The sequence below is a fragment of the Catalinimonas alkaloidigena genome, from assembly GCF_900100765.1.
Taxonomy (GTDB): domain Bacteria; phylum Bacteroidota; class Bacteroidia; order Cytophagales; family Flexibacteraceae; genus Mooreia; species Mooreia alkaloidigena.
The window spans coordinates 288358-346028 of record NZ_FNFO01000003.1 but is presented as its reverse complement, the minus strand read 5'-3'; the positions used below and the strand labels follow the sequence as shown (position 1 = coordinate 346028).

Annotated in this window: 55 protein-coding genes (2 of these 55 only partly in view); 28 read left to right on the top strand and 27 right to left on the bottom strand. The window is 53.0% G+C overall.

All coding sequences use genetic code 11. The features are described 5' to 3' along the window. On the bottom strand, positions 1-47 hold the beginning of the coding sequence (bshA, locus tag BLR44_RS08585) for an N-acetyl-alpha-D-glucosaminyl L-malate synthase BshA (RefSeq protein ID WP_089681298.1). It extends 1129 nt beyond the left edge of the window; 47 of the gene's 1176 nt are visible here — the first part of the coding sequence; it begins with the start codon at positions 45-47; the stop codon falls past the left edge of the window. Positions 48-125: 78 nt separating this feature from the next. Then, a complete protein-coding gene (locus BLR44_RS08580; protein ID WP_089681297.1) occupies positions 126-3113 on the bottom strand; it encodes a serine hydrolase domain-containing protein in 2988 nt (995 codons plus the stop codon). 62 nt (positions 3114-3175) lie between these two features. On the opposite strand from BLR44_RS08580, the gene BLR44_RS08575 reads away from it, so the two are divergent. The 14 genes from BLR44_RS08575 (at position 3176) to BLR44_RS08510 (ending at position 18580) form a co-directional block, all read left to right on the top strand. Then, the gene (locus BLR44_RS08575; RefSeq protein ID WP_089681296.1) at positions 3176-3541 is read left to right on the top strand and encodes a hypothetical protein; all 366 of its coding nucleotides are present in this window, start codon (positions 3176-3178) and stop codon (positions 3539-3541) included. Next, positions 3538-5391, top strand: coding sequence for a DNA mismatch repair endonuclease MutL (gene mutL, locus BLR44_RS08570; protein WP_089681295.1), 1854 nt, complete (start codon positions 3538-3540; stop codon positions 5389-5391). Before BLR44_RS08575 ends, mutL begins: the two co-directional genes overlap by 4 nt. A gap of 99 nt (positions 5392-5490) precedes the next feature. Then, complete coding sequence (locus BLR44_RS08565) at positions 5491-6300, top strand: rhomboid family intramembrane serine protease (protein ID WP_089681294.1); 810 nt, start codon at positions 5491-5493, stop codon at positions 6298-6300. A 61-nt stretch (positions 6301-6361) separates the two neighbouring features. Next, positions 6362-7270: a rhomboid family intramembrane serine protease gene (locus BLR44_RS08560; protein WP_089681293.1), complete on the top strand. Its 909-nt coding sequence runs from the start codon at positions 6362-6364 to the stop codon at positions 7268-7270. Positions 7271-7348: 78 nt separating this feature from the next. After that, complete coding sequence (locus BLR44_RS08555; RefSeq protein WP_089681292.1) at positions 7349-8131, top strand: enoyl-CoA hydratase/isomerase family protein; 783 nt, start codon at positions 7349-7351, stop codon at positions 8129-8131. A gap of 157 nt (positions 8132-8288) precedes the next feature. After that, complete coding sequence (locus BLR44_RS08550) at positions 8289-9806, top strand: oligosaccharide flippase family protein (protein WP_089681291.1); 1518 nt, start codon at positions 8289-8291, stop codon at positions 9804-9806. 33 nt (positions 9807-9839) lie between these two features. Next, the gene (dut, locus tag BLR44_RS08545) at positions 9840-10274 is read left to right on the top strand and encodes a dUTP diphosphatase (protein WP_089681290.1); all 435 of its coding nucleotides are present in this window, start codon (positions 9840-9842) and stop codon (positions 10272-10274) included. A 127-nt stretch (positions 10275-10401) separates the two neighbouring features. Further along, entirely contained in the window at positions 10402-11415 is a 1014-nt protein-coding gene (locus BLR44_RS08540) for a sugar nucleotidyltransferase (protein ID WP_089681289.1), read from the top strand. A gap of 64 nt (positions 11416-11479) precedes the next feature. Beyond that, on the top strand, positions 11480-13219 hold the full coding sequence (locus BLR44_RS08535; RefSeq protein ID WP_089681288.1) for a tetratricopeptide repeat protein: 1740 nt from the start codon (positions 11480-11482) through the stop codon (positions 13217-13219). A 16-nt stretch (positions 13220-13235) separates the two neighbouring features. Beyond that, positions 13236-13982, top strand: coding sequence for a lipoprotein insertase outer membrane protein LolB1 (locus BLR44_RS08530; RefSeq protein WP_218127041.1), 747 nt, complete (start codon positions 13236-13238; stop codon positions 13980-13982). An 88-nt stretch (positions 13983-14070) separates the two neighbouring features. Continuing rightward, the gene (locus tag BLR44_RS08525; protein WP_176955950.1) at positions 14071-15249 is read left to right on the top strand and encodes a murein hydrolase activator EnvC family protein; all 1179 of its coding nucleotides are present in this window, start codon (positions 14071-14073) and stop codon (positions 15247-15249) included. Positions 15250-15410: 161 nt separating this feature from the next. After that, a complete protein-coding gene (locus BLR44_RS08520) occupies positions 15411-15671 on the top strand; it encodes a Sec-independent protein translocase subunit TatA/TatB (protein ID WP_089681285.1) in 261 nt (86 codons plus the stop codon). 15 nt (positions 15672-15686) lie between these two features. Then, the gene (gene gatA / locus BLR44_RS08515) at positions 15687-17120 is read left to right on the top strand and encodes an Asp-tRNA(Asn)/Glu-tRNA(Gln) amidotransferase subunit GatA (protein WP_089681284.1); all 1434 of its coding nucleotides are present in this window, start codon (positions 15687-15689) and stop codon (positions 17118-17120) included. Then, a complete protein-coding gene (locus BLR44_RS08510; RefSeq protein WP_089681283.1) occupies positions 17117-18580 on the top strand; it encodes a lytic transglycosylase domain-containing protein in 1464 nt (487 codons plus the stop codon). Before gatA ends, BLR44_RS08510 begins: the two co-directional genes overlap by 4 nt. A 470-nt stretch (positions 18581-19050) precedes the next feature. Here BLR44_RS08510 and BLR44_RS08505 read toward each other — a convergent pair whose 3' ends face one another. The 12 genes from BLR44_RS08505 to BLR44_RS08450 form a co-directional block, all read right to left on the bottom strand. Continuing rightward, on the bottom strand, positions 19051-19623 hold the full coding sequence (locus tag BLR44_RS08505; RefSeq protein ID WP_089681282.1) for an OmpH/Skp family outer membrane protein: 573 nt from the start codon (positions 19621-19623) through the stop codon (positions 19051-19053). Positions 19624-19679: 56 nt separating this feature from the next. Next, positions 19680-20237 (bottom strand): OmpH/Skp family outer membrane protein, encoded by a 558-nt coding sequence (locus BLR44_RS08500; RefSeq protein WP_089681281.1) that lies wholly within the window; start codon positions 20235-20237, stop codon positions 19680-19682. Between the two features lie 2 nt (positions 20238-20239). Further along, positions 20240-22774: an outer membrane protein assembly factor BamA gene (bamA, locus tag BLR44_RS08495; RefSeq protein WP_089681280.1), complete on the bottom strand. Its 2535-nt coding sequence runs from the start codon at positions 22772-22774 to the stop codon at positions 20240-20242. A gap of 4 nt (positions 22775-22778) precedes the next feature. Next, positions 22779-23531, bottom strand: coding sequence for an isoprenyl transferase (locus BLR44_RS08490; protein ID WP_089681279.1), 753 nt, complete (start codon positions 23529-23531; stop codon positions 22779-22781). A 116-nt stretch (positions 23532-23647) separates the two neighbouring features. Continuing rightward, positions 23648-24325 carry a type IX secretion system protein PorG gene (locus BLR44_RS08485; RefSeq protein ID WP_089681278.1) on the bottom strand — a complete coding sequence of 226 codons (678 nt, stop codon included), beginning with the start codon at positions 24323-24325 and terminating at the stop codon, positions 23648-23650. A gap of 74 nt (positions 24326-24399) precedes the next feature. Further along, complete coding sequence (locus tag BLR44_RS08480; protein ID WP_218127040.1) at positions 24400-25461, bottom strand: DUF6089 family protein; 1062 nt, start codon at positions 25459-25461, stop codon at positions 24400-24402. Between the two features lie 51 nt (positions 25462-25512). Further along, the gene (locus tag BLR44_RS08475) at positions 25513-26385 is read right to left on the bottom strand and encodes an NAD kinase (protein ID WP_089681276.1); all 873 of its coding nucleotides are present in this window, start codon (positions 26383-26385) and stop codon (positions 25513-25515) included. 138 nt (positions 26386-26523) lie between these two features. Then, the gene (locus tag BLR44_RS08470; protein WP_089681275.1) at positions 26524-27189 is read right to left on the bottom strand and encodes a CBS domain-containing protein; all 666 of its coding nucleotides are present in this window, start codon (positions 27187-27189) and stop codon (positions 26524-26526) included. Further along, positions 27186-27950: an alpha/beta fold hydrolase gene (locus BLR44_RS08465; RefSeq protein ID WP_089681274.1), complete on the bottom strand. Its 765-nt coding sequence runs from the start codon at positions 27948-27950 to the stop codon at positions 27186-27188. Before BLR44_RS08465 ends, BLR44_RS08470 begins: the two co-directional genes overlap by 4 nt. Positions 27951-27994: 44 nt before the next feature. After that, a complete protein-coding gene (locus BLR44_RS08460) occupies positions 27995-28573 on the bottom strand; it encodes an anthranilate synthase component II (RefSeq protein WP_089681273.1) in 579 nt (192 codons plus the stop codon). Positions 28574-28576: 3 nt separating this feature from the next. Further along, positions 28577-29095 (bottom strand): CvpA family protein, encoded by a 519-nt coding sequence (locus BLR44_RS08455; protein WP_089681272.1) that lies wholly within the window; start codon positions 29093-29095, stop codon positions 28577-28579. Positions 29096-29103: 8 nt separating this feature from the next. Then, the gene (locus BLR44_RS08450) at positions 29104-29559 is read right to left on the bottom strand and encodes a GatB/YqeY domain-containing protein (protein ID WP_089681271.1); all 456 of its coding nucleotides are present in this window, start codon (positions 29557-29559) and stop codon (positions 29104-29106) included. 54 nt (positions 29560-29613) lie between these two features. On the opposite strand from BLR44_RS08450, the gene BLR44_RS08445 reads away from it, so the two are divergent. Next, a complete protein-coding gene (locus BLR44_RS08445; RefSeq protein ID WP_089681270.1) occupies positions 29614-30336 on the top strand; it encodes a pyridoxine 5'-phosphate synthase in 723 nt (240 codons plus the stop codon). Here the strand turns inward: BLR44_RS08445 and BLR44_RS08440 are convergent. After that, the gene (locus BLR44_RS08440) at positions 30320-31246 is read right to left on the bottom strand and encodes a PfkB family carbohydrate kinase (protein WP_089681751.1); all 927 of its coding nucleotides are present in this window, start codon (positions 31244-31246) and stop codon (positions 30320-30322) included. The genes BLR44_RS08445 and BLR44_RS08440 overlap by 17 nt on opposite strands. 198 nt (positions 31247-31444) lie before the next feature. Between BLR44_RS08440 and rpmG the strand changes: the two genes are divergently transcribed. The 5 genes from rpmG to rimO all read left to right on the top strand — a co-directional run bounded on the left by rpmG (position 31445) and on the right by rimO (position 34747). Continuing rightward, complete coding sequence (rpmG, locus tag BLR44_RS08435; RefSeq protein WP_089681269.1) at positions 31445-31627, top strand: 50S ribosomal protein L33; 183 nt, start codon at positions 31445-31447, stop codon at positions 31625-31627. A gap of 3 nt (positions 31628-31630) precedes the next feature. Further along, on the top strand, positions 31631-31789 hold the full coding sequence (locus BLR44_RS08430; RefSeq protein ID WP_089681268.1) for a DUF4295 domain-containing protein: 159 nt from the start codon (positions 31631-31633) through the stop codon (positions 31787-31789). Between the two features lie 177 nt (positions 31790-31966). Next, positions 31967-32923 carry a signal recognition particle-docking protein FtsY gene (ftsY, locus tag BLR44_RS08425; RefSeq protein WP_089681267.1) on the top strand — a complete coding sequence of 319 codons (957 nt, stop codon included), beginning with the start codon at positions 31967-31969 and terminating at the stop codon, positions 32921-32923. Then, complete coding sequence (locus BLR44_RS08420; RefSeq protein ID WP_176955932.1) at positions 32889-33398, top strand: hypothetical protein; 510 nt, start codon at positions 32889-32891, stop codon at positions 33396-33398. The genes ftsY and BLR44_RS08420 overlap by 35 nt, the downstream gene beginning before the upstream one ends. A 35-nt stretch (positions 33399-33433) precedes the next feature. Then, entirely contained in the window at positions 33434-34747 is a 1314-nt protein-coding gene (gene rimO, locus BLR44_RS08415) for a 30S ribosomal protein S12 methylthiotransferase RimO (protein ID WP_089681265.1), read from the top strand. 180 nt (positions 34748-34927) lie between these two features. On the opposite strand, the gene BLR44_RS08410 is transcribed toward rimO, so the two are convergent. After that, positions 34928-35479, bottom strand: coding sequence for a hypothetical protein (locus BLR44_RS08410; protein ID WP_089681264.1), 552 nt, complete (start codon positions 35477-35479; stop codon positions 34928-34930). A 90-nt stretch (positions 35480-35569) separates the two neighbouring features. Here BLR44_RS08410 and aspS point away from each other — a divergent pair, with 90 nt between their 5' ends. Together aspS and BLR44_RS08400 are read left to right on the top strand one after the other, a co-directional pair. Beyond that, positions 35570-37333, top strand: coding sequence for an aspartate--tRNA ligase (gene aspS / locus BLR44_RS08405; RefSeq protein WP_089681263.1), 1764 nt, complete (start codon positions 35570-35572; stop codon positions 37331-37333). After that, complete coding sequence (locus BLR44_RS08400; protein WP_089681262.1) at positions 37330-38919, top strand: M28 family peptidase; 1590 nt, start codon at positions 37330-37332, stop codon at positions 38917-38919. The genes aspS and BLR44_RS08400 overlap by 4 nt, the downstream gene beginning before the upstream one ends. A 6-nt stretch (positions 38920-38925) precedes the next feature. Here BLR44_RS08400 and BLR44_RS08395 read toward each other — a convergent pair whose 3' ends face one another. The 3 genes from BLR44_RS08395 to BLR44_RS08385 form a co-directional block, all read right to left on the bottom strand. Continuing rightward, positions 38926-39366: a universal stress protein gene (locus BLR44_RS08395; RefSeq protein ID WP_089681261.1), complete on the bottom strand. Its 441-nt coding sequence runs from the start codon at positions 39364-39366 to the stop codon at positions 38926-38928. A 112-nt stretch (positions 39367-39478) separates the two neighbouring features. Continuing rightward, positions 39479-40360, bottom strand: coding sequence for a lipoyl synthase (gene lipA, locus BLR44_RS08390; RefSeq protein ID WP_089681260.1), 882 nt, complete (start codon positions 40358-40360; stop codon positions 39479-39481). 48 nt (positions 40361-40408) lie between these two features. Continuing rightward, positions 40409-41122 carry a hypothetical protein gene (locus tag BLR44_RS08385; protein ID WP_089681259.1) on the bottom strand — a complete coding sequence of 238 codons (714 nt, stop codon included), beginning with the start codon at positions 41120-41122 and terminating at the stop codon, positions 40409-40411. Positions 41123-41319: 197 nt separating this feature from the next. Here BLR44_RS08385 and galE point away from each other — a divergent pair, with 197 nt between their 5' ends. Beyond that, complete coding sequence (gene galE / locus BLR44_RS08380; RefSeq protein ID WP_089681258.1) at positions 41320-42354, top strand: UDP-glucose 4-epimerase GalE; 1035 nt, start codon at positions 41320-41322, stop codon at positions 42352-42354. Here galE and BLR44_RS08375 read toward each other — a convergent pair. Next, the gene (locus tag BLR44_RS08375) at positions 42351-44123 is read right to left on the bottom strand and encodes a serine/threonine protein kinase (RefSeq protein ID WP_089681256.1); all 1773 of its coding nucleotides are present in this window, start codon (positions 44121-44123) and stop codon (positions 42351-42353) included. The genes galE and BLR44_RS08375 overlap by 4 nt on opposite strands. Before the next feature lie 14 nt (positions 44124-44137). Beyond that, positions 44138-44686 carry a LysM peptidoglycan-binding domain-containing protein gene (locus BLR44_RS08370; protein ID WP_089681254.1) on the bottom strand — a complete coding sequence of 183 codons (549 nt, stop codon included), beginning with the start codon at positions 44684-44686 and terminating at the stop codon, positions 44138-44140. A gap of 273 nt (positions 44687-44959) precedes the next feature. Between BLR44_RS08370 and BLR44_RS08365 the strand changes: the two genes are divergently transcribed. The 3 genes from BLR44_RS08365 to BLR44_RS08355 all read left to right on the top strand — a co-directional run bounded on the left by BLR44_RS08365 (position 44960) and on the right by BLR44_RS08355 (position 48817). Next, a complete protein-coding gene (locus tag BLR44_RS08365) occupies positions 44960-46438 on the top strand; it encodes a trypsin-like peptidase domain-containing protein (RefSeq protein ID WP_089681252.1) in 1479 nt (492 codons plus the stop codon). A 178-nt stretch (positions 46439-46616) separates the two neighbouring features. Beyond that, positions 46617-48173 (top strand): L-piperidine-6-carboxylate dehydrogenase, encoded by a 1557-nt coding sequence (locus tag BLR44_RS08360; protein WP_089681250.1) that lies wholly within the window; start codon positions 46617-46619, stop codon positions 48171-48173. A gap of 227 nt (positions 48174-48400) precedes the next feature. Next, a complete protein-coding gene (locus tag BLR44_RS08355; protein ID WP_089681248.1) occupies positions 48401-48817 on the top strand; it encodes a response regulator in 417 nt (138 codons plus the stop codon). 546 nt (positions 48818-49363) lie between these two features. Here BLR44_RS08355 and BLR44_RS08350 read toward each other — a convergent pair. Further along, positions 49364-50809 carry a hypothetical protein gene (locus tag BLR44_RS08350; RefSeq protein WP_089681246.1) on the bottom strand — a complete coding sequence of 482 codons (1446 nt, stop codon included), beginning with the start codon at positions 50807-50809 and terminating at the stop codon, positions 49364-49366. Positions 50810-51150: 341 nt separating this feature from the next. On the opposite strand from BLR44_RS08350, the gene htpG reads away from it, so the two are divergent. Both htpG and BLR44_RS08340 read left to right on the top strand, forming a co-directional pair. Next, positions 51151-52965, top strand: coding sequence for a molecular chaperone HtpG (gene htpG / locus BLR44_RS08345; RefSeq protein WP_089681244.1), 1815 nt, complete (start codon positions 51151-51153; stop codon positions 52963-52965). A 115-nt stretch (positions 52966-53080) separates the two neighbouring features. Beyond that, the gene (locus BLR44_RS08340; RefSeq protein WP_143017189.1) at positions 53081-54037 is read left to right on the top strand and encodes a toxin-antitoxin system YwqK family antitoxin; all 957 of its coding nucleotides are present in this window, start codon (positions 53081-53083) and stop codon (positions 54035-54037) included. 48 nt (positions 54038-54085) lie between these two features. Here BLR44_RS08340 and BLR44_RS08335 read toward each other — a convergent pair whose 3' ends face one another. From BLR44_RS08335 to crtD, 5 genes are all read right to left on the bottom strand, one after another. Beyond that, a complete protein-coding gene (locus BLR44_RS08335) occupies positions 54086-55336 on the bottom strand; it encodes a M28 family metallopeptidase (protein WP_218127039.1) in 1251 nt (416 codons plus the stop codon). Positions 55337-55428: 92 nt separating this feature from the next. Beyond that, positions 55429-56109, bottom strand: a complete 681-nt coding sequence (locus BLR44_RS08330) for an energy transducer TonB (protein WP_089681240.1) — start codon at positions 56107-56109, stop codon at positions 55429-55431. Between the two features lie 144 nt (positions 56110-56253). Beyond that, a complete protein-coding gene (locus BLR44_RS08325; protein WP_089681237.1) occupies positions 56254-56625 on the bottom strand; it encodes a VanZ family protein in 372 nt (123 codons plus the stop codon). 36 nt (positions 56626-56661) lie between these two features. Continuing rightward, on the bottom strand, positions 56662-57042 hold the full coding sequence (gcvH, locus tag BLR44_RS08320) for a glycine cleavage system protein GcvH (RefSeq protein WP_089681235.1): 381 nt from the start codon (positions 57040-57042) through the stop codon (positions 56662-56664). 55 nt (positions 57043-57097) lie between these two features. Then, positions 57098-57671 carry the end of a 1-hydroxycarotenoid 3,4-desaturase CrtD gene (crtD, locus tag BLR44_RS08315; RefSeq protein WP_089681233.1) on the bottom strand. It continues 935 nt past the right edge of the window, so the window shows 574 of its 1509 coding nt (coding positions 936-1509); its start codon lies beyond the right edge, outside the window; it ends in the stop codon at positions 57098-57100.

Sequence of the window (57671 nt, the reverse complement as noted above, 5' to 3'; positions counted from 1 at the left end):
ACGCCGCTCCCTCCGAAAGTAGGGTAGCAAACGATGCCGATTTTCATGGCGTGATGTATTGAGTGTAGCATGAGCCAACCCACCGTGAGCTGAGCCGATGCTATGATAAACCAAAGTTACTCAACCTAACGCGACATGTGTGAAGTATGTTTGAATTCGTTGATCTTATCCTGGAGAAACGATTCGTAAATGGTATCCTGAATGGAAGTGCGCAGTCCGCTCCGGATTAGCTTCACGTTGCTGGCGTCAGGGTAAACGCGGTTGGAAAGAAAAACATAGACCAGATCGTAATAAGGATCTACCCACACGCAGGTACCCGTAAAGCCGGAGTGTCCGTACGTATCGGCCGAGGCATAGAGCGACGTGGGGCCGTTGGGCTCGAGTGTGGGTTTATCCCAGCCCAGACCCCGGCGGTTTTCTTTAAAGTAACGCCGCGAAAAGCCTGGCAGGGTTTCCGGTTGCAAATAGCGAATGCCGCCATATTCACCGTTTTGTAGGTTCATCTGCATCAGAATGGCCAGATCGTTGGCCGTTCCAAACAGGCCGGCATGTCCCGCTACGCCCCCCAACATGGCTGCTCCCTGGTCGTGCACGTTACCGCGGATTTGTGTCTTCCGGAAGTAGGTATCGCGTTCGGTAGGAGCAATGCGCGACTCTTCGAATTTCTCTTTGGGTTTGTAGGTAAGCGTAGGCAGCCCCATCGGGCGGTAGAAGTAAGAGTTGACGAATTCGTCGAGTTTCATGCCCGAGACCTTCTCCACAATGCGTTTCATGATGTAGAAACCCAGATCACTGTATTTGTAATCGTATTTCTTGGTTCTACGATTTTTGGGCAAAAGGCCCGATTCTATGGTCCAGGCCCAGAGCGAATCTTCCATGCTGCTGATGGCGTACAGACCCGGGACCACTTCCAGCGGATGGGCGGCATCGGGCGTGCGGCTGTAAAACTTCGCACTCTCCGAGGGTGAATCCAGCGTACGCTTGTAGAACGGAATGAACGGAACCAAACCTGCCTGGTGCGCCAGAATATCGGCAATCACCATGTCCTTCTTGTTCGACTCCTTCAGTTCAGGAAGGTAATCGGAGGCCTTACGGTTTACCTCAATCAGTCCCTGTTCGGCCAGGAACATTACGGCCTGAAGCGTAGCCGAAACTTTGGTGACCGACGCAATGTCGTAAAGCGTCTGATTGGTGGTAGGAGTCGGATCGTCATAGCGGAGGCGGCCGTATGCCCGCTGCCAAACCACTTGCCCTTCTTTCACGACCATCACCTGACAACCAGGCGTGGCCCGGTCGGCGATGGACTCATCGACCAGCGTATCAATGCGGCGGAGAATGTCCGAGCGCATGCCCACTTCTTCCGGGAAGCTGTATTGCAGTCGTCCGGCTTTGGCCGTCAGAAACCCGACGCCGTTGCTCAGCCGCGGCGATACTGTCACGGGCAACTTGCCTGACCCTTCAATTGCACCAAACAAGAGCTGCGGAGCTACGTGCTGAGCCACAGGATTATCTTCGTAAGCACATACTACCTGCTCGAAGTCTTCTACCTGGGCCAGGCTATAAGGGCTGTCAAATACGACAACTACGACACGGACTGCGCTTTTGTGCAGCTTCTTCAGAAAGGCCTGCGCATCTTTGCTCAACAGTGCTTTGGCTGCGCGTGGCGTGGCCGCGCTTTCTCCGGTGGGGTTGTGGATACTGACGATGACGGTCCCGAACGGCGCGAGTGCTTCGAGCACGTTACCATAGTTGCGCGCCGCATCGTTGACCTGAAAATGGCGGAAGGGGGCGTAATTGCCCAGCATCTGCTGAAACTGATTGCCGGCAGAAGGGTCGGTTGCAGAGGCATTAACCGCCACGGAAGCGAACGAAACTGTATCAAGCACCATGAAGGGCAGCACATTGTCTTCGTTGCGGACCACCGTAAGGGCCTGCTTAAAAATACGGTTTTGCAGTATGTCGATTTTCGGCGAGTACAGGTCTTCTTTCAGGTGGGCGACTTCGACCGGACGATACTGGTCGAGTCCGGCTTCGTACTTGGCCGTTAAAATTTTTCGGACACGGCGGTCCAGTTCTTCCTGGCTCAGTTTTTTCCGTTTCAGTGCTTTTTCAATCGCGTCGACGGCAACGGACAGGTCTTCCGGGAACAGCAGCACATCGTTGCCCGCCTGCAACGCCATCACTTCAATCTCGCCGGGTTTATAAAGTTGTTGTAGGTTGCGGGCATTGAGCGCATCCGTAAAAATCAGTCCCTCGAATTTCAGCGAACGTTGCAGCAGATTCGAAACAATTTTTTCGGAAAGTGACGCCGGGAGGTTTTCGCGGTTATCATAAGCAGGAACCTGCAAATGACTGACCATGACTCCTGCCAGGCTATCCTGAATCAGGGCCTGAAACGGCGGCAAGTCAATCTGCTCGATCTGTCCCTGATGATGGGTCAGTTGGACCAGCCCCTGTGGCGAGTTCCGGTCCGCGTCGCCATAACCTGGAAAGTGGCGTGCTACGGCCAGCACGCCGTTGTGCTGAAGGCCCTCCATCAGGGCGCGACCTTTCTGGACAACGTTTTCCGGGTCTTCGCCGAACGAACGTCCATCGATGCCCGGTTCGCGCCGGTTGCCGTTGACGTCGAGGATGGGCGAAAACGCAAGGTGAACACCCAGGCGACGCGACTGGCGGGCGATTTCGGCACCCAGGTCATAGACCGTCTCGGCCGACGCCAGGGCGCCGAGCGTGAGGGGTTGCGGAAAGAGCGTCGTGCTATCCAGACTGCTGCCTAAGCCGCGCGTGGCGTCCAGGCCCACCAGCAGCGGGACCGGCACATGGGCCTGTAGGTTATTGGTCAGGACTGCTTGTTGCAGCGGATTTCCTTGCAGGAAAACAACGCCGCCTACATTATACTCGCGGATTTGGGTTTCCAGCGCCAGGGTATATTGTTCGTCGCGATCTGAGCGGGCCGCGATCATAAAAAGTTGACCAATTCGCTGGCGTGGGGTAAGTTGAGCAAAAACTGAATCGACCCACGCCTTTGATTGTCGCCGAACCGATTTCTGACCAAAAGCAGAGGACGTGGCCAGGAAGATGAGTAGAGGCAACAGACAAACTTTTTTATGCATGGGCTTGTTGGCTTTATACCAGTTCTTACGTGTTTTTTTATACTCTAAACTACTAAGCGCAGATGGGTTTGATTTCGTTCACCAAGACCTCTAGACATAAGCGTTTCAACTATGAACCGCGCTACTACGACCCTGTGGCTGAAGAACTTAAACAACGGACGGAAGCCATAAAACAGGAAATAGAGGCAGCACGCGCCTATTCGAAAGGTACAGGAAATTTTAGTTCCGCAGCAAGAATCTCCCGTGGTTTTGCGCGCGCCAAGTCACAACGTAAGAAAACCTCCTTTTTGCAAATTTTCCTGATCGTAGTCCTGGGCACATTCTGCGTCGCCTATTTAAAATACGGCAATATGGCGCTTCTTATTTTAGTTTTCGCGGTTCCGGTTTACTTTTTCGCCCGCAAGTTTAACGTGTTTGAATCCGAGTGAGCGACTTAATTCACCTGTTGCCCGACTCACTGGCCAACCAGATTGCAGCCGGGGAGGTGGTGCAACGACCCGCTTCGGTCGTCAAAGAATTGCTGGAAAATGCGATTGACGCCGGAGCGCGACATATTCAATTGATTGTCAAAGATGCAGGCCGTACGTTGATCCGCGTGGTGGACGACGGGATCGGCATGTCCGAGACCGACGCACGCATGTGTGTGGAGCGGCACGCCACGTCGAAAATCCGTTCGACCGATGATCTTTTCTCCATCCGTACGCTGGGCTTCCGTGGGGAAGCCATGGCGTCTATTGCCGCGGTAGCGCAGGTCGAACTGCTGACGCGTCGCCCGTCGGACGAACTGGGCACGCGCCTGCGGGTGGAAGGGTCGGCGGTAAAAGCGCAGGAGCCGGAAGCCTGTCCAGCAGGCACTTCAGTAGCCGTCAAGAATCTGTTCTATAATGTCCCGGCCCGGCGCAAGTTCCTGAAATCGAACTCCGTGGAGATGCGCCACATCCTCGACGAGTTTATACGTGTGGCCCTGGCCCGACCCGAACTGGGATTTTCGCTACACCAGAACGATCTGGAGGTATACAACCTTTTCCCTGGAAAGCTGAGCCAACGGATTGTGGCCCTGTTTGGCGGTAATTACCGTGAGCAGCTCGCGCCTTGCCAGGAAGAGACGCCTCTGGTGAAGATCAGTGGCTACATCGGAAAGCCGGAGCAGGCCCGTCGTACGCGGGGAGAGCAATTCTTTTTCGTGAACCAGCGCTACGTACGACATCCGTATCTGCATCATGCCGTGATGGAAGCCTACGAAGAGCTGCTGCCAGACGATACCTACCCGTTCTATGTGCTGTTTCTGGACATGGACCCCACGCACGTAGACATCAACGTACACCCGACCAAAACCGAAATTAAGTTCGACGACGAGCGTACGTTGTATGCCATCCTGCAGGCGACCGTACGGCGCGCGCTGGGGGCGTATAACATTACACCTTCGCTCGATTTTGATCAGGACGTCAATTTTGGTGCCTTTTTCAAAGCGGCGACGCCGACTTCGTTTTCGTCCTCGCCGCGCGAATCCTCGCGCGAACCTTCTGACTCGCGGAACGACTGGCGTCCTTCGCCGCGCGAGGCCTCTAACCTGAAACACTGGGAGAAGCTGTATGAGTCGCGTGAAGATCCGGACGACGCCCCGGAACAACTCGTTACGCCTACTGCGATCAAAGCCACCAGTGCCGCCAACCAGCCTGTGAAACACACGGGCGATTACCATGCGGGTGTCGATCAGAAGACGTTCCAGTTGCACCACAGCTACATCGTGGCGCAGGTAAAGTCGGGTCTGATGCTGATCGACCAACAGGCCGCGCACGAGCGCATTTTGTACGAACGCTACCTGAGTTCTTTGCGCAAAAAAGAAGTAGTGACCCAACAACTGCTCTTTCCTCAGACTGTATCGTTACCCGCCGGCGATGTGGCACTTCTATCAGAGATGAAAGAAGAACTGGCCGCTCTGGGCTTTGATTTCGATATGCTGGGACGCGACAGCGTGGTGGTGCGTGGCGTACCGGCCGATGTCCCGGCCAGCCAGCAGCAGCATCTGCTCGAAGAGTTCCTGGAGCAGTTCAAGCAACAAACGGCCGGTCTGAAACTGTCGCGTCACGAGCAACTGGCCCGGGCCTTGGCACGACGGGCCGCCCGGAAGCGGGGCACCCCCCTTAGCGAACTGGAAATGCGCACCCTGATTGATCAGCTTTTTGCCTGCGAAGTGCCGGGCTATGCCCCCGACGGCTCGCTGACGCTCACGCTGTTCAATCTGGATAAACTGATCGAGCTGTTTCGCCCCTCCTGACAACCGCTCATCCTGATTTGAAACGTAACCTTGTGGTGGCTTTGTGTAGTTTTACACAGGTCGCCTCGGGGGCGATCTGTTATTTAGTAAAGCATTTACATGGGATTTCAACTCACGCCCGTTGTCAAAAATCTGCTGCTGATCAACGTAGTGTTGTTCGGGTTCGATTACCTGCTGGGAGACTCTTGGCTGACGCGGGGGATTTTAGCCAACATACTGGGGTTGCGTTACCTACTGGCCGATACCTTTCATATCTATCAGTTCGTGACGTACATGTTTGTCCATGCGGACTTCAGTCACCTGTTTTTCAACATGTTCGGCCTGTTGATCTTTGGTCCCATGCTGGAGCGGTTTTGGGGCGCGAAGCGCTTTCTGATTTTTTACATGGTCACCGGCATCGGGGCGGGGCTTCTGTACTCTGGCGTTAACTTTTATGAGACCTATCGGTTCGAACAGCAGGCCATTGAATACAGCCGAAATCCTAACCCTACTGATTTCCGTATCATTCTGCAGAACAATCGGGATCTTTTCCGAGGGGTTGCGTTAGAAGCCACCGATCAGTACGAAGCGCATGCCGACAACGTGCCGTTGCGTCAGCAAACCGTAAGGCTGGTGATGGAAGCTTTGGCGCGGAAGGAAAACACACCTATGATTGGAGCCTCCGGTGCCATTTTTGGAATCCTGATTGCCTTCGGATTGTTGTTTCCTAACACGCAATTGTTCCTGCTGTTTCCGCCCATTCCCATTAAGGCCAAGTATATTGTGCTGTTTTATGGAGTAACGGCGCTTTTCGGGGCCATTCAGAATGTTCCTGGCGACAATGTGGCCCATTACGCCCACTTAGGAGGCATGCTGTTCGGATGGATTATGGTATCCTTCTGGAAGCAAGATCGCGATCGATTTTACTAACGGATCGGTGCGTGTCGTCTTACGCCTGTATCGTTTATCTTTGTAGTGTTACTTAAGTCGGATGAATACGATTTTTGATGATTTTAAGAATGCTTTCCGCCGAGGCGACAATGGGGTGGTTCAACTGATTCTGATCAACCTGATTGTCTACTTAGTGATCAATTTTCTGCTGGTCATTTCGGCCATCAGCAACAACGGAAATGCGCTCTCACAATTTTTACTAATGAATCTGGCGCTGCCGGCGCCGGTGCTGTCGTTTTTGGTTAAACCCTGGACGCTGATCACCTACTTTTTTACGCACGAGGGATTCTGGCATATTCTCTGGAACATGCTCTTCCTCTACTGGTTTGGCAATCTGGTGAAGGAGTACCTGGGCAACCGGCGCTTTGTCAACGTCTACATTCTGGGCGGCATCAGTGGGGGCGTATTGTACCTATTGATGTACAACCTGGTGCCCTATTTTGTCAATAACCAACCTTATTTGGGACTGATCGGGGCTTCTGGGGCGGTGTATGCCGTGGTGGTAGCGGCCGCGACGCTGATTCCTAATTACACGTTTAATCTGCTGTTGATCGGGCCCGTCCGCATTGTCTACATCGCGGCCTTCTACGTGGTGGCTTCCTTTTTCGGCCTGGCCGGGGGCAACGCCGGCGGTAACCTGGCGCACCTGGGTGGCGCCGTCATCGGCTTCTTGTTCATTCGCCAGTTGCATCGGGGCACCGACCTGGGACGCCCCATTACGTACCTGGCCGATAAGTTCAACGGCTTGTTTCAGCGCAAACCCAAGCTGCGGGTGACGCACAATGGCAAACCGACCACGCGTACGCGTCGTGCCACTGGCACTTCAGGCAAGCCCGACCAGCAGGAAATCGACGCAATCCTGGACAAAATTTCGCACTCCGGCTACGAAAGCCTGACCAAGGAGGAAAAGCAGAAGCTTTTCAGTGCGAGTCAAAATCAGCGCGAATAGGCTCCCGCCAGCGGCCTGAAGTTGGGCGATTATTTTCGCTACATTTGCGCCGTCAAACATGGAATTTCGAATATAAATATGTTGACTTTCAAGAATTTGCTCTTCGAGCAAACCGATGATATTGCGTTCATTACCCTGAATCGCCCGGATAAACTCAATGCGCTGAACGTCGCTACCATTCAGGAACTGAACGAAGCGTTTATGGAGGTGATCAGCGCTTCTAACATTCGGGGCGTTATCCTCAGCGGGGCAGGAGACAAGGCGTTTGCGGCTGGCGCCGACATTGAAGAAGTAGCGAAGCTGAACGAAGTGAACGGACGCAAGTTTGCCGAAAACGGGCAGGAAGTGTTTGCGATGATCGAAAGCTGTAACAAACCGGTGCTGGCCGCCATCAATGGTTATGCGCTGGGCGGTGGCTGCGAACTGGCCCTGTCCTGTCACATGCGCATTGCCACGGCGTCGTCGCGCTTCGGTCTCCCCGAAGTGAAGCTGGGGATTATTCCGGGATACGGCGGAACGCAACGGCTAACGCAGATCGTCGGGAAAACCAAGGCGTACGAAATGCTGCTGACCGGCGACGACATTCCGGCGACCGAAGCCAAGCAACTGGGACTGGTGAACTACGTGGTAGAAGACGGCGACGAATTGAAAAAGAAAAGCCGGGAGTTGATGTACCGCATTTTGAGTCGAGCGCCGCTGGCCATTGCCCACATCATCGATTGCGTCAACGCGTATTACAACGGAAGCAATGGGTATCAGACCGAAGCCAATAGCTTTGCCAACTGTTGTAAGTCGGATGATTTCCGGGAAGGAACCGCCGCATTTCTGGAAAAAAGAAAGCCGCAGTTCAAAGGCAATTGATCCAACAATTTTTTCTCTGGAATCAGACATTTTATACGCGAATCCTACCTAACGTACTGAGCGCGAATAGCCTTCAGCGCCTTTTTTGTTTGAACGGTTCTCTGCGAAACCGGAACTTTACGCCTTTCAATCCATTAATGCGACAAGCTAGCCCTGCATGAGCGTCCTCAAAAAGCTGGCCGGCGAAACGGTGTTGTATGGCCTGAGCAGCATTGTGGGCCGGGCCATCAATTTCTTGCTGGTTCCGCTGTATACAAAACTGTTTGCGGCCGGAGAATACGGGGTAGTCGGAGAGCTGTACGCCTACGTAGGCGCTCTGAACGTGATCTTCACGTACGGGATGGAAACCTCGTACTTCCGGTTTGCGACCCGAGAAGGTATCGATCGCCGCGAAGCCTACAGCAACGCCATGAGCGCCGTGCTAACCACTACGCTTGTGTTGACGGGAGTGCTGGTGGCTTCGGCCGGGTCCATCGCCGATCTGCTCGAATACCCCGGGAAATCGATGTACATCGTCTGGCTGGCGCTGACCGTGGGCATCGACGCCGTCGTCGCCATTCCATTTGCGCGCCTGCGCCTGGAAGGTAAAGCTCTAAAGTTTGCCTTGGCACGGCTGATCAACATCGGCGCGAACATCGGCCTCAACCTGTTCTTCTTGTTTTTCTGCCGGTGGGTGTACGAAGGCACGTTTCTTCCTTCGTTAAAACCCCTGATCGGCTGGTTCTACAACCCTGAGCTGGGCGTGGGGTACGTCTTTCTGTCGAATCTGCTAGCCAACGCCCTTTTCCTGATTCTGCTCCGCAAAGAGCTTTTCGACTTTCGCTGGCAACTGCGCTGGCCACAATTGCGGCCCATGTTGTTATATGCGTATCCGCTGCTGTTCATGGGGCTGGCCGGCGTAATCAACGAGACGCTGGACCGGCCGATGCTGAAATATTGGTTGCCGGAAGGCTTTTATCCGAACCGGTCCAACCAGCAGATCATGGGTATCTACTCAGCGTGTTACAAACTCGCCGTCATCATCAACCTGGGGATTCAGGCCTTTCGTTACGCCAGCGAGCCGTTCTTTTTTAGCCGGGCTTCCGACAAGCAGTCGCCGGTGCTGTTTGCCCGCGTAATGCACTGGTTCATCATCGCCTGTGTGTTCCTTTTTGTGGGCATCAGCCTCAATTTGGAGTGGATCGGTCGGCTGGTGTTGGGACGTCCTGAGTACTACGAAGGGCTAGGCGTCGTCCCGATTCTGCTGATGGCGTACGTGTGGGTGGGGATTTACTTCAACTTATCGGTCTGGTACAAACTTACCGACCGGACGGTCTGGGGAATGGTGTTCAGCCTCGGCGGGGCCCTAGTGACCATTGTGCTGAATATCGTACTGATTCCGGTGCTGGGGTATTACGGCAGTGCGTGGGCTACGCTGATCTGCTACGTCTCGATGGGCGTCGGCAGTTACCTGATAGGGCAGCGGTACTTTCCAGTGCCGTACCGAACGTGGACCGACCTGGGCTACCTGCTGTTGGGGATAGGCGTAGTGCTAATTGCGCAGTGGGTCGAGCCCACGAACCTCTGGATGAAGTACAGTTTCCGGCTGGGACTGCTGCTGGCATTTGCCGCCGTAGTGTTTATCTTTGAACGGCACCACCTTCGCGCCCTGCGTGCACCGGTGCAGAAATCGTAGCCGAACCAATTACCTTTCTCCCTACTCGTTCGCATGCAAGTTAAAGTCATCAATACTTCGCCCCACGCGTTGCCTTCCTACCAGACAGAACACGCGGCCGGGATGGACCTGCGGGCGTTTCTGACCGAACCGGTCCGGGTGCCTACCCTCGGGCGGGTGCTGATTCCTACGGGGTTGTACCTCGAAATTCCTCCGGGTTACGAAGCGCAGGTGCGCCCGCGCAGCGGTCTGGCCATCCGGCAGGGGCTAACGGTGTTGAACAGCCCCGGCACCATCGATGCCGACTACCGGGGCGAAGTGAAGGTGGCGTTGGTCAACCTGTCCGATCAGGAAGTAACCATTGCAGACGGGGACCGGATCGCCCAGATTGTTTTTGCCCGGTACGAGCAGGCGCAATGGCAGGAAGTTGAGCAACTCTCTGACACCGTGAGAGGTACGGGCGGCTTTGGAAGTACGGGCCATCAGTAAAACTGCCGCATGTAAGAATTGCCGGGCAATTGCAAGCCCGCGGCTCACCGCCGGGGCAACTGCCTGACTACAAAAAGGTTACCTTTGTGTAATCTGCAACCAGCTTGACGTTCACCCATCAACCTATATGAAAATTATTGTTCCCATGGCGGGTATGGGAAAACGGATGCGCCCGCACACGCTCACCGTTCCTAAACCCCTGATTCCAATTGCCGGCAAGCCCATCGTGTATCGCCTGGTCGAAGACATTGCCAAAGTTTGTCCGGAACCGATCGAAGAAGTCGCGTTTGTGGTAGGGAGTTTCGGGAAAGAAGTAGAAGACCGACTCATCGACGTCGCCGCATCGGTAGGCGCGAAGGGCAGCATCTATTACCAGAACGAGCCCCTGGGAACCGCCCACGCCGTTTTATGTGCCGAAGAAGCCCTGAGCGGCAAAGTGATTGTAGCCTTTGCCGACACCCTCTTCCGGGCTGATTTTACGCTGGATACGGGCGAGGAGGGCATTATCTGGGTACAGCAGGTGCCCGACCCGAGCGCTTTTGGCGTGGTGACAGTCAACGACCAGCAGATCATTACCGGCTTTGTCGAAAAACCCAAGCAGCATATTTCCGACCTGGCTATCATCGGAATTTATTATTTTAAAGATGGCGACAACCTGCGGAATGAGTTGCAGTACCTCGTGGATCACGACGTTCGGCGGGGAACCGAATACCAGCTCACCGACGCCCTCGAGAACATGAAAAATAAAGGGGTGGCGTTTAAAACGGGGCAGGTGACCGAGTGGCTCGACTGTGGAAACAAAAACGCCACCGTGGCTACGAACCGGCGTTACCTGGACTACCTACAGCATCAGGATTTGGTCGACAGCAGCGCCGTGGTCGAAAACAGCGTCATTGTACCACCGGTCTATGTGGGCGCTGGCGCCGTGCTACGCAATTCGGTGATCGGCCCGCACGTTTCAGTAGGGAAGGGCACGCGCATCAGCCAGTCGGTGGTGGTCAATTCCATCATTCAGGAGAACAGTTTGCTGCGCAGCGTAAACCTCTCGAACTCGATGATAGGCAACTTTGTTGAATTCCAGGGCAACTCTTCCGATCTCAGCATTGGTGACTACGCGCTGTTGCGCGGATCGACCGATTAAATCTTTGTTCTTTCCCCGCGTTGTTGTTGCGAAGCAGCGCGGTGCTATTCCATCCAGCAAGCTTATGGCACGTACGAAGGCACTTCTCCTTAGTTCTTTGCTGACGATCCTGTCGATCGTGGTCACCCCGGTGTATGCCCAGAAAAATCGACAGAAAAAGTCAGGAGAAACTTCTGTTGCCTATGATCAGCGTGATTCGGAAGAGTACTTCATGGAAGGCATGAAGCAGTACATGCTGGGGACCTACGACCGGGCGCTCTCTTTTTTCGAAAAAGCTTTGAAACTCACGCCCGACAACGCTGCGATTCACTACATGATCGGCGAAACCAAGGCCCGTCAGGGCGCTTTCGACGAAGCTATTCTGAGTGCGGCCAAGGCCCTGGAGCTTGACGAAGAGAATGCTTACTATTACGTGTTGCTCGCGCAGTTGTACGAGAAAAACGAAATGGTGCCCGAAGCTCTGAAGGTATACCAGCGCCTGACCAAGAAGTTTCCGGAAGAGGGGGAGTATTATTTTCCGCTGGCGGCCGGTTACCTGTTTCAGGGGAAGTACGACGAAGCGCTGAAGGCCTACGAGAAGATCCAGAAGATTTACGGCATCAACGAGGAAATCATCCGGCAAAAGCAGCAGATTTACTTGCGGCAAAACAAGCTGGATGAGGCCATCGCCGAGAGCAGAAAGCTCATTGAAGCGTTTCCCGACGAACCTACTTACGTAGTGAGTTTGGCCGAGATGTTGGTCGCGAACGACAAATACCAGGAAGCTGCCGATCTGCTGGAGAAGCTCACGACGCAATCGAGCGAAAGCCCACCGCGTGTGCGCTTGATTCTGGCGGAAATCTACAAGTCGGAAGGAAACAACAAGGCGTATCTAGAGCAGATAAAAGAAGGGTTTTCCGATCCGGACCTGGACATTGATTATAAAATTCGGGTGTTGGTCGGGTATCTGGACAAGCTGGAAAGCGACCAGGATAAAGAAGAAGCACTGACGTTAGGAAAGGTTACGGTTGAGACGCACCCGGACGATCCCAAATCGTACGCCATGTACGGCGATTTGCTTTCGTTGTCGGGCAACTTCCGGGAAGCGCGCGACAACTATGTGCTTTCGACCAAGCTGGACAATACCAAATACAACGTCTGGGAGCAGATCATCCGACTAGATCACGAAAAGCTGCACGAATTCGACAGCCTCGCGGCCCACGCCGATGCCGCGCTGGAGTTGTTCCCGAACCAGGCGATCTTCTGGTTTTACTCCGGATTAGGAAACTACCTGAGTCAGAATGTGCGGAAAGCCCGTGCTTCGCTGGAACAGAGCAAAAAGCTGGTGGCCGGAGATAGCCCCATTCGCGTTCCGGTGCATCAGTTGCTGGGGGATATTTACCAGGAGATGGAAGAGTTCGACAAGTCCGCTCAGGAATACGAAGCCGTGCTGGCGGTCGATCCGAACAACGCCACCGTACTGAACAACTACAGTTATTACCTTTCGCTTCGTAAAGAAAAGCTCGACAAAGCGCGGAGCATGGGCAAGAAACTGGTAGAGGAACATCCCAACGATGCCACTTACCTGGATACCTACGGCTGGGTTCTGTACGTATCCGGTGACTATAAAAACGCCCGCACCTACCTGGAAAAAGCTGCCAAAAACACCAACAGTGGTATCATTGTCGAACACTACGGCGACGTACTTTTTAAAACGGGGGAGACGCAGGAAGCCGTTACCCAGTGGAAACGCGCGAAAAAGCTAGGTGGCGAGCTTACCGAACAAATTGACCGAAAAATTGCTGATGGTAAACTGTACGAGTAAACTCCTCTGGAGCTGCTTGATCGGAATAGTGTTATTGACAGGTTGCAAAAAACGTCCGACCGTTACGGACGTTTCGGCATTGGATACCACGTCCATAGGCTTGCCGCTGGCGCCCGCGTTGGAGTTCACCTACCTGACGTCACGTGCAAAGATCGCTTATCATGGCGAAGACCAGAACCTGAACGCATCGGCTACCATTCATTTGCGCAAGGACAGCACCATCTGGGTGTCGATCAGCCCCGGCCTGGGGATCGAAGTGTTGCGTTGTCTGATTACGCGCGATTCGGTTCTGGCCATCGACCGTTATAACCGAAAAAATTACCGTTACGACTATCCGGCCCTGAGCCGCAAATTGCATTTTGACATCAACTATACGGTGCTGCAAGCGGCACTTCTAGGCAACCTGCCTTATCCGACCCTGACGCCGGCCAAGCTGAAGCAACAGGAAAACGGGTACGTGCTGGAGCAGAAGACCAGCCAGTTGATGCTGGAAAACTTTATCGAGGGCACTACCGGGGCGCTGACACGCGTGGTTGCTGAGGAGATGGGTACGCGCAACCTGCTGGAGCTGAAATACGAGGAGTACGGCAATGTAGGGCAAAGCATCTTCCCGTTTGTGAATACGGTACTGCTCACCTCGTTTACCAATGCCGAAACGAAGAAAACTGAAGTGGCGGTGCGGCATCAGAAAGTAGACGTAACGGAAACCAATCCAGGATTTACGTTCGAGATGCCCAGCCATTATCAGTTGGAAGTAGAGTAGGATTTTTGTGGCCCCAAGTCGGCGAATTTCATTTGTTTTGCGGTCAATGACCTTATGCAAGCGTATCGTGTGGGTGCTGCTGCTAAGCATGATGAGCTTAGGTGGCATTGGTACCGCTTTCGCGCAAAAATCGCAGGAGCAACTCGAAAAGGAACGGACAGAAAACCAGCGGCGGATTACCGAAGCGGCCAAAACGCTGGAGAAGACGCTCTCGGACCGCAAAGCGACCTTAGGGGAGCTGAGTGCTTTGCAACAGCAGGCCGAAGCCCGACAAAACATCATCGATGCGCTGTCGCGGGAACTGGCACGACTGGACAGCAATCTCTCTGACCTAGCTCGCCTGAGTTCCTCTCTGGAGCGCGATTTAAGTAACCTGAAGGAAGAGTACGGGGAAATGCTGTACGCCACCTCCAAAACGCGCAGCTACGACCGACTTCTCTTTCTATTTTCCTCCGCTACCTTCGACCAATTTTTGCGCCGTCTGAAGTACCTGCAGCAATACGCCGAAATGCGCAGCGAGCAGGCCCGGCAGATTGTCTCCGTGCAAAAGAATTTGGAAGATCAGCAAACAAAATTGAACGCCACACGCAAAGAGAAAGAAGTCCTGTTGACCGAGCAGATCGCAGAACGGGCCAAACTCCTGGCTTTGCAATCGGATCAGAAACGGTTGGTGAGCCGCCTCAACTCGCGCGCAAGTGACCTAAGGAAAGAGCTGGACGACCGGAAAAAAGCCGATCAACGCTTGGAAAAGCTCATTGCGGATTTAATTCGGCGCGAGATGCGCAAAACTTCGAAGTCTTCGTCGTCGGGTTCCGGTCGCATGGCCCTGACGCCCGAAACAGCCATGATCTCTTCGTCGTTCGCCGCCAACAAATCGCGTCTGATCTGGCCGGTACAGGTAGGGTTTATTTCCACCGGATTCGGAACGCACCCACACCCCGTTCTGAAAAATGTGACGATAGACAACCCTGGCGTAGACATTCAAACCAACGAAGGTGAAAAAGTGCGGGTCGTATTTGACGGGGAAGTGGGATTTGTGGCAAACATCCCGGGTAAAAAGGGGCGCATTGTTTCGGTGTTGCATGGCGAGTACATTACCGTGTATGCCGGGCTACGCGAGGTCAACGTAACGACGGGCGCCAAAGTGAAGGCGAAAGATGTAATCGGCGAAGTGTATACCGACAAAGATGGAATTGCTCAGTTGCAGTTCCAGATCTGGAAAAATAACGAGCGGCTTGATCCGCAGGCGTGGTTGTTTCGTAAGTAATTTACCGACCGGGCAACTTTTTTGAGCAGTTTGGTTTTATTAAACCAGCATTAAAGTTCGAAAGAAGGCGGTATATAAAAACGTTTTGCCTTGACGTTATGCAGGAAAGCTAGTTATCTTTCCTTATCTTTAATTTTCGTTGCATTTACTTTCATACGCATATGTTTACAAACAACGTTCTTGCTTTTTTGGGTGGATTAGGGGGCTGGGAAGTCCTGTTGATCCTGGTTGTGGTACTGGTGCTGTTCGGTGCAAAGCGCATTCCGGAGCTGGCCCGTGGGCTGGGGCAAGGTATTCGTGAGTTCAAGAATGCCACCAACGACATTAAGAATGAGATCGAAGGAAGCGTTCGGGAAGAGCCTGCCCCTAAGCGTCCTGTCTACAAAGAAGAGTCGACTTCTGAGCGTCCCACTGTTAAATAAAGTTATTTATTATCAGTGACGCAGTCCATTCGCCAGATTCAGGCAGCTCTTTACGAAGGTAAATCAGACTGTCTGAGTCTGGTTGAGACTTGTATTAATAACATACAAGCTAATAGTAAACTAGGAGCGTTTTTAGAGGTCTACGAAGACGAAGCGCGCACCCGCGCGCGCGAGATCGATCAAAAAATCGCTTCGGGCACGGCCGGAAAGCTAGCCGGAGTAGTTGTAGGCATCAAAGATGTGCTGTGCTACCGCAATCATCACCTCCAGGCCGCTAGCCGCATTCTTGACGGCTTTGTTTCCCAGTTCACCGCCACAGCAGTTCAACGCTTACTCGACGAAGATGCGATCATCATCGGTCGTCAGAATTGCGATGAGTTTGCGATGGGCTCCTCGTCCGAAAATTCAGCTTTTGGTCCCGTCTTGAATGGCGCCGATCTTAGTCGTGTCCCTGGCGGCTCGTCGGGTGGCTCGGCGGTAGCCGTTCAAATGGATATGTGCCATGTATCCTTAGGCACCGACACGGGTGGCTCGGTTAGGCAGCCTGGCGCCTTTTGTGGTGTAATCGGCATGAAACCTACGTATTCAAGGATTTCGCGCTGGGGGTTAGCCTCTTATGCTTCTTCGTTCGATAGTATCGGGATTTTGTCGAAACATCTGGACGATGTGGCCACAGTGTTGCAAGTGATTGCCGGGCCCGACGAGTACGACAGTACGGCCTCGCAGCATGCAGTAGAGCCCTATGTTGATTACCTGGAACATCCCCTAAAGCCCTGCAAAGTAGCGGTCCTGCGAGAAGGGTTAGAGCATCCATCCGTGGCTCCGGAAATACGTCAGGCCTTGCGCCAACAGATTGATTTTCTGGAAAATGCGGGCCATTCTGTGGAAATCATCGACTTTCCTTTGCTAGAGTACATATTGCCTACGTACTACATCTTGACTACTGCCGAGGCAAGTGCTAATTTAGCTAGGTATGACGGGGTTAGGTATGGCTACCGTAGTCCGGATAGCGATACGCTGGCAGCCCTTTACAAAAAATCGAGATCGCAAGGTTTTGGTGAAGAAGTACAGCGACGTATTCTGTTGGGAACCTTTGTACTCAGTGCAGGGTATTACGACGCTTATTACACCAAAGCACAGCGGGTTCGGCGGCTGATTAAAGAAGCCACCGAACAGATGTTGACAGACCACGATTTTATGTTGTTGCCGACTACGCCCACTACAGCGTTTCGTTTAAACGAAAACACCGACGATCCCCTGGCGATGTATCTGGCCGACCTGTTTACAGTACAAGCGTCGGTCGCAGGTTTACCTGCCATTTCGTTGCCTTGCGGAACAGACCAAGAAGGTCTACCGATTGGTATCCAATTGATGGCCAATCGATTCAAAGAAGGAGAGTTACTGGCATTTTCGAACTATCTGCTTAATAAGAAACTGACTGTCGCATGAAGAAATTTTTTGCTTCCCGCATCGTGATTTGTGGGGTATTGATGGGGGGATTGGGAATTTGTTCATCAGCTTCGGCCCAGTTCATAGGGCCGGTCTTGGAAGAAGAGACTGTGGTAGTCGAAATTGACTCAGTTTATTACGATCCTATCGAAGCAGTTGCCAATCAAGAAGTTCAGCTTTCGCCCTTTGAAAAGGGGTATATTCCGGTAGAAGATGACGAAGTAATTGCTGATCGCCTTTCTTGCCTTGAAAGCGAAATTGAACTCACTTTTAATTCTACCATCCGGGGGTTCATTGACTACTTTACGATCCGAAATCGGGAGTACACCAAGCTGATGCTGGAGCGTCGCGACGTATACTTTCCCATTTTCGAAGAGGCGCTTGCCAAAAACAATATGCCCGACGAGATCAAGTATCTTTCGATCGTAGAGTCGGGTTTGAATCCCTTAGCGCGGTCGCGCGTAGGGGCCGTAGGTTTGTGGCAATTTATGCCTTATACGGGCCGTACGATGAGCCTGAAGCAAGACGGGTTTGTAGATGAGCGGTGCGACCCCTATAAGTCAACGGAGGCCGCCTGCCAGTACCTTAAAACGCTTTACAACATGTTTGGCGACTGGCACTTAGCGTTGGCGTCCTACAACTGTGGGCCTGGTAACGTTCGCCGCGCCATTCGGCGCTCGGGCCATAAGCAGACGTTCTGGGGCATCTATCCGTATCTGCCTCGTGAGACACGTTCGTATGTGCCGCAATTGATCGCGGTGGTTTACGCCATGAATTATGCGGCTGAGCACAACATTTTCCCGGATATGGATTCGATGTTGGTGTCAATCGAACATGATACAATCATGATCAGCGATTACCAAGTGAATCTGAAGTTGCTGGCTGATCACTTAGGTGTTGAGCACGAAGCGCTCAAGCAGCTTAACCCGGAAGTGCGGCATGAGATCATCCCCAAACATTATAAAAACTATCCTTTGCGTGTTCCCATGGTGGCCAGCGACTCATTTCGTGTTAATCGTTTGGCCATTCTTGACTCAATCGCACGCACGCCCGGCAACGAAGTGAAGGTAGCTTTAGTAAGCCATACTTCCTCGGGCCAAGATCGGGTCATTCACCGGGTGCGCCGTGGCGACGTACTGGGCAAAATTGCCAACCATTATGGCGTTCGCGTAAGTGATTTGCGCCGCTGGAACAATCTGCGCGGTAACACCATTTATGTCGGACAGCGTCTTACCATTTATCAGCGTAGCCGCGGTGGCTCGTCGGTCCAGTTGGTTTCGCAGCCAGCTCAGCCCAAGACCACGACCGATACCAATGGCCGCAGTGTGCACTTGGTCCAACCGGGCGATAGCCTCTGGCTCATCTCCAAGCAATACAAACTCTCGGTAGAGCAACTGAAGAAGCTGAACAACTTGCGGAGCAACAGCATTAAACCGGGCCAGAAGCTTATTGTAAGCTAGGTTCATCTCACAACGTTATTAGTAAAAGCTACCTGATGTAAATCAGGTAGCTTTTTTTATGACTTGCGCCTTTCGTGTCCATCACCGTTTACAAAACGAAGGCGGTACGCACAAAGCAAATCTAAAACAGAGAGATAGGGCTTTGCCGAATACGGTTCAAACGGTTCTGACTATTCGGATATATCCTTAACTAGCTTTTCAAGCGTCCTATGTGCAAAAAAATCAAGAAGATTATCTGGCACGGCGACCGGTTTAATTGCGTTATTACAATGCTCTCATTATACGCGAGCAAAGCAGCAGACATATTTTGTAAGACCACTGTAATACATCTGTTGTCGACAGACCTAACGCGCGGGTCCGCCTACGCATTGATTACGTGTAGAGTAGGATGGAAGAGTAGTAGACAGGAGTGGCAACAAAAAAGCCTTTCAACTCAGTTGAAAGGCTTTGAAGATCAAGCGTGGAGTTGTTTACTTACTCGCTCCCGTTGCGTTGGCCGGAGGCTGTACGCCTAATTTCTTAAGCACTAGGTTCGTAACATTGTCTTCATCGGGGGCATGCAGAAGAATCTGGGTAGTCCCCAAACCTGCATCTGAGTTGAAAATGTAGGTGTAACCGTTTTCTTCGGCCACGCTTCTAATGGCTTTAGAAATTTTTTCTGTAACCGGCTCCAGCAAGCTCATCTGCTTTTTCTGAAGGTTATTTTCAGCTTCCTGTTGGAATTGCTGAATTTGCGTCTGCATTTGCTGCAGTTCACGCTCGGTGTTGGCGCGCGCTTCAGCGGTCATCGTGGTCTGACCGCGTTCGTAGTTTTCTACACGCGATTGGAAATCTTCTGCTTTTGCCTTTAGCTGATTTTCCAGCTGGCGGCTGTAAGTGCCTAATTCAGATTCGATTTGCTTGCTTTCGGGCATTACGCTCAGAATATAGCTCACATTCGTATAGCCAAACTTCATCGGCTTGGTGCTTCCTTGGGTTTGTGCCATAGCACCGAAAGAAAGCAAGAAGGCAGCAAGCGCAGCAAAAATAAGTTTATGTCTCATGGTCGTAGTCAACACAGTTTACAATAGAATAGATAATAGGTTTGGTTAATTTGCTCTTATTTGTTTTGGTACCGTTCGTTGTCGATCACGTCATTCGGATCGCCCAATCCCAGTTGTTCCAGCACATAGTCCGTATAGTCATGCCGAGGATCAGTATATACCAAGGCCATCCCGTCACTGGACTTATCGATCATCATTTGCAATCGTTTTGATCTGCAGACTTTCTCTACCGCCTCAAACACCTGATCCTGCACCGGTTTGATAAGTTCCTGCCGTTTCAGAAACATCAACCCTTCGAAGCCAAATATCTTCTTCTGCTCCTCACGGGCGGCACTGGCCTTCTCTTCAATGGCGGCCAGACGCTCTTTTTTCATCTCGTCCGTCAGCAGAATTTCTTCAGCACGGTACTCGCTACGCATGCGTTCGACTTCCTCGTTCATGGCATTGATTTCTTCCATCCACCCTTGCGCCAGTTGGTCGAACTCAGCTTGCGCTTGCTGATACTCGGGCATCTTGCTCAGCACAAATTCGGAGTTAAAATACCCCCATTTCTGTGCCTGTGCAGTGGTGCTAAACACAAAAATAAGTAGAAATAATGATGCCAACTTTTTCATACCTATCGAATTTGTTGACCAATCGTGAAAGTAAAGGCGTTGTGTAGGCTCTTCGGACCATCGAAAGCCTTACCGTAGTCGATACCAATCATCCCAAATGCAGGCATGAAGATACGAGCGCCGACCCCTGCGGAGCGGTATAGGGTGAAGGGATTGTAATCTTTATAAGTTCCCCAGTTGTTTCCTCCTTCCGCAAACGCCAGCACAAAAATAGTAGCAGAGGGGTTGGTCGAAATGGCGTACCGCAGTTCAGTAACAAACTTGTTATAGATAACCCCGTTGTCAGTCTGACCGGTTTTAGGATTGTAAGGGACAATCTGGTTGTCTTGATAACCACGCAACCCTATCAGTTCACGTCCTACTAAGAAGTTAAAGCCAGAAATACCGCTACCCCCCATCACAAAGCGTTCGAATGGCGTAATGGCCAAGGCTGAGTTGTAATTCCCGATAAAGCCCATATGCGCGCGGGTGTTAATGACCAACTTTTTGGCCAGCGGAATGAACCACGACGCATCGAACATCCACTTATGATACTCTAACCAGCGATTGTTGAAGCCAATGGGATCGACGACATCGCTAGGCAGTTGGTCCTCTAACAAGAGCGAATAAGGGGGCGTCAAGCTAACCGATAGAGTAAGCGAAGAGCCACTGGTGGGGAAGGTAGGCTGGTCAATGCTATTGCGCGATAAGGTGCTGTTAAGCACGACACTGTTGTAGTTCCCGTCCGTAACGCTAAGGCCAAACTGCCGGGCGTAAGTGTAATTATCCAGTGCGTAACGCTGGAAAGTCAACGAGTTGTTGAGCGAAAAGTAGTCGTCCGGGAAGCGCAGACGCCGCCCCAAACCTAAACTGATGCTTGTGATGCCCAGACCGCCGGTACGTGGGCTTCTGACATCGTAGACATTTTGGTAAATGTTCTGATTGGAGTGGCTTAGGTTAACGCTAAATGCGTTGGGCTGTTTTCCACCCAGCCACGGTTCCATAAACGAGAGAGAATAGGTCTGGTACGAACGGCCGCTGGCTTGCATTCGCACGGACAGACGCTGACCATCGCCCGCCGGCAGAGGACGCCAGTTGCGAAGTTTGCCCGCGTTGCGCAGGGAGAAGTTGTTGAACGTAACCCCCAGTGTACCTACAAAGCCGTAGTAACCACCCCAGCCCCCAGAAAGCTCGATTTGGTCACTGGGACGTTCCACCACGGTATAATTGATGTCTACCGTGCCGTCGGCGGGATTAGGAACGGGATTGATGCCGATTTGCTCCGGATCGAAGTAGCCGAGCTGAGCCAGCTCACGTTGCGAACGAATCAGCGCCGTGCGGCTAAATTTCTGCCCCGGGAGCGTACGAATTTCCCGCAGGATGACGTGATCGCTGGTTTTGGTGTTCCCCGTTACATTGACCGTCTTGATATCGGCCTGAGCACCTTCCGTAATCCGCATCTCAATATCGATCGAGTCACCCTCGACGCGTACTTCCACCGGATCGACATTAAAGAACAGATAGCCATCATCCAGGTAGAGCGAGCTTACGTCAAGGCCGGTGGGATTGAATTGCAAACGTTTCTGCAACGTTTCCAGATTATACACATCACCTTTCTCGATGCTCAAAACGCGCTGTAGCACCTCGTCGTCATATACGTAGTTGCCGGTCCAGGTAATGTCTCGGAAGTAATACTTGGTGCCCTCGTAGATCGTCATGTCGATGTTGATCGTCTCCTCATCGTGGCGGTACACCGTATCGCTGACAATGGCGGCATCACGATACCCCTGGGCATTGTAATAGGCAATAAGCTTTTCTTTGTCTTCTTCGAAGTTAGCGCGTGTGTATTTGGAGGGTTTCCAAAAACGCCAGGCATTTTTCTGTTTGGTTTCTTTAAGCTTACGACGAATCAGCTTGTTGCTGAATTCTTCGTTGCCTGCGATGTTAATAGTATTGACCTTGACTTTATTACCCCGGTCAACATTGATCAGAAGAGAGGCGCTGTTGCTGAGGATCGTATCATCTTGTTGGGTGATGTTGACCTCCACGTTCAGAAACCCTTTATCCATATAATACTTGCGGACGGTATTCTGAGCGTTCTTAACCAATGCGTCGGTGATGACGCGCCCCCGGATCAAGTTGATTTTATCCCGCAAATCGGAAATGTCGGATTTCCGTGCTCCTTTGAAATTGAAGCGCGACAGGCGTGGCCGCTCTTTCATGTAGAAGTCCAGAAAGATGTAGTTGCCTTCCACTTTGGTCACGTTGACCTCAATATCTCCTAGAATGCCCTGGTCCCATAACTTCTTGATGGCATTGCTGATCTCCTCACCGGGCACGGTAATCTGGTCGCCTACTTTCAGGCCGGTGATGGAAATAAGCGCGTTTTCGTCCAGAAACTTTACGCCGCTGATGGTGATGCCACCAATTTCGTATTTCTGAGGATTGCCATAGTCAAGCGACGGAGAAGTCTGGAGGGGCTGCTGGCCTAAGCGAAACTGAGCATAGGCAGGAGAAAGGAGTAAGAAAAGCAGGAGGGAGGATAAATAGCGCTTCATGCCGTCACGAACCAGGGGATATACTATTTTCAGTTACAAGTCCAAACCTGCGCTCACGTTTCTGATAAGCGAGGATAGCTTCATGCAAATGTTGCTTACGAAAATCGGGCCATAGCACCTCAGTGATAAAGAGCTCCGTATAGGCCATTTGCCACAGAAAGAAATTACTGATGCGCATTTCACCGCTCGTTCGGATCAATAATTCCGGATCGGGAATAGCGGAAGAGTTCAGCGCACGTCGAAATACGGCTTCGTCAATATCGTCAGGCAACAACTGTTTCTGCTCAACTTCGCGGGCCAGTTGCCGTACAGCATCCATAATCTCCCAGCGACCACTGTAATTCAGCGCCAGCACAAGGGTCATACGATCGTTGCTGCTCGTCAATTGAATCGCTTCGTGTAGTTCTTGCTGACAGGCTTTGGGGAGCCGTTCGGTATGTCCGATCGTTGCTAGCCGAATCTTGTTTTTTTGCAACGTGGGCAATTCGTTCCGAATGGTAGACACCAGCAACTGCATCAACGCGTCAACTTCTTCTTGCGGACGCCCCCAATTTTCCGTAGAGAATGCATACAGTGTCAAGAATTCCACTCCCAGTTCGGCACATCCTTCCACCGTTTCACGAACGGCTTTAATGGCATTGCGATGGCCAAACACGCGCATGGCTCCGCGTTTTTTGGCCCATCGACCATTACCGTCCATTATAACGGCAATATGACGCGGCAAATTGCCCTGATTTATGCGATCTTTCCCGTTCATCAGTTAGGGATACGGTGATAAAGCTATGAACACGCACAACTGAGGCGATCGTGCAGAAAAACAGGGCGCAAGTTAACAAATTTGCACCGCTTCCCGAACGCTTTCAGGCGATAGTTTTAGTCACCGAAGTAAGGGCAGGGAACGGTGTAAATGGTGTAACTGATCGTAACCCCCAGAAACCCATACCAGTCCTGTGTATACGGATTCCCGCGTTGCAGTTGCGTGGGGAGATCGGTATCGCTGGCATTGTCCAGGTAATCGGTAAATGTTTTTCGGGTTCCTAACTCCAGACCCAAGTTCCAGTTTCGGCTCAAAATGTACTTCATGCCCACACCGAAGGGTAACGAAGGCTGCAGAAAGAAGGGATCGGCGTTTTCGCGCGTCACGGCTGGCGAAAACATAAACATGGCTACTCCGCCAAAAATGTAGGGACTCCACCGGCGGTACTTTTCGTTTCGAAAGTCGAAAAAATTATACTCTGCGATGGCCGCCACTTCGAACAGCGTGGTGGAAAACGCAAGATCCAGGCTATCGGCAAATTCCGAGAGGTAGGCATCGCTGGCGCGCCGGGCATTGCCCGTCAGCCAGCCTCCCTGTACGTTGCCACGCAGCACGAACGAAGGCGACACGTTATAGCGCAGGAACAAACCGCCGGATGGTCGGAAGTTAGCGACATGCCAGAACGGATTAATGTCCCCTTTGTAATTAAATCCACCCAGTGCTGCCCCGATCTCTATTTTTTGTGCTGCCACTTGTAACGGAAACCAGGCAGCAAAAAAAATAGGAAAGAGCATACAGGCTTTTCCTACTTTTCTCATAGTACGCAAACGAGCAAATCAGGCGCAAAGTACGCGCCGCTCTAAAATTATTACCGGAATTTCGGTGCCGTGCCGCGGTTCGCTATGATGTAACGCAGCTTCAAGGCCGTCACGATAAAGAAGTCTTTTCCTTGGTTACCACGGATGGAACCGGGACCGTATCCTTGAGTTTCAGCATTGCCTTTCGAAGATTTTACCACGATGTACTGGGCAGAAGGAAAGTCAGGATTGGTCACCACGGTGAAGTTGCCGGGCATTACCGCATCCAGGTTTCTGGGGTCACCCGAAAGGATATCGTTGGCTTCGCCGGAGCGGTATGACATGGCACGGGCCAAATCTGAAGGCAGATCGGCCGGATCGGGGAAGAACGTGCTTACGTCATCCAGATAGTCGGTAAAGTTGATCCGGTAACCGATTTCAAACGCCAAGTCAAAGTTGGTAGCCACGGCGTATTTAACACCGATGCCCAGGGGAATATCAAGCTGAATCGACGAATAAGGAGACGTTTGTCCTTCCGTTCGGAGGGGCCGCAAGGCTTCCCATTTGCCGCCAAACTCTTCCGGTGCTTTGGCACGGGGTTCGTGCAGATAGACGCCGATTCCTCCAAACACGTAGGGGTTCAAAGGTGCACGACGAATGTAGACCGAGTTGTTGCCGATGAGGTCGTAAGAAGCAAAAAGCGAAAGCTCTTTCACATCATTCCGGAAATGGAGATTACGCAGGTAGCGGTATTTAGCCACCGGGTCGTCAGGATCTTGCGAACGAAAATCGCTGCCGCTGATGCGAATCCACGAAAAGCTACCACCTACTTCCACGTGCGGGTGAATACGCTTGGTAGCGTAAATGCCAATACTAGGTCTTGTCAAGGAGAAATCAGTACTGATGACTGACGTGCGAGGCACCAAATCGCCAAAGTAGTTGGCGGCGCCCACACTTACTCCTACCGTGGCGTAACGTTTAACCGCGGCAAACTTTACACGCGAGGTGAAGGTAGAAATCCGTCGGCTCTGCCGCCGCATGACGGTTTGCCTTCTTCGTTGTTGTGCTTGTGCCTCGAAATCGAGCGCGAACATTCCAACGAAAAGTACTAGAAGTAAAAATAGTTTTTTCATATTCCACTTGACATTTGCGACCTGCGAGAACCCAAAGGTAAGCATTAGAACTTAGTTCCTGATATCATAGCCCCAATTCAGCTTACTTCGGAGTGTATTTAAAAAGTTATATCCGTTCAGTTTGACCAGTTTCACCTGAAAATCCTCCTTTCGCACCGCCAATTGCACACCTGCATCGACGGTTTCGGAGCGAGAATCGAGCGAAACCAGAAAATTATTACTACGTCCTTCTATTTCAAACGAAATAACGCTGGTGTCGGATACAACCATCGGGCGTACGTTAAGATTATGCGGACTAACGGGCGAAATTATAAAATTCTTTGAATCAGGCAATACAACCGGCCCACCGCAACTTAACGAATAACCGGTTGAGCCCGTGGGTGTAGCGACAATTAAGCCGTCTGCCCAGTAAGAATTGAGGTATTCACCATCGATATAAGTGTGTACGACGATCATCGACGAAGTATCACGCTTCAGGATGGTAAATTCGTTCAAGCCGAAATTTAATCCCTGAAAAAGATTACAATCGGACTCCAATCTTACCAGTGTTCGGCAATCGTGCTCGTAGTAGCCTTCCATGACTTGCGCCAGGGCACTGTCGATCTGGTCGTTGGAAGTAGTCGCCAGAAAACCCAATCGACCGATGTTGATGCCTAAGATGGGCGTTTCTTTTTCGGCTACGTAAGTGACGGTTTCCAATAGAGTACCATCGCCACCCAGGCTGATGACCAAGTCGGCATCAAGTTCGTGACGGGTGTTGAAAAGGTGGTGGGGACCCGTTTCGATGCCGTTCTTCTGCAAGATGCTCGCATATCCCTGATTAAGCAGAAGTTCCGTACCATATTTCTGGAGCTTATTGAAAATGAGCTGCACCGAAGGGATATACACGCTTTTGAAATCCCGACCGTGAATAGCAATTTTCATAAGCGACGGTGCACTCTCCAGCGCAACGGCCGGCACAGACTATACTTTATGGGTACTTCCTCTCTTACGAAGAAATGGGTTGTGAGTTAGGGCGCAAAATACAAATCTTACGAGCGAAACGAAGATAAGCGGGGCCGCTTAAATATTAAGATATTTCAACAGGATGTCTAAGCGCTCCCGTTCAGAATCCTGTGCTTCGTTTTCGTGAAACTGTGCCACAATGTGGTAGCCAAAACGCTCCAGCGTGGCGGTGGCGTGCGAAATGTCGGTCTGGTTCAGCTTTAAGGTGAGGCGCAGTCGGTTGGCATCTTGCTCATCGTAGGTCACAAAGGCACTGAGCACTTTCATGTCGTTCGACTCAATAAGGCGGCTGATCTCCGAAAGCGAATAGTCGCGCTCCGTAAGGGCTAACACCAGAATGCCACCCCGCCGCTGTACGGCGTAACTTTGCGCAAACGCGGCTAACGTATCGTTCACCGTCACGACGCCTGCATAAAGCTGATCTTCGTCAAGTACCGCCACGGTGTGCACTCCGTTATCGATGGCGATCCGGATTACTTCGTAAAAGTGCTGGAAGTAACCTACGTAAGCTTTTTCGGCGATTAATTCCACACTACCGATTAAAGCCTCGGGTTGATTGCCGTCCATCAACATCGCCTCGCTGACCATGCCCAGGTAACGACGATCCTGGACAACAGGCAATTGTCGGATGGCAAATTCTTCCATCCAGGCTAATGCACGTTGCACCGTGTCGCTTGGTTTAAGCGCAGGAATCAGCGGATTGATGAGTTCTTCGGCCGTCATACAACTTGAGTAACTTCCAGAAAATGACTTAAAATCTGGTTAAACCGATCCGGGTGCTCCATCATCGGTGCGTGACCGCATTTGTCAACAAACCATAACTCCGAACCAGGAATCAGGCGGTTGAAATCGTGAGCAACCATGGGCGGTGTAATGGTATCGTTCAAACCCCATACCAAAAGTGTCGGGACCTGGATACGCTGAATATCTTTCGAGACGTTATGGCGCTGTGCCGACTTGGCAATGGCCACAATGCGCATGCACTTCGGAATGCTTTTCGTAATGTCGAACACCTCGTCGACCAGTTCTTTGGTTGCCGTAGCCGGATCGTAAAATGTATACGCGACACGCTCTTTGATGTAGTCGTAGCTGCCCCGCTTCGGGAAAGAACCGCCCATTGCATTTTCGAAGAGACCTGAGCTACCTGTCAACACCAAACGGCGCACATTGTTTGGATTGTTCAGTGTGTACACCAACGCGACATGCCCACCCAGCGAATTGCCGAGTAGCGTCAGGTCGGTTAACTGCTTGAAGGCCACGAACTCTTGGATGAAATCGACTAGGCCACCGATGCCCGCTTCTTTGATGGGCATCTCGTAGATGGGCATGACCGGAATCACAACGCGGTGGGTGGGACTGAAGTCGGCAATGACCCGGTCCCAGTTGCTGAGCGCTCCGAACAGGCCGTGCAGCAGCAGCAGCACATCGCCCTCTCCTTCATCTATGTACGTAAACCCGCGCTCTTTTTTAATCTGAAATGCCATAAAACGATGTATAAAGTGCCAGCAACCGCAAAATACTAGAAAGATTAACAAGCGCAATCGGATAAGTGATGCAAGTCAACCCAGTTTTTGAGCATCTGCAACCCGTATTCTGTCAAGGCGGCTTCCGGATGGAACTGCCATCCGTGCAGCGGCCACGTCCGATGCGCTAACCCCATAATTTCTCCCTGTTTGGTCCGCGCAGTGACCTGAAGCGATGCCGGAAGGTAATCTAGCAACAAAGAATGGTACCGTACCACATTAATTTGTGGTGGAAGCGTACGGAAGACAGAATCGTCGCTTAATTGTACCTGCGACAGCTTGCCATGCATCGGGTAAGCTGCTTTGATCAATTCAGCTCCAAAGTAGACGCCAAGGGCCTGGTGCCCCAGACAGATGCCCAGCATTGGGAGGCGTTGGTGATAGTGGTCGATCACTTCCATCAGCCTACCAGCCTGTTGCGGCGTACCTGGGCCGGGTGATAGCACCACACCGTCGACGGGCTGTTCAAAAAGCCGCTCGGGCGGTTCGTCGTTGCGCCGCACACTACAAATAACGCCCAGTCGGGCAAAATAGTCTACCAGATTAAAGGTAAACGAATCGTAGTTGTCAATCAACAACAGCACGGGTCATGCCGAAAAATGTAGCGACTTAATCCACTCCTGCAGGGCCGGAAAGGTGGTCGTCAGCCATCCGGCGACCGCAGGCCCTAGCGTAGCGACAAACGGGTAGATGAACGTGCCTTCGGTGTAATCGGTCGGAAGCTGCAACTGCACCAATTGCGCCGCCCAGAGCAAAAGGCCCAGCGTGAGTAGACTCTTCAAAATGCCGACTAATGCACCGGCAATGCGGTCGAGCCAACCCAAAAGCGTCAGCCTAATTACGTCACGCAGCAGCAGCGCCAAACGGTTCAGGCCCCAGAATACCACCAGAAAAATGATAATGAAGGCTGCAAAAGGAGCCAGAAAGGCAATCTTTTCGGCATAGGGTGCCAGCAAAGCCGTTCCCCAATCCATCAGCGCAAAGGCCACCACCAACCCCACCAAGGCTCCCAGGGTACTGACCACTTCCACAATCAACCCTGCCTGAAAACCACGGTAAGCGCCCCAAGTCAGTGGCACCAGAAGAATGATGTCGAGGGGCTCCAACGGTGTACTTACAGGTTAGACAGCACGTTGCGTGTAACGGCCGCGATGGTTTTGCCTTCGGCCTGTCCGGTTAATTCCTTGCTGGCTACGCCCATCACTTTGCCCATGTCCTGCGGACCGGCAGCGCCCACCCGGTTGGCAATGGCGTTGATCAGCTGGTACAGTTCTTCTTCGGAAAGTTGTTTGGGGAGGTAGCGCTCAATGATGGCCAACTGCCGCAATTCCGTGTCGGCCAGGTCCTGACGGTTTTGCTGTTGGTAGATGTCGGCAGCTTCGCGGCGCTGTTTCGCTGCCTTGGTCAACAGCTTGATCTCCTCTTCTTCGCTGAGGGTGCCGTCGCCACCTTCCTTTGTTTCTTCCAGCAGAATTAGCGATTTGATGGCTCTAAGCGTTGCCAGTGTATCTTTTTCCTTCGCACGCATGGCTTCTTTTAAGTCAGCGTCTATCTGCGTTTTCAGGCTCATGATTTTTCGGTAAAACGTTTACTTTGCCGCAAAGTTAGTAGAAAAACCAGGGAGATGACCAAACTCAGTGTCAACATCAACAAACTCGCAACCCTCCGCAATGCGCGGGGAGGCAACAATCCAGATCTGGTAAAGGCCGCGCTGGACTGCGAGCGATTCGGAACACAGGGCATTACCGTTCACCCCCGCCCCGACGAGCGACACATTCGTTATCAGGATGTGCTTGATCTGAAACCGGTTCTGTCAACGGAGTTCAACATCGAGGGCCGTCCCGACGAGCGGTTCATGCGCCTTGTGGAAGAAGTGCGGCCTGCGCAGGCTACGTTGGTGCCCGATGGCCCCGATGCCATTACCTCGAACGCCGGGTGGGATACCCTGACGCATCAACATTATCTGCAAGACATCATCCGACAGCTCAAACGCTGGGACGTACGCACTTCGATTTTCGTGGATGCCGATGAGCGCATGGTCGAAGGTGCAGCCGAAACCGGAACGGACCGGATCGAATTGTACACAGAACCTTATGCGCAACTCTATCCGTCCAATCCTGCCCAGGCAGTAGCGCCTTTCGTCAAAGCCGCGGAACGGGCCAAGGCACTGGGACTAGGCCTGAATGCCGGACACGACCTGGACCTCCACAACCTGAAGTTTTTGCAGGAGCAGATTCCCTACCTGATGGAAGTATCCATCGGGCACGCGCTGATTTGCGATGCGCTTTACTTCGGACTGGAAAATACGATTCAGCTCTACCTGCGTCAGCTTAATTCGTCAGTGTAATCTCGCACTGCACCAGGTCGATAAATTCCTGGACGCGCCCTTCAATGGCATCGGGCGAAAGGTTTTCGAGGCGTTCGGTGCCGAATCGCTCTACGCAGAACGACGCCAGGGCTGAGCCGTAAATGATGGCGCGCTTCATGTTGTCGAACGAAATGTCGCCAGTACGTGCCAGGTAGCCGATAAATCCTCCGGCAAATGTATCGCCGGCACCCGTCGGGTCGAATACCTCTTCCAGTGGCAGGGCCGGTGCAAAAAAGACTTCGTTGCCGTGGAACAGCAGCGCTCCGTGTTCTCCTTTCTTGATGATCAGGTACTTGGGACCCATGCCCATGATCTTGCGGGCGGCCTTTACCAGCGAATACTCGCCGGAAAGCTGCCGGGCCTCTTCGTCGTTAATCGACAGGACATCGACTCGTTTTAGTACCGCTTGCAGGTCGGCCAAGGCGATGTCCATCCAGAAGTTCATCGTGTCCATCACGATCAGCTTCGGGCGCTTCTTCAACCGATCAATAACGGTCGACTGTACCGCGGGTGCCAGGTTGCCCAGCATCAGAAACTCACAGTTCTGGTACGCATCGGGAATAATCGGGTCGAAATCGCCCAGCACGTTGAGTTCCGTCACGAGCGTGTCGCGCGAATTCATGTCGTTGTGGTAGCGCCCGGCCCAGAAAAACGATTTCTCGTTTTCGCGGATTTGCAAGCCCTCGGTGTTGATGCCTTTTTGCCGGAACAGCGCAATTTTATCCTTCGGAAAATCGCCGCCGACTACGGCCACCACGTTGACCTGCGATGCAAAAAAAGACGAAGCCAAAGCAATGTAAGTGCCTGATCCTCCGATAATACGGTCTGTTTTGCCAAAGGGAGTTTCGAGGGCATCGAGCGCTACGGAACCAACAACGAGTAAGCTCATAAAGAATAGAAGTCGAATGAATTGAAAAAGCGGCGTAAAGATGCCGCTTTTCCCGTAATTATCAGTAAGGCTGTAAGAAATGTCTTGGTGCGATGGCCGGGTGCGAAGCAAAAGCGAAAAATTAATAAGGAGGGGGATGGTTTTATTAAATCGCTTTTTCTAAATTTGCGGTCCTTTTGAATCAAAGAAGCTTATCCAATGGCAAAGAAAGGTAACCGGATTCAGGTCATTCTGGAATGCACTGAACATAAAACGACCGGACTTCCCGGTACGTCTCGTTACATCACGACCAAGAACCGGAAAAACCATCCGGAGCGTCTGGAATTGAAGAAATACAACCCCGTTCTTAGAAAATATACCGTTCATCGGGAAATCAAATAAACTATGGCTAAGAAAGTAGTTGCAACCCTGAAGAAAACCGAGGGTGTCAAGAACTTCACGAAGGTGATCAAGGCAGTAAAATCGGAGAAAACCGGTGCCTATATCTTCAAAGAAGAGATCATCCCTCAGGAAATGGTGAAAGATTTTCTGGCTGGTAAGTAAACCAGCTTCGACATCGTACCTTCTTAGAAAGTCCCTTTAGCGGGACTTTTTTATTATGTAATTTGTCGGCGGAAGCACGTCCCCACGTGCCCTGCACGAGACGTACAGCATCCTGGCAAGCAAGCCGGACGCGATGCTGACTCTCTTTATTCTGTCGCCTTATAAGTCTGATCACGTATGGCACTGTTCGGATTATTTTCCAAAGAGAAAAAAGAGTCGCTCGACAAGGGCCTCGAAAAGACCAACACCAACTTCTTCAACAAACTGGGGAAGGCCATGGTGGGCCGTTCGAAGGTAGACGAAGAGGTGCTCGACGAGCTGGAGAATGTGTTGGTAAGCTCGGACGTAGGGGTCGACACCACGGTGAAGATCATCGACGCCATCGAAAAGCGAGTGGCCCGTGATCTGTACCTCAATGCGACCGAGCTCGACAAAATCCTGAAAGAGGAGATCGCGCGTTTGCTGAACGCCACCCAGCCGGACACTGCGCAAGGCTACGACCTGCCGAAGGTCAACGGCCCGTACGTAATTCTGGTCGTGGGCGTAAACGGCGTCGGCAAAACCACAACGATTGGCAAACTGGCTGCCCAGTTCAAGAAATCGGGCAAAAAAGTAATCCTGGGTGCGGCCGATACATTTCGCGCTGCGGCTGTCGACCAGCTGAAATTGTGGGGTGAACGGACCGGCGTGCCGGTGGTTTCGCACGGAATGAATACCGACCCGGCTTCTGTCGCCTTCGATGCCGTCAAGCAAGGAGTAGAGCAAGGCGCGGACGTAATCTTGATCGATACGGCCGGGCGTCTGCACAACAAGGTCAACCTGATGAACGAGTTGGCCAAGATCAAACGCGTCATGCAGAAGTACATTCCTGAGGCACCGCACGAGGTAATGCTGGTGCTCGACGGCAGCACGGGGCAGAACGCCATGATCCAGGCCAAAGAGTTTATGCGCGTTACAGAAGTAAATGCGTTGGCCATCACCAAACTGGACGGCACTGCCAAAGGCGGCGTGGTAATCGGAATCTCGGATCAGCTGAGCATTCCGGTGAAATACATTGGCGTAGGCGAAAAAGTCGACGATCTGCAAGTATTCAATAAGTATGAATTTGTCGACTCTCTTTTCAAGAAAAACTAGCTGGGCCGCGCTGCTCATCGTATTTTTTCTCTGCACAGCCGAGGAGTGCACCTCCGCGCAGGACGACGTTCCGGTGGGGTGTTCAGAACCCTTGCAGCAAGGCTTGCGGGGGGTGGTCACCTTCAAATCGGGGAATCTGATGCCCGGTCCTGACCTGGACCCACGGGCCGCCGCCGGCCAACCGGTGGTGCGCGAAGTCTACATTTTTCCCCTGACCAAATTGAGCGAAGCGTTCGCTACAGAAGCTCCCTTCTACGATTCGTTAGCCACCGAACCCATCGCGGTAGCGCAGTCGGATAGCACCGGCTGTTTCCAGGTGCGTCTGCCCGCCGGCCACTATTCCGTGTTCGTGCGCGAAAAAGATCGCTATTATGCCAACGGATTTGATGGAGACGGTTACATTTTTCCCGTCGATATTGAGGAGGATGAGGTCACCGATATTTCGTTCGATATCGATTACGAGGCCGCGTATTGAACCTTTTGGGGAGAAAGAAGAGTTGCTTGTGAGCTATGAGGACAAAAGGAAACCGGAAGCATAAAATCAACATCGTCACGCTGGGCTGTTCCAAGAATCTGGTGGATTCGGAAACGCTGCTGACGCAACTGAAGGGCAATCAGCTCGAAGCCACGCACGAAGCGCAGGACGATGAAGCCAACGTGATTGTCGTGAATACTTGCGGCTTTATTGAGAATGCCAAGCAGGAATCGATCGACACCATCTTGCGTTACGCCGACGCGAAGGAAGACGGCCTGATCGACAAACTTTACGTGACTGGTTGTCTTTCGCACCGGTACAAAGACGAATTAGCTCCGGAGATTCCGAGCGTCGATGCCTGGTTCGGAACCAACGAACTGCCGCGGCTTCTGAAGACGCTGCGGGCCGATTACAAACAGGAGTTGGTTGGCGAACGTCTGCTGACCACGCCTGCCCACTTTGCCTACCTTAAAATTGCTGAAGGGTGCGACCGCCCCTGTTCGTTCTGTGCCATTCCGCTGATGCGGGGCGGGCACGTTTCCCAGCCGATGGAATTGCTCACCCAGCAGGCGCGCAACCTGGCCCGCCAAGGGACTAAAGAGCTGATCCTGATTGCGCAGGACCTGACGTACTACGGGCTTGATATTTATAAAAAGCGCAACCTGTCGGAACTGGTCGCGCGCCTGGCCGACGTGGAAGGCATCGACTGGATTCGTTTGCAGTACGCTTATCCGTCAGGTTTTCCGCTCGATATTCTGGACGTGATGCGCGACCATCCGCACATCTGCAAGTACCTCGACATGCCCCTGCAACACGGCTCGACCGACGTGCTGAGGCGGATGCGGCGCGGCATCACCCGCGAAAAAACTGAGGCACTGATCCATACCATCCGCGACCGCGTGCCCGGCATTGCGCTGCGTACGACGCTCATCGCGGGTTATCCCGGCGAAACCGAAGCCGAATTTGAAGAAATGTACCAGTTTGTGGAGCGCTCCCGCTTCGACCGTCTCGGCATCTTTACCTATTCGCACGAAGAAAATACGCACGCCTTCCAACAACCCGACGATGTGCCGGCAGAAGTGAAACAGGAACGGGCCGATGCCGTCATGGAATTGCAGGAAAGTATTTCGTGGGAGCTGAACCAGGAAAAAATCGGCAGGACGTATAAAGTGTTGTTCGACCGGAAAGAGGGTGGCTACTTCATCGGCCGGACCGAATTCGATTCTCCGGAAGTCGATAACGAAGTGTTAGTAGACGCTGCCAAACACTACGTCCGCATCGGCGACTTCGCCCAGGTCAAGATCGACAGCGCCGCCGAGTTTGATCTGTATGGATCTGTGATAGTTTAAGCGGATATCACTGGAAAACGAAACTCTCGATTTTTGTCATTTCGAACGAAGCATCGCGTAGTGAGAAATCTTTGCTATCGCTAGAAGATTTAGTGGGCACCGCATCTCTACTACAAGCTACGCGGCGTGGCTAACCAGGCGCGGCCGAACGCTTGCGGTAGAATTACAAAGTGTCCGAACCTACCCCTCCACTTTCACCGACTGCATAATTGCCACTGCGGTAGGCTGCCAGCGCGTTTGCTGCTCGGCCGGGCAGGTGAAGTGAAACACCAGCGTATAACTTTTCCGGATGGTATACTGGATATACGTGTACTTGCGGATGGGGGCGCGTCCTTCTTCCGTTACGGTCGAAACGAACTCGAATACCACGAAGGGCTTGCCATTGATTTCCGTCTGATCGCGCCGCAAAAACTCTACGTCTGTGTACATGCTGCGGATGGTCGACTCGTAAAACGATTGCAGAATCGGCAGGTCTTTCACGCTCCAGTTGTCGTTGTGGGAGGCATTGAAGCCAAAGTCTACTTGTCCGCTGCCTTCGGTATACATCGCCACCGGACGCCGGTAGGAGAGGTGACGCCGCTGAATGTCAGCCTCCGACATGGGCATAAAATCTTTGGGCAGGGAGACGCTGATATGGTCCGACAGCTTGACGCGTGTCAGGTTGTCCTGAACGGGAGATGTCCACCACGGCAGCACAGTGCCTAAAAAGCTAAATAGCAAAATCCACTTCATAACGTTGAATGCTTCGGGAAACGGAACAAAATTAATCTAGTAATTTTGCCCACTTTCAGCGAAAATACGCGATTTCCATACACAAGAACCATGCTAAGAACACATACCTGCGGCGAATTGCGCCTCGAACACGTCAATCAGGAAGTCACTTTGAGCGGCTGGGTGCAGCGCATCCGCGATAAAGGGGGCATTCTCTGGATCGATTTGCGCGACCGCTACGGACTGACTCAACTGATTCTGGAAGAGGGAGTAGAGGCGGAGGCATTGCTTGAAGCGGCCCGTGAACTGGGGCGTGAGTTTGTGGTGCAGGTGCACGGCAAGGTGATTGAACGGTTGTCGAAAAACGATAAAATCCCGACGGGCGCCATCGAAGTGCGTGTGCAGGAGTTGAAGGTGCTGAACCCGGCCAAGTTGCCGCCTTTCCTGATCGAAGACGAAACCGACGGGGGCGAAGACCTGCGCATGAAGTACCGCTACCTGGACCTGCGCCGCGCACCGGTGCGGCGGAACCTAGAGTTGCGTCACCGCCTGATGCAGGAAACGCGTCGTTACCTCGACGGCCTGAATTTTATCGAAGTAGAAACGCCGGTGCTGATCAAATCAACGCCAGAAGGCGCGCGCGACTTTGTGGTGCCCTCTCGCATGAACCCCGGTGAGTTTTACGCGCTGCCGCAGTCGCCGCAGACGTTCAAGCAGTTGCTGATGGTGTCGGGTTTTGACCGGTATTTTCAGATCGTGAAGTGTTTCCGCGACGAAGACCTGCGCGCCGACCGTCAGCCGGAGTTCACGCAGATCGACTGCGAAATGTCGTTTGTGACACGCGAAGACATCCTGCGCACTTTCGAAGGACTGATCCGTCACCTCTTCAGCAAGGTGAAAGGCCTCGACCTGCCAGAACTGCCTCGCATGAGCTACCAGGAAGCGATGGAAAAATACGGGAGCGACAAGCCCGACATCCGTTTCGGGATGGAGTTCGTCGAACTGAATGACGTTGCGCAGGGCAAAGGTTTTTCTGTGTTCGACAGTGCTGAGCTGGTCGTTGCCATCACCGCTCCCGGCTGTGCGTCGTATACCCGCAAGCAGGTCGACGAGTTGACTGAATTTGTCAAAAAGCCTCAGATTGGTGCGAAAGGACTGGTGTACGTACGGTACAACGAAGACGGTTCTCTGAAATCGTCAGTCGATAAATTTTACGATCAGGAGGCCCTGAAGACTTGGGCCGAAACGTGTGGTGCCCAACCGGGCGACCTGATTCTGGTGCTGGCCGGTGAGAAGAATCCGACGCGCAAAGCCCTGAATGAGCTACGCCTGTTGATGGGCGACCGGCTGGGCCTGCGCAACCGCAACGAATACAAAGCCCTGTGGGTCGTCGACTTCCCGCTCCTGGAATGGGGGGAAGAAGAGCAACGTTGGTTTGCCATGCACCACCCCTTTACATCGCCGTGGCCGGAAGACATCGACAAGCTGGGCACCGATCCGCGTGCGGTCCGGGCCAATGCCTACGACCTCGTCGTGAACGGCGTCGAATTGGGCGGGGGCTCTATCCGGATCTTCGACCGGAAGTTGCAGGAGAAAATGTTCGAAGTACTGGGCTTCACGCCCGAAGAAGCCAAAGCACAATTCGGCTTTCTGATGGAGGCCTTCGAATACGGAGCGCCGCCCCACGGAGGCATCGCTTTCGGGTTCGACCGCCTGTCGGCTTTGTTTGGCGGAGCCGATTCGATTCGAGACTTCATCGCCTTCCCCAAAAACAATTCCGGCCGCGACGTGATGATCGATTCGCCCTCGCCGATTGACGAAAAACAGTTGAAAGAACTGAACATTGATCTGCGTAGCGGGGTTACGCATTCATGAAACTACATCCGCAGCCCTGGTTGCTGTTGGTGTGGGTAGGGTGCAGCCTGCCCGCGCTGGCGCAGGAAAAAGATCCCGAGGCGGTGCGCTATGCCAACACCATCACGGTCAACGATCTGCGTGAGCACCTGACGATTATCGCCTCCGATAGCTTCGAAGGGCGCGAAACCGGTGAACGCGGCCAGAAATTGGCGGCCGATTACATTGCCCGGCAGTTTGCGGAAAACAACCTGCGGCCGCCCGTGATGGGCAGCGAGGGGAAAACGTACCTTCAGTCGTTCGAGGTGCGGGAGCAACGGTGGGGCGAGATGGCACTTCGGGTAAAGGGAAAGTCGTACGAATTTCTGGAGGATTATTATCCGGCGGCTTTGTTCGACATCCCGCAACCGAACGAGTGGGACGTAGTATTTGCCGGCTACGGCATAGAAGACGAACGCTATTCCGATTATCAGGATCTTGACGTAGCCGGGAAGGCAGTGCTCATTTTGGCCGGGGAACCGCAACTGCCCGACGGCCGCTACGTTCTGACCGGCGACAAGAACCACTCAGGCTGGGCCGAAGGTTGGAACCGCAAAACTGAGCTGGCGCAACGCAAGGGGGCAGCAGCGGTGTTTCAGCTTCGTCATACTTCCGATCGTGAGTTTACGGACTACCTGAACCGTTACATCCATTACCTGGAAGGCGCGCGCATGTCGTTTGAGGCCAGCAAAACGCTCGACTCATTCGGCACTTTTGTCGTGAAACCTACCGTCGCGGCTCGGATGGCGGGGACGTCGCTTAAGAAACTGGCCATTTTTCTGAATCCTTCGGCGGAGCCCAAACTTCCGCGCTGGGCGCGAAAAGAGAGGCCGGTGGTGGTGCAGGCCGATCGTATTGAAACGTCGGTCCAGACCGAGAACGTATTAGGCCTGGTAGAGGGTAGCGATCTGAAAGACGAAGTGGTGGTGATCACCGCCCATTACGACCATGTAGGGCGCCGCGATACGGCTATCTACAATGGCGCGGACGACGATGGTTCCGGTACGGTGGCCGTCCTGGAACTGGCCCAGGCCTTTGCCACGGCCAAAGCCGAGGGGCATGGCCCCCGGCGTAGCCTGTTATTCATGACTTTCACAGGCGAAGAGAAAGGATTGCTGGGTTCGAACTACTACAGTGACTATCCGGTGATCCCGATGGACAGTACGGTTGCCGACCTGAACATCGATATGATCGGGCGGCTGGACGAAGCCCACTCAGAACCGGACTACATCTACATCATCGGTTCTACGATGTTGTCCAGTGAGCTGCACGCAGTCAGCGAAGCCGCCAACGCCACCTATAGCCAGCTGAATCTGGATTATAAATACAACCGGAAAGACGATCCGAACCGCTTTTACTACCGCTCCGACCACTACAACTTCGCCAAAAACGGTGTGCCCGTCATTTTTTACTTCAGTGGGGTACACGAAGACTACCATCGCCCTACGGACGAAGTCGGGAAGATCCATTTTGAAAAGATGGAGAAGGTTACCCGCTTGGTTTTTTACACCGCCTGGCAGCTTGCCAACCAGCCGCAGCGCATCAAAGTCGATCAGGTGCAACCCTGACGGAAATCAGGCGTCTTCCAAAGGCACCACGAGTAGGGGAATCTTCGATTTCCGGAACAGGGACGAAGAGGTACTCTCCGAAAACAGGTTGGCCAGCGTGCTATGCTGGTGCGAACCCACCACGATCATTTCGCAAGCTAATTTCTGCGCTTCCTCCAGGAGGGTTTCGACCATAGCGCCCTGAATCAGTAATCCTTCGGCCTTGATGTCTCGCGCGGTGAGTTGGCGGGCAAACGTCTGGACGAAGCGGTGTTCTTCCCGCATCTCAGCGGCTTCCTGATCTCTGACTGACTGTGGCCCCACATCAAATCCAACGAAATCGGGATCTGGCGGTGCGATGTGTATAAGCCACAGCTTGGCACCGAATGCCGCGGCAAACCGGGCAGCGTGCTCCACAAGCGTCTGTGCACTGGATTCTTTGGCAACTGCCACCAGAATGTTTTGCATCAGGAGAATAGGTTACTCTGATAGGTACGGTAGGTCAGAAAGTCGAGTTCAGGGGAACAAGCATAAAAAAAGCCGCTCGAGAGGAGCAGCTTTGTCATAAAGTTATTTTCTTCTATACGTTCACGTGGCGTTCAGCATGGTACGAAGAGCGCACCAGCGGCCCTGACTCTACGTACTTCAAGCCCCGTTTCAGGCCCTCTTCCCGGTAACGCTCAAATTGTTCCGGCCGGATAAATTCGGCGACTTCGATGTGGCGTTTGGTCGGTTGGAGGTACTGGCCTAGCGTCAGGATGTCAAGCCCATGCGCCACCAGATCGTCCATTGCTTCGTAGACTTCGTCGGGCGTTTCGCCCAGCCCCAACATAATTCCCGATTTGGTACGCTTGCCCAATGCCTTAGTCCGGCGCGTCTGTTCCAGGCTACGCTCGTACTTGGCCTGCGGACGTACGGGACGGTACAAGCGCTTGACGGTTTCCATGTTGTGCGAAACCACCTCCTGCCCGGCGCTGATCATCCGCTCCAACGCCTCCCAGTTCCCCTTTACGTCGGGAATCAGGGTTTCGATGGTCGTCTCCGGCGAAAGTTCTTTCACGGCACGCACCGTCTGGTACCAGATCTCGGCACCGCGGTCTTTCAGTTCGTCGCGGTTCACCGAAGTGAGCACGCAGTGCTTAACACCCATCAGTTTTACCGCTTCGGCAACGCGACGGGGTTCGTCTTCGTCGTATTCCGGCGGCCGTCCGGTGGCCACCGCACAAAACGAACAGCTGCGCGTGCAAACGTTACCCAGAATCATAAAGGTAGCAGTGCCGGCTCCCCAACACTCGCCCATGTTCGGGCAGTTGCCGCTTTCGCAGATGGTATGGAGCTTATGAGTATCGACCAGTTTACGCACTTTGGCGTATTCGGGGCCGACCGGAAGCTTGACCCGCAACCAATCGGGCTTCCGGGGTTTTTTATTAGCTTCGGTTGAAATAACCGGTAATTCGATCATGAGTGACAAGAAACAAGTTCGGGATACGAAGGTATAAAGAAAATAACTTCAGTATTTGTTCCCGTAATAAAGCGTGAAGAATGCCGACGAGAAGAAGTGATTGCCGCCGGCGTTGGGAATAATCAGCACTTCTTTCGAATACGCTTCAAGCAGTCCGCCGACTTCCATGCCCATCACGCTGTTGTTGAGTTTACCGAACTCAAAGCTCAGGCCGGCTTTTACGTGCGCGCCCACGTTGAACTTAAGTTGGTCGAATCCTTCCAAGAAACGTCCGGCTCCCCAGGTTTTGGTAGGGTCTTGCGAGGTGCTGTAGGGTACACTGCGGGCGTCTTCCAAATTGGCACCGTAAATCACGTAATACGGCTTGGAAATGCCGATGGAAGGCCCTGCCGCCGTAACGAGGTTGAGCTGAACGCCATCTTCGGGTGCTTTCCGGAACAGCACAAATTCGCGACCGTAGTGGGGCCGTAAGGCGAAAAAGTAAATCGCTTTGCCAGGAATGAAAGAGTTCTGGGTGCGGTTGTAGCGCGTTTCCTTCGGGTGTTTGACGTTGACCAGTTCTACGCCCATCAGGCGGTACTGGTTAGGCGAAATAGCATGCGCATACTTGAACATCACCCCACCAATCAGACCGCTGTTGGTGTTCGTGGTGACGCCATACGTAATCTCTTCTTTGTAATCGTATTCGTCATCCTGCCCTTGGGCGGCAAATACAGTCGCCAGGCAGAAAACACCCGTACAAAGCCAACGAAATCTCTTCACAATACTCAGGAGTTAGAAGAATAAAATTAACTATAAATGTGGATAACACCAACCGACAGTGGGGGCGGCCGCGCGAAGACGTAACAAAGGGCGGTTGCCCTTAAAACGCTAAAAGTTATTATTTCTGCATGGTGCAGACTTACTAATTCTACGTAAGAGTTACCTTCGCGTATCAAGAAAACCAAGGAATTTTCTGCATGGACTCTCGATCGTACAAAATTCTCGTTACCGGTGGGGCGGGCTTTATCGGGTCACACACCGTAGTGGCGCTGCACGAAGCCGGTTTTGTTCCGGTAATTGTCGACAACTTTTCTAACTCGCAGCCCTCTGTATTAGAGGGATTGGAGAAGATCACAGGACATGCTTTTCCTTTCTACCAGATCGATTGCAACGACCGGGACGCCATGGCCGAGGTGTTCGCAAAAGAAAAACTACACGGTGTAATTCACTTCGCTGCCTACAAAGCCGTCGGCGAATCGGTACGCGAACCGCTAAAGTACTACCATAACAACTTGAATTCGCTCATTGTTCTGCTCGAACTGATGGCTGAACGTGGGGTGCAAAACCTGGTTTTCTCTTCTTCGTGTACAGTCTACGGCCAAGCCGAGAAGCTCCCGGTAACGGAAGAAACGCCCATTCTGCCGGCCGAGTCGCCGTATGGCAACACAAAACAGATCTCAGAAGAAATTATCCGCGATAGCGTAAAAGCGGGCATGCCGATTCGGGGCATTGCGTTGCGCTACTTCAATCCCATCGGAGCGCATCCTTCCGGCCTGATTGGCGAACTTCCGCTGGGGGTGCCCAACAATCTGGTCCCTTTCATTGCGCAGACAGCCGCCGGCATTCGGCCGGAACTCAGCGTCTTCGGAGGCGATTACGAAACGCCCGACGGGACCTGCATTCGCGACTACATTCACGTGATGGATCTGGCCGAGGCACACGTAAAATCGTTGCAGTGGCTCGACCAACAGTCGGGAAAATCGCTGTATGACGTGTTCAACGTAGGAACCGGGCGGGGCAATTCAGTTCTGGAGGTCATCAAAACCTTCGAAGAGCAGAGTGGCATGCCGGTCAATTACAAGATTGTGGACCGCCGTCCCGGCGACGTCATACAGATCTACGGTGGCGTAAGCAAAGCGCGGCGAACCCTGGGGTGGGAAGCCCGCCGTGGTTTGGCGGAAAGCATGCGCGACGCCTGGCACTGGCAACAGCAGTTGGGCAAAGAAGCCTAGTCGCTGACAAAACGGTAGACAAAAAACTCTTCTTTCTGCTTTTCTTTGTGTTTCAGCACCATCCGGTCCTGACTGATGGCGACGAGCTGAAACGTGAAGTCCTGATCGGCCGTCTTGAAATGTACCTCGCGGCTTCGGGGTTCGTACTGCCAGGTACCTGCTTCGTCTTCCCCAAACAAGTACGTGCCCGTAAAGTTGCCTTCCGGACTCAGTTCCAGTTGGTTGCGACGAATGAGGCGTTGCAACTGCACGGTCAGGCGGCGGATCATTCCCATTTCGCGGCCCTGTAGCCCATTTTCCGAATACCGCGCCAGTTTCCACGTGCGGGCCAGCAGCGCTTCCGCATGTTGCGCGAGGTTGTCGTTCGACTGCTCCCGAAAGTAGATGATTTTGAAATCTGAATTGAGGCGAATGCGGAACGTAATGTTTTTGGCTTCCTCGTCCGGAAACGTCACCTGCTCGTAGCGCGCAGAATCGTAGTTGAACAACCGGACTTCCCGCGGGTAAGCGCGTTCGTACAGCACCGGCACGTTCGCGTCGAAACTGCCGTCGTTCTGCTGGGTGAGCCGCACTTGCTCTTCGCGGATCTGGTACCGGTCGTACGCGAGGCTTTTCCAGTAGTTCTGGTAGTTGTTGATGACCTTGTCGAGCGGGTAGTTGTCGAACTGATAATACCGCTCCAATTCGGGCGCGAACACCGTGCGGAGAATCTTCGGATCGTGTTGATTGAGGCCTTCGAACAACCGGCCTACCTGATCGCCCGCCTCCATGCGCAGGTCTGGCGTGTACGACCGCATAACGAAGAACAACGAGCCGATCAGCACCAGGCCCAGCAACGAAACCAGCAGAATCCCCTGGCTGATGACGCGCTCGCGGGGCAGTTGCACAGGCGTATCGGTAATGGCCTCAGCAGGTGGCGGGGTTGCCGGACGAGGTGGAGCGGCGGCAGGAGCTTGTTGCGGCGAAAGTGCCTGCCGAAACTGCGCTGCACTTTGGAAACGCGCTGTCGGGCTTTTTTGCGTGGCATGCTCAATCGCTTTCGCAAAGAGTAGGTTCGCGCCGTCGGGCAAGGGGGGAAGCGGTTCGTTTACGATGCGCCGGAATACCTCATACTCTGACTGTTGCCCGTACTGGTAGGGAGCGTGCCCAGCCACGAGCCGGTACAGCAGCACTCCGGCGGCGTAAATGTCGCTGGCAGGGGTAATCGGTTCGCCCGTTACGCGTTCCGGACTCATGTACACGATGGTCTCAAAATGGGCTTCGGTATCCGATAGGTCCGGCAACAATTCGTTAAGAAGCGGTGTCAGGCCCAGGTTGCTAAGCCGGAGGTTGCCCTGCGGGGTGATCCAGAGGTGCGCCGGCCGCAAGTCACCGTGCACAACCTCGTGGTAATGGGCATGCGACAGCGCGTCCAGCAGTTGCAGGAACAGGCGCCGGATCTGCGCCTCGGACAGGGGACCCTGTTGCTGGAGGTACGTTTCCAGAGGAACGCCCTTCACCTGTTCGGTGACGAGAAAGATTCCGCGCTCGTCCTCCAGGTGATCGAGCAAAGCGACCAGATTGGGGTGCTGCAAGCGTACGTGCTGCATCAGGTCGTTCTTAAACGCCTGCCACAACGCGGGTTTAGGAATCAGATGGGTATCGAGGTGGCGGATCAGCACCTTGCGCTCCGAACGTACGTGCTCAGCTTCGTAGAGGCCACCCAGAGGCGTATCGCCGACGTGTGCGTCGATGCGGTAATTGACGAGCTGTTCACCTGGCGCAATCACTCCCCTGGGTCGGCTTAATGGCTGCGGAAGGGAACCACCAACTGCTGATCAATCCGTAGCACGTCGTTGTCCAGCGAGTTAGCACGCATAATGTCCGCCTTGGGCACGTCGTATCGCAGCGCAATGCCGTTGAGGCCTTCACCGGCTTTTACGCGGTGCAAGGCTTTTACCAGAATGCGGATGGGTTTTCCGGCCGCCACGGTCGACGACGTGAGCTGGTTCTGCTGCTTCACCTGAGTCGGCGAGGCGTTGAAGCGTCCGGCCACAATGCCGAGCGGCTCGTCTCGTTTGGGAACGTAACGGTATTCGACCCCCTGGTCGGTAGCGTGAGCCGCTGGTCGCTGCGGGGCGCTGGTCGGCACCGAAGCGCTTTGCAGTTGGGTCAGCAGTGATTCGCCGCGCGGTGTGGTCAGGGCAATCCATCCCCACAACAACCCGAGCGCCACCACCAAGGTCAGCAGCGTAGGCAACAGCACCGGATTATGTTGCGGGCGCGCGGCCTTTTTTTTGCGGGGGGATGCTTTGGATTTCGTACGAGGTTTCGGGCGTACTGTCGTAGGCATAGTGAGCGTAAGAATGAACTAATGTAAGCAAACCTAAGGTTTTTCAGCGTGAGGAACGAGCCCTAACGGAGCAGAATTGGCAACTTCGTCTGCCGGTTTCTTAATTCTTGGCCTACTGCGCTAACTTCTGCGGAGCGGTGCTGCCGCATTGGCGGTTTTTCAGTAAATTAGTCATCCGCTCCGACACAGCAGAAATGCTAAACATTTGTGGGGGGAGTACACGTTACGCTAGTATCATTTAGTTTTGATCGACCTGATAATTTCACTACATACATGACGCAAGGGAAGTTTTTTGCGGGCGTGTTGCTGGCTGCCCTCCTGGGAGCCATCATTGCGATTGGAGCGGAGCGCCTGTTCGCCCCTCGCAGCAATACCATCGTTTCGCTGGGCGGCGGAGATGCCCGCCAGTGGGAATCTTATTTGTCCGATTCTAATGCCGCAGTGCCCGAAGGGCTCAATTTTGTGGTAGCTGCCAACATGGTCCGCCAGGCCGTGGTGCACATCACCACCTCGAGTGGCGGCACGCAGCGCAACCGCTACGGCGATATTTTACAGGATTTTCTGGGCGAGGGCGATGCTTATCACGGACAAAATCTGCCGCGCGAAGCCTCAGGCTCGGGCGTAATCATCGCCGACGATGGTTATATCGTTACTAACCACCACGTGATCGACGAAGCGCGGACCATCCACGTCGTGTTGGACGACAAGCGCAGCTACGAAGCCGAACTGATCGGCTCGGACCCCACGACCGATCTGGCGTTGCTAAAGATCGACGCTGCCGACCTGCCTACGGTGAAATACGGCGACTCCGACCGGTTGCAGATCGGCGAGTGGGTGCTGGCGGTGGGCAATCCGTTCGATCTGACTTCTACCGTTACCGCAGGGATTGTCAGTGCCAAAGGCCGCAACATCAACATCCTCCGCACGCGCAATAACAACTACGCCATCGAATCCTTCATTCAAACCGATGCGGCCGTTAACCCGGGCAATTCGGGTGGCGCGCTGGTCGATTTGCAGGGACGACTCATTGGCATCAATACCGCCATTGCCACTACCACAGGTAGTTATTCAGGATATTCGTTTGCTGTGCCGGTTGCCATTGTGCAGAAGGTCATGGACGATCTGCTCAACTACGGCGAAGTGCGCCGGGCGCTGCTGGGCGTGTCGATCACCGAAATGAGTGCCGAGCGGGCGCTGAACATGGGCATCGACCGGGTAAAAGGCGTGTACATCGAGGGCGTGACCGAACGCAGTGCCGCCGCCGAAGCTTCGCTGCAAAAAGGCGACGTGGTGCTCGAAATCGATGGAATTGAGGTCAACAGCCCTTCAGAGTTGCAAGAGGTGGTGGCACGCTACCATCCCGGCGACGAAGTAGAAGTGACGTACCTGCGCGGGCAAGACATCGCGAAGGTATCGACCGTCCTGAAAAGTGTAGAAGAAAGCGGCCTGACGCCGCCGGTGCGTCGCACCGTATTGAAAGTGCCTTCGTTGGGTGCTTCTCTTCAGGCGGTTTCTGCCAAAGAAATGCAGGACCTGAAGCTGACGGGCGGCGTAAAAGTGGTGCAGATCGAGGGCGATGGTAAAATGGACGAGGCGGGCATCGACGAAGGCTTCATCATCACTGCCATCGACAAAGAACCCGTCAGTTCGCCGGAGCAGGTCGTAGAGCTGATTCGCGAACAAGCCGGTGGGGTGCTGATCGAAGGACTCTACCCGGATGGTAAAAAAGCCTACTATGCCATTGGCTGGTAAGGGTAGGTAAGAAACTGAGCAAAAGCCCCGTCGGACATCATTTTCTGGCGGGGCTTTCGTGTGATTATTGGTAATTTTGATCAGAAGGAAGGGGCCTAACGTATTCATGCTCAGCGTAATAAGAGTGCTTTCTTTCTTTTGTCTCTTCTAACGAACCAAACAATCCCCATACGATATCATGGAACAAACTACCCTGCGAACCGACATCGCCGCGGCGTTGCAACAGCTCGGCATCGAATCGGAGAATGCCGCCGCTTCGAGTGGAAGCGAATGGTTCGGCATGACCGGCGCACTGCGGGAAGTCCACTCACCGGCCGATGGCGCGCTGATCGCCTCGGTTCACATGGCCGACGAAGCGGCGTACGAAACGATCCTCACACGAGCCCAAGAAGCTTTCCCGGTTTGGCGCAGTACACCCGCGCCCGTCCGCGGCGAAGTTGTCCGGCAGATCGGGGTGAAACTCCGGCACTATAAAGAGGCACTCGGCCAGCTGGTGACTTACGAAATGGGCAAGGTGCTGAGCGAAGGGCTGGGCGAAGTGCAGGAGATGATCGACATCTGCGACTTTGCCGTAGGGCAATCGCGGCAATTGTACGGCCTCACCATGCACTCGGAGCGCCCTTCGCACCGCATGTACGAGCAGTACCACCCGCTGGGGCCGATTGGCATCATCTCGGCCTTCAATTTTCCGGTGGCGGTCTGGTCGTGGAACGCCATGTTGGCGGCCGTGTGCGGCGATGTATGCATCTGGAAACCTTCGGAGAAAACACCGCTGACGGCCATTGCCTGCCAGCGCATTGTGGCCCAGGTACTGCAGGAAAACGATTTACCAGAAGGCATTTTTAACCTGATTGTGGGCGATGCCACCATCGGGAAGAAAATGGCCGAAGACCGACGTCTGCCGCTCGTATCTGCGACGGGTTCCACCCGAATGGGGCAGAGCGTAGGGCAGGCCGTAGGCGCACGCCTGGGGCGGTCGCTGCTGGAGCTGGGCGGGAATAACGCCATCATCATCACCCCGCATGCCGATCTGGAGCTGGCCATTCGGGCCACGGCTTTTGGAGCAGTCGGCACCTGCGGGCAGCGTTGCACCACCACCCGGCGCCTGATTGTCCACGAGTACGTCTACGAGGAGGTGAAAAACCGCCTGTTGCGTGTCTACGAGCAACTGCGCATCGGCGATCCGCTCAAAGGCGATACGCTAGTAGGCCCGCTGATCGACCGGCAAGCGGTGGAAACAATGCAACGCGCCCTGGAGCAGGTCAAGGCGGAGGGCGGAAACGTGCTGGTCGGCGGGGAGCCTTTGCAGGGCAGTGGCTACGAATCGGGCACGTACGTGAGACCCGCCCTGGTCGAGGCCGAGAATCACTACGCTACCGTGCAGGAAGAAACGTTTGCGCCCATACTGTATCTGATTCGATACGAAGGAGAAATTGAGAAGGCTATTGCACTACAGAACGACGTACGGCAGGGGCTTTCTTCCGCACTGTTTTCGCTGAACATCCACGAAACCGAAGCTTTTCTTTCGCATGCCGGGTCCGACTGCGGAATCGCCAATATCAACATCGGGACGTCGGGCGCGGAGATCGGCGGCGCGTTTGGTGGAGAGAAAGAAACGGGCGGCGGACGCGAATCTGGCTCGGATGCCTGGAAAGCTTACATGCGCCGACAAACTAACACGATTAACTACGGCCGCCAACTTCCACTGGCACAGGGCGTTTCTTTTGATATCTAAGCCGTTTTCGGGCGTAACGGGCTGGTTTAGATCTAAACCAGCCCGTTATCTACTAGTAAGATTTGTGTAAGGTTTGAAAAAAAATGGAAGATATGTTTGCGAATTATACGCATTGCGCAAAAAACATATTTCTTTTTAGTTTAAGCCTAAATCGCTGAGTGTGAATATGTTTTAGAAAATGGCTATACTTGAGTCATATCTAAAAAAACTATTATAATCTCATCTGTATGGCCGCGAAATCGACAAAGTACAATGTAGTAATGCTGATTGATGACAATGAGATTGACAACCTCATCAATCAGAAAATGATCGAAGCTTCTAACATTGCGGATAATATTTTTACCCATACGGGAGCCCGGTCAGCAATTGAGTTTCTGAAGAACGTAGAGAAAATGTCGGTAGGCGAAAAAAGCTTTCTGCCTGACCTGATTTTTCTGGACATCGATATGCCACTGATGGACGGTTTTCAGTTTCTGGAAGAGTTCGAAAAACTCTCCGATAAAGTCAAAGGGCATTGCCGCATTGTGATGCTGACTTCTTCAATCAACCCACAAGATCTTAGCAAAGCCAAAAAGAGCACTTTTGTTAAGAAATACATCAACAAACCATTGACGCAGGAAAACCTGGAGAAACTTGAAGTTTAACCAAATCCCTGCCCCTCTTTCAAGCCGCCTCGGAATGCCGACGCGGCTTTTTTCGTGCTAAGGCGGTTGCCGTGTAGAAAGGTTTCCACCACATCTCACCGCGCAGCATCCCTGCTGCTCTGTCTGCACCGCTCCCCTGGAAGACGCCTTTCAACGCTACACCTTCCCCTCAGCGTAGCGGTGCAGAAAAGTTTCTTCAGACGCAGTTTCTCTATTGAGCAAGAACAGGACGGTTCCAACAGTACGCAAGTCCACATGTGTGATCGGCGCAGTGGTTTCGAGCGTTGTTTCTGCAGAAGGCCCCTCGATACAAACATCACTTTAAGAAGAGCACAACGCATGACCGGCTTGTACTTGGAATCATTGGTATCTCCTTGGTCACCCATTACTCACACTTATTAAAGAGACCGCTATGCAGCTTGTGGAGGAGCGATTGCAATACTCAAAATCGTATACACCGGTTTTACGAAAGCTGGACTGCAGTCACCCAAGGGCATAAAAAAAACCGGCACGTGAGGCCGGTTTTTCGTAACCATATAAAGCAGATCAGACAAGGCGGTTGAGGAAACGTTCGTCCATTTTCAGGTGCAGGATCGGCGAGAAGTGGCTGACGCCCTCCTGTGCTTTTTCCATCTTCTCCATCAGTGAACGGATTTTAGCCTCTTTATTTTTCTTGGTTTCGCTCGAAGCAGTTTTCAGAATCTTCACGAACAGCACCACATGCTCACAGACGTCTTTGCCCATGATGCGGATCTGACGCTGGATGCTGTTGCTCACCTGGTTGAACAGATCGAAGTCGTTCATCAGGCAGTATTGCAGCGAAAGCAGAAGCTTGATTTCCAGTTGAGCGATCGGGTACTTTTTGAGGCTCAGTTCGTTCAGCATGTTGTTGAGCCAACGTGCTGATTCGTCATATTTATCGGCGTAGAAGCAGCTTACGGCGCGGTACGAAATGTAAGTGATGTACTTCGGAACGTCGTTGATGTCGTTCTCATAATCCTCAAAAATATCTTTGTTCTCTTCGTACAGCTCGGTTTCCGTTTCGGTACGGACGTGGCGATCAACTTTCGTGAAGAGGAACTGGGCCGGGAACGTGTAGAGGCTGTAGTTGGACAGCAGCGTGGCGGCATGTTCGTTGACGTCCTCAAAGAACTTCTCGGCTTTGCGGTATACTTTGTAGTAGTTGTAGTACTCCAGTTTGAGGAACTCAAAAACCAGCTTCAGGTTGTAATAAATGGCATCGAGGTAGTACTGATCAAAAATTCGTTGCACGTTGGCAATCACGTCTTCGATTGGCTCGGCATCGTGTGCTTCGGACTCGGACGGATCGACAAACAGCCGGTGGAAGATGTTCATGCAGCTCTGGTACACGTACAGGCGGTGCGACTGATACAGATCGGCTACGTTGTTCATCTCCTTCTTCAGGATGTCGAGGCGCATCTTGTCGATGTCGTTGCCGCTCAGGAAATACTCACCGTACTTTTTGAAATACTCGGCCAGCAGGTCTTCGGCTTTGTCGACGGCCAGCATGTAGGCCACGTGGCGGTTGTACAACTGCGAGTACGTGAAGTGATCGGCCGTGTTGATGTGCAGCTTCTTGAGCGTCTTGTAAACGATGGTCAGCTCGTTGGAAAGATCATAATCCAGCAGTTCCTTCTCCAGCTTTTTCAGCGTGGCAATGGCAATCGCGCGCTTTTTCGTAAACACGATGTCGCTGATGTTGGCCACCTTTTTCAAAAGGTCAGTACGCGGGTTCTCCATTTGCTGGAGCAGGTACTCTTCGATCTTCTGATTCAGACGCGAACGGAGCGTATAATACGCGTTGGTGTTCACATCAAGCGCTTCCATGATTTTAGTGTCGGACAACTGCTTTTCGCGCATGTATTTCAGCAGGTATGCTGATTTTTCTGCGTTGCTGTCCATCAACTGATCATAGATCGACTGGTAATCGTCACTAGAAAGCTGCTTGATTATGTTTTTGAGCTTAGCCATTCGTGTAAAAGTTTATTCAGGTAAGAATTTTTGATCGTTTCGAGTTTGAAGATAGAATAAAGTTTAAAGCCAAAAAAACGCGCATGTTCAATCTTACATCTATATTACTTTAGTTTTTCGGGATTTCCGATTGATCTTTTCAGAATTGTGCATAGATACCTGAATATCTTACTTTTAGTAGTAACATACAGACGAGAAGGGTCCGTTTGAATCTCTGTAAGTAACATACAAACCAAGTGAAAATGTAGAAAAACCTTGTGGAACGCCTGACAACCTGACAGAGTAGAAGAAATGGAACAAACTTTGAAAAAAAAAGAGCGGACTAATCAAACAGCAAAACCATGGTAGAGGAAAAAGGTACAATTTCGGTTCACACCGAAAATATCTTCCCCATCATCAAGAAGTTTCTGTATTCTGATCATGAGATTTTTCTCCGTGAGCTGGTTTCGAACGCCATCGACGCCACTCAAAAGTTACAGAAACTCGCATCAATGGGAGAGTTTCAGGGCGAACTGGGCGAGCTAAAAGTAAAGGTAGCCTTTGATAAGGACGCCAAAACCATCACGGTGTCGGATCAGGGCATCGGGATGACCGCCGAAGAAATCAAGAAATACATCAATCAGATTGCCTTTTCGGGAGCGACCGAGTTTGTCGAGAAGTACAAAGACAAAGGCGACGACAAGCAGATCATCGGCCACTTTGGGCTGGGCTTCTACTCGTCGTTCATGGTCGCCGAAAAAGTCGAGATCGTGACGCGCTCCCATCAGGACGGCGCCGAACCGGCCCGTTGGGTCTGCGACGGCTCGACCGAGTTCGAAATTACGACGGCCGAAAAAGCCGAGCGTGGGACTGACATTATTTTACACGTAGCTGACGATTCGACCGAGTTTCTTGACAGTTGGCGTCTGCGGCAGATTTTGGAAAAATATTGCCGCTTTTTGCCGGTGCCGGTCGAGTTTGAAGAAAAGATCATCAACGACACAGCGCCGCTCTGGACCAAAGCACCGGCCGACCTGACCGACGAAGATTACCTCAGCTTTTATAAGAAGCTGTACCCGACGGCCGCCGATCCGCTGTTCTGGGTACACCTGAACGTCGACTACCCTTTCAACCTGACGGGCATCCTGTATTTCCCGAAAGTGGCGAAGGATTTCGAAATGCATCGCGACAAAATCCAGCTCTATTCCCGCCAGGTGTTCATCACCGACGAGGTGAAAGACGTGGTGCCGGAATTCCTGATGCTGCTGCACGGGGTGATCGATTCGCCCGACATTCCGCTGAACGTGTCGCGTAGTTTCCTGCAGGCCGACAGCAACGTGAAGAAAATCAACGGTTACATCTCGAAAAAAGTAGCCGAGAAACTGCACGAGTTGTTCAAAGCCGACCGCAAGGCGTTTGAAGAGAAATACGACAGCATCGACGTGTTTGTCAAGTACGGCATGATTGCCGACGACAAGTTCTACGATCGTTCCAAGGCGTTTACGCTGCTGCAAAACACAGAGGGCAAGTACTTCACGCTGGACGAATACCAGGAGCACATCAAAGCCAACCAGCAGGACAAAGACGAAACGCTGGTGATCCTCTACACGACCGATCCCGCCCGGCAGGATACCTACATTCAGGGGGTACGCGACCGCGGCTACGACGTGCTGAAGCTGGACGGCGTCATCGACAACCACTTTATCAATACGCTGGAGCAGAAGCTGGAGAAGGTATCGGTGCGCCGGGTCGATTCTGACACGCTCGACAAATTGATCGACAAAGGGACGCAGGCAGAGAGTGTGCTGAGCGATGCCGATAAAGAAAAAGTGAAAGAAGTGTTCAACCAGGCGCTGGACCGGAAGGACGTCAACGTAGAGGCGCTTTCGCCCGACGACCTGCCCGTGCTGATTACGCTGCCGGAGTTTATGCGCCGCATGAAAGACATGGCTCGCTACAACGGCATGGGGGCGATGATGGGCAACCTGCCGGACCAAATCAACGTGGTCGTAAACGGCAACCACCCGCTCGTAACGCGCCTGGCCGGCGAAACCGACGCCGAAAAGCAGAAAGCCCTGGCCCAGCAGGCGTTCGATCTGGCGCTGTTGTCGCAGAACATGCTGAACGGTAAAGCCCTGACCGACTTTGTGCGTCGGAGCGTCAGCTTCATTTCGTAACGGAATCTTTCTTACATTTATCGGCCCTGCAGCGCACTTCCTGCAGGGCCTTTTTGTTGGGCACTAGGAAATAAGAAAAACGCAATTTCGTTACTACACATAAGCCAGATTTCTTATGAAGTATTTGTGCACACGTCTCTTCCTCCTTGCGGGCATCTTCAGCATGGTCGGCCTTTCGAGCGCCCATGCGCAGACTGATACCTTGCAGACGGAGGGGAAGGGGTTGTACGAAAACGACAAACCTACCATCATCCTCGACACGGTGGCGTCGGTCAAAGACCAGAAAGAGCGCAAGAAGAAGTGGAAAAAGCGGGTGTTTTACGGCATCAAAACCCGAAAGAATTTCACGAAGAAGGGCGTTGGTGACCGGATGGAAATCGAGATTTTCTACACGTTGAAGAGTTACCAGGACCCTGATCCTTATCTACAGGAACTGCGCGAAATCTACTGGTACAACACCAACGAAAAAAAGATTGAGAAAGGACCGATCAAGGAAGGCGAAGCACGTTATGCGCAGATTCTGCACGGGCCTTACAAAAAAATGCGCGGCGGTGAGGTGATCGAAGAGGGCATCTTCTTCGTGGGGGCCAAGCACGGGCGCTGGGTGGAGTACAACAACGATTTCATTTTGCTCGACAAGGAAAAGTACCGCAAGGGCTGGTCGTCGGGCACCAAGGTTACGTTTTACGATTCGCGCCGTACCAAAGTCGACGAAGTAATTCCGCACGGCGAAGATGGCGTCGTGGAGGGCGACTATTACAAATTCCACGAAAACGGGCAGATTGCCGTGCGCGGACAATACGAAAATGGCAGCAAGGTGGGCAAATGGGTCGAGTATTATCCTTTTTTACGCCGGATGCACAAGGAATTGCAGTATCCGGAAGCACCGTACAAAGGAGCGCAAGAGCCTGTTCTGTTGCGCGAATACGACAAGAGCATGAAGCTGGTGTACGACCGGGAACAAGCCGAGAAAGAGCGGCTGGCCAAAGAAAAGAAAGAAGCCGAAGAAGAATGGCGTCGAAAAGCGCTGGAGGGAACCCTCGACGCCAACGAAGAACGTCCCACTCCCTAATTGATCTGATCGGAATGAACGAAGGCTCCTCAACAGGAGCCTTTTTGGTTAGAACCCTTCCAGAAACGAAGTGAGCAACTGAAACACGTCGGTATAGCGGGTGAGGGGCAACGTAGCCGCACGGTCGTGAACGTCGTGGTAGGCGGCAATGCCCCCCAGGGTGTACACAAAAAAAGCGGGTACGCCTCGCTCCGTGAAAAAATAGTGATCAGAGTTTGCCGCCTTGCCCCGTTGTCCGACCTTGGGCAAATACGCATGGCGGGCATTCAACTGTTCCAGGCGAGCAAATTCGTTTGGAAACTCCGTAGCGTTCACCACCATCATGCCTTCGTCACCGGTACCCAGCAGATCAAGATTTAGTAGAAAGCGAATCTGCGACAGCGGAAACAGCGGATGCTCCGTGTAATAGCGCGACCCGATCAAGCCTGCCTCTTCGGCCCCGAACGCCATAAATACGAGGGTATACTTCTGGGGGTGTTGTGCAAAATAATGGGCCAGCTCCAGCAGCATGCTGACACCACTGGCGTTGTCGTTCGCCCCGGGGAAGTAAACGTCCCGTCCCAACTGGCCGAGGTGATCGTAGTGTGCCGAAATGACCAGACACGAATCAGGACGGCTACGGCCCGGCAAGTACCCGATAACATTTTGCGCCGCATACTGGTGTTGCAACGCGGCATCCAGTCTGAAACGTGCCCGCCGGGCGGTGGTATCAATTTCGCTCTTCAGTACCTGAAATGTGGGCGGGATGGCCTGTACCGGCGCCAGGCTAGCGGTGAGTTTTTGCGGCACTAGTTCGATGAGTGCCTGCGCTTCCTGTAGTTTCTGTCGGGCTGCGGCATCGTCACGGGCAAGGGTAATCGGATCGTACAAAACAATCCGTTTGCGCAAATCACGGCGCATCCAGGCGCGTCTGCGCGCTTCCTCCGTGAAGTCTGCGGAAGTTAACCGGAGAAGCTTGCCTTTCCCGATGCCCCCTCGTGAGGCGGGTGCCACGATAAACTCTTCTCCGACCTCCAACGCTTCGCCATCGAGCTCAAGCGCTACTTCGCCCGGAAACGTATTGATGTCTAGTGCGAACGACTGAAAGTAGGTTTCCCCCAGTGGCATAAGCCCCGCGCGTTGGTACTCGCCTGCAATCCATTCGGCGGCGTGGCGCTGCCCCTCGTTTACGTAGCCCCGTCCGTGCAGGGCCGGGCTGGTAAGCGTATCGATGGTGGCATGAACGCGCTCCATAGGCTGTCCCCGAGCAGTCATGGAGAGCGGGAGCAGCCACAGAAACCAGCGAGCGAAAGGACGCATGCGAAGAGGGGGATGGAAAAAGGCGTAAATAAAAAAGGTTCGGACAAATTGCCCGAACCTAAACCCATGTATTTCTGAACTAAACTAAAGTTTTATCCCATCTTGAAGAAGATCGGCACCACCATACGTACCCGTACCGGACGACCACGCTGTTTGCCAGGCTTCCATTTCGGTGCAGCTTTCACCACGCGAACGGCCTCTTCGTCACAACCGGCACCGATACCTTTCACCGCTTTCACGTCGTTCAGCGAACCGTCTTTGTCCACAACGAACTCTACAAACACACGGCCTTCGATGCCCATGCGACGTGCTTGTTCCGGGTAGCGCAGGTTTTTCGAGAGGTATTTATTGAAGGCTTCCATGCCACCTTCAGGGGCGGGCTGCTCTTCTACCACCAGGAAGATCTCGTCGACTTCTTCCTCAGCGGGCGGCGCTTCGGCTACCGTTTCGACTACCTCCTGTACCTTGGTTTCCTCTGTAATATCTACTTCCAAATCCACCTCAATGTCTTCGATTTCCTCTTCATCAGGCACCTCAATTACTTCGGGTTGCTGCACTTTTGGCGGGGGAGGAGGCGGAATTTCGGTCAGTGGAATGTCAATGACTTCCTCTTGCTCAACCGCAGCCATGTTCAACGCATTTGCGTCAGAATCGTCGTACGTTTTCCATTCAAAGGCCATAATCGTGAGGCCCAGAGCGACGATCAAGCCGATGTTGAAGAAGAGCGCCGACTTGCGGGTGATATCAACTTCTGGTTTTTTCTTTGGTTCCATTACAAAGGACAGTTTGAGATCTTAAAAGTAGAAGAAGGTACTAATAAATACAAAAAAACGTGGTAGAAAGTTCGGTTCCCACCGAGCACCCTCCCTTGGACGGAAGTCGCTTGGTTACTCTATTAATCCCGGATCACCGGAAAGTCACAGCTTGTAAATAAAAAAAAACGCGAGCGCTCCCAGCAGGCATCCTGTGCTGTTAGCCAGCATGTCGAACCACTCGAAACTGCGCTCCGGAATAAAGCTCTGAATGATTTCGATCAACATCCCGTACGCTACGCTGCCGAGGATGGCGACCGGCGTGGCCCGCAGCCGCAGCTGCAACGACTGTGACTGTTTCTTGAACCCTACGATGGCCAACAGCACCAGCACCGAGAACACGAACATGTGGGCCGATTTGTCGAACGCAAACGTCTGCCAGTTCGGAAATTCCGGCAGGTTCTGGCCAGGCACCAGCGTCAGGAACAGGATAAGTGCTGCCCACAGCAACGTGAAGATGTTGTAACGTAAAATCATGGAAACTGTCTGGGCGCCCCTGTCAGGACATGCCCGTTAGGCACCGACGATTTCGCCGTACGCTTCGTCCGTCAGGAGCTGCTCCAGTTCGTCCAAGTTGCTGATTTGCAGTTTGATCATCCACCCTTCGCCGTAGGGATCGGAGTTCACCAACTCGGGCTGGCTGTCGAGCGCCGGGTTGACTTCCAGGATGGTACCGGTAACGGGCAAAAAGAGATCGGACACGGTTTTAACGGCTTCCACACTGCCGAATACGTCGCCCTTGGCGATTTCGTCTTCGTTGGCCGGAATGTCCACAAATACGATATCGCCCAGTTCGTGTTGGGCAAAATCGGTAATGCCTACGTAGGCCACGTTGCCTTCCACGCGCAGCCACTCGTGGTCGGATGTATACTTTAACTCACTAGGAATGTTCATCGGATCAAGGTTTAAGGTCAAAAGTACACTTGATTTCGGTTTCTACAAGTGTTGCTCAACGCTCTAGTAACGGCAAAAAAGGCGAACGGTTTTCGCGTTCGGCAACCAGTTCGGTGGCAATGCGGGCCGACAGCAGCGACAGCGGAATGCCGCCGCCCGGGTGGACGCTGCCGCCGCAAAAGTACAAATGTGCCAATTGCGAAGAGTAGTTGGCATGGCGCAGAAACGCGGCGTAGCGGTTGTTGGAACTGTTGCCATACAGCGCTCCCTGGGCCGAAGCGGTACGCGCTTCGATGGAGCGCGGGTCGAGCAGCGCTTCTGTGCGGATGAGCGAAGCCGCGTCGCAAGACAGCAGACGGCTCAGCTTCGCCAGCACGTGTTGGCGCGTTTGCGCAATCAGCCCGTCCCAGTCCTGCCCGGCGTTGTTGGGCACGTTGACCATCGTAAACCAGTTTTCGCCGCCGGGCGGCGCATCGTCAGGTTTGTATTTCGACGTGATGTTCAGGTAGACGGTCGGGTCGTCCGACACGGTCTGGTGCCGGAAAATGTGCGCGAACTCGCGCCGATAGTCACGGCTGAAAAAGATGTTGTGCAGGCCCAGTTGCGGAAACTGCCGGTCGATACCCCAG

What these genes read in the sequence shown, in the direction of transcription:
- dut (WP_089681290.1), top strand. Translation starts at nt 9,840, where the DNA reads ATGCAAGTTAAAGTCATCAATACTTCGCCCCACGCGTTGCCTTCCTAC.
- BLR44_RS08485 (WP_089681278.1), bottom strand. Translation starts at nt 24,325, where the DNA reads ATGCTCTTTCCTATTTTTTTTGCTGCCTGGTTTCCGTTACAAGTGGCA.
- BLR44_RS08565 (WP_089681294.1), top strand. Translation starts at nt 5,491, where the DNA reads ATGGGATTTCAACTCACGCCCGTTGTCAAAAATCTGCTGCTGATCAAC.
- BLR44_RS08560 (WP_089681293.1), top strand. Translation starts at nt 6,362, where the DNA reads ATGAATACGATTTTTGATGATTTTAAGAATGCTTTCCGCCGAGGCGAC.
- BLR44_RS08350 (WP_089681246.1), bottom strand. Translation starts at nt 50,809, where the DNA reads ATGGCTAAGCTCAAAAACATAATCAAGCAGCTTTCTAGTGACGATTAC.
- BLR44_RS08395 (WP_089681261.1), bottom strand. Translation starts at nt 39,366, where the DNA reads ATGCAAAACATTCTGGTGGCAGTTGCCAAAGAATCCAGTGCACAGACG.
- BLR44_RS08490 (WP_089681279.1), bottom strand. Translation starts at nt 23,531, where the DNA reads ATGAACGGGAAAGATCGCATAAATCAGGGCAATTTGCCGCGTCATATT.
- galE (WP_089681258.1), top strand. Translation starts at nt 41,320, where the DNA reads ATGGACTCTCGATCGTACAAAATTCTCGTTACCGGTGGGGCGGGCTTT.
- BLR44_RS08340 (WP_143017189.1), top strand. Translation starts at nt 53,081, where the DNA reads ATGAAGTATTTGTGCACACGTCTCTTCCTCCTTGCGGGCATCTTCAGC.
- htpG (WP_089681244.1), top strand. Translation starts at nt 51,151, where the DNA reads ATGGTAGAGGAAAAAGGTACAATTTCGGTTCACACCGAAAATATCTTC.
- BLR44_RS08420 (WP_176955932.1), top strand. Translation starts at nt 32,889, where the DNA reads ATGAATTTGTCGACTCTCTTTTCAAGAAAAACTAGCTGGGCCGCGCTG.
- BLR44_RS08475 (WP_089681276.1), bottom strand. Translation starts at nt 26,385, where the DNA reads ATGAAAATTGCTATTCACGGTCGGGATTTCAAAAGCGTGTATATCCCT.
- BLR44_RS08525 (WP_176955950.1), top strand. Translation starts at nt 14,071, where the DNA reads ATGATGAGCTTAGGTGGCATTGGTACCGCTTTCGCGCAAAAATCGCAG.
- BLR44_RS08445 (WP_089681270.1), top strand. Translation starts at nt 29,614, where the DNA reads ATGACCAAACTCAGTGTCAACATCAACAAACTCGCAACCCTCCGCAAT.
- aspS (WP_089681263.1), top strand. Translation starts at nt 35,570, where the DNA reads ATGCTAAGAACACATACCTGCGGCGAATTGCGCCTCGAACACGTCAAT.
- BLR44_RS08355 (WP_089681248.1), top strand. Translation starts at nt 48,401, where the DNA reads ATGGCCGCGAAATCGACAAAGTACAATGTAGTAATGCTGATTGATGAC.
- BLR44_RS08410 (WP_089681264.1), bottom strand. Translation starts at nt 35,479, where the DNA reads ATGAAGTGGATTTTGCTATTTAGCTTTTTAGGCACTGTGCTGCCGTGG.
- BLR44_RS08400 (WP_089681262.1), top strand. Translation starts at nt 37,330, where the DNA reads ATGAAACTACATCCGCAGCCCTGGTTGCTGTTGGTGTGGGTAGGGTGC.
- BLR44_RS08580 (WP_089681297.1), bottom strand. Translation starts at nt 3,113, where the DNA reads ATGCATAAAAAAGTTTGTCTGTTGCCTCTACTCATCTTCCTGGCCACG.
- rimO (WP_089681265.1), top strand. Translation starts at nt 33,434, where the DNA reads ATGAGGACAAAAGGAAACCGGAAGCATAAAATCAACATCGTCACGCTG.
- BLR44_RS08520 (WP_089681285.1), top strand. Translation starts at nt 15,411, where the DNA reads ATGTTTACAAACAACGTTCTTGCTTTTTTGGGTGGATTAGGGGGCTGG.
- ftsY (WP_089681267.1), top strand. Translation starts at nt 31,967, where the DNA reads ATGGCACTGTTCGGATTATTTTCCAAAGAGAAAAAAGAGTCGCTCGAC.
- BLR44_RS08325 (WP_089681237.1), bottom strand. Translation starts at nt 56,625, where the DNA reads ATGATTTTACGTTACAACATCTTCACGTTGCTGTGGGCAGCACTTATC.
- BLR44_RS08430 (WP_089681268.1), top strand. Translation starts at nt 31,631, where the DNA reads ATGGCTAAGAAAGTAGTTGCAACCCTGAAGAAAACCGAGGGTGTCAAG.
- BLR44_RS08330 (WP_089681240.1), bottom strand. Translation starts at nt 56,109, where the DNA reads ATGGAACCAAAGAAAAAACCAGAAGTTGATATCACCCGCAAGTCGGCG.
- BLR44_RS08540 (WP_089681289.1), top strand. Translation starts at nt 10,402, where the DNA reads ATGAAAATTATTGTTCCCATGGCGGGTATGGGAAAACGGATGCGCCCG.
- BLR44_RS08510 (WP_089681283.1), top strand. Translation starts at nt 17,117, where the DNA reads ATGAAGAAATTTTTTGCTTCCCGCATCGTGATTTGTGGGGTATTGATG.
- BLR44_RS08550 (WP_089681291.1), top strand. Translation starts at nt 8,289, where the DNA reads ATGAGCGTCCTCAAAAAGCTGGCCGGCGAAACGGTGTTGTATGGCCTG.
- BLR44_RS08535 (WP_089681288.1), top strand. Translation starts at nt 11,480, where the DNA reads ATGGCACGTACGAAGGCACTTCTCCTTAGTTCTTTGCTGACGATCCTG.
- rpmG (WP_089681269.1), top strand. Translation starts at nt 31,445, where the DNA reads ATGGCAAAGAAAGGTAACCGGATTCAGGTCATTCTGGAATGCACTGAA.
- bamA (WP_089681280.1), bottom strand. Translation starts at nt 22,774, where the DNA reads ATGAAGCGCTATTTATCCTCCCTCCTGCTTTTCTTACTCCTTTCTCCT.
- BLR44_RS08505 (WP_089681282.1), bottom strand. Translation starts at nt 19,623, where the DNA reads ATGAGACATAAACTTATTTTTGCTGCGCTTGCTGCCTTCTTGCTTTCT.
- BLR44_RS08500 (WP_089681281.1), bottom strand. Translation starts at nt 20,237, where the DNA reads ATGAAAAAGTTGGCATCATTATTTCTACTTATTTTTGTGTTTAGCACC.
- BLR44_RS08370 (WP_089681254.1), bottom strand. Translation starts at nt 44,686, where the DNA reads ATGCCTACGACAGTACGCCCGAAACCTCGTACGAAATCCAAAGCATCC.
- BLR44_RS08575 (WP_089681296.1), top strand. Translation starts at nt 3,176, where the DNA reads ATGGGTTTGATTTCGTTCACCAAGACCTCTAGACATAAGCGTTTCAAC.
- BLR44_RS08365 (WP_089681252.1), top strand. Translation starts at nt 44,960, where the DNA reads ATGACGCAAGGGAAGTTTTTTGCGGGCGTGTTGCTGGCTGCCCTCCTG.
- BLR44_RS08470 (WP_089681275.1), bottom strand. Translation starts at nt 27,189, where the DNA reads ATGACGGCCGAAGAACTCATCAATCCGCTGATTCCTGCGCTTAAACCA.
- gcvH (WP_089681235.1), bottom strand. Translation starts at nt 57,042, where the DNA reads ATGAACATTCCTAGTGAGTTAAAGTATACATCCGACCACGAGTGGCTG.
- BLR44_RS08335 (WP_218127039.1), bottom strand. Translation starts at nt 55,336, where the DNA reads ATGCGTCCTTTCGCTCGCTGGTTTCTGTGGCTGCTCCCGCTCTCCATG.
- BLR44_RS08465 (WP_089681274.1), bottom strand. Translation starts at nt 27,950, where the DNA reads ATGGCATTTCAGATTAAAAAAGAGCGCGGGTTTACGTACATAGATGAA.
- BLR44_RS08440 (WP_089681751.1), bottom strand. Translation starts at nt 31,246, where the DNA reads ATGAGCTTACTCGTTGTTGGTTCCGTAGCGCTCGATGCCCTCGAAACT.
- BLR44_RS08555 (WP_089681292.1), top strand. Translation starts at nt 7,349, where the DNA reads ATGTTGACTTTCAAGAATTTGCTCTTCGAGCAAACCGATGATATTGCG.
- lipA (WP_089681260.1), bottom strand. Translation starts at nt 40,360, where the DNA reads ATGATCGAATTACCGGTTATTTCAACCGAAGCTAATAAAAAACCCCGG.
- BLR44_RS08450 (WP_089681271.1), bottom strand. Translation starts at nt 29,559, where the DNA reads ATGAGCCTGAAAACGCAGATAGACGCTGACTTAAAAGAAGCCATGCGT.
- BLR44_RS08360 (WP_089681250.1), top strand. Translation starts at nt 46,617, where the DNA reads ATGGAACAAACTACCCTGCGAACCGACATCGCCGCGGCGTTGCAACAG.
- BLR44_RS08480 (WP_218127040.1), bottom strand. Translation starts at nt 25,461, where the DNA reads ATGAAAAAACTATTTTTACTTCTAGTACTTTTCGTTGGAATGTTCGCG.